This is a genomic window from Nocardioides luteus, from assembly GCF_000960475.2.
Taxonomy (GTDB): Bacteria; Actinomycetota; Actinomycetes; order Propionibacteriales; family Nocardioidaceae; genus Nocardioides; species Nocardioides luteus_A.
The window spans coordinates 57672-102655 of the sequence record NZ_JZDQ02000023.1; the positions used below are offsets into that span (position 1 = coordinate 57672).

A 44984-nucleotide genomic window follows, 5' to 3' on the forward strand; every position below is an offset into this window, starting at 1 on the left:
TCGTCGGACACGAGCACGTTGCTCCACACGCCGCGGCGCATGTCGGCCTCGGACCGCAGGATGCCGCGCAGCAGCATCATCGACACCATCATCACGTGCTCCGCGATGGAGCGGCCGTGATGGTAGGTGTTGGCCAGCCGTACGTCATCCGGCAGTGCCTCGAGCGGGATCTTGTCCACCCCGGCGCCGGTGACATGGAGCAGCTTGAGCCGGGGCATCGAGGCCAGCAGCTCCGGCGTCGCCGGGGTCGCCGAGGAGCAGACCAGCACGTCGATGGTCGGGGCGACCTCGGCGACCCGGGGATCATCGTCCCACGCGAACGTCCACTCGTGAGGCGAGTCGCCGTTCCGCGTGAGGACGTCGGTGAACCGGGCCATGATCGGCTCGGTCACGAGCACATGCAACGGGGTGGACGGGGGAGTCGAGGGCACCTGCGCATTCTGTCAGTGTCTACATCTGTGGACAAGGTCTCTATATGAAGTCAAGACCAGGTGAGGGAGTTGCGGATCGGGCCGACCACGCGGACGATCCGGTCCGCTGCCTGCCGCAGAGCGGCGATGACCTCGGTTTCCCGCTCGGGGGTGAGCCGGGCGATCGGGATGGAGGCGCTGATCGCGTCGGAGACCGGGTCGTCGTAGTCCAGTGCCACCGCGATGCAGCGGAGCCCGAGGGTGTTCTCCTCGTTGTCGACGGCATAGCCGCGCCGGCGAGTGGCCTCGAGCTCGGTGGTCAGAGCGGCCCGGTCGACGAGCGTGTTCGGTGTGAGTGGAGCGAGCTCGTCCGGCACGTGGTCGGCGACCTCCTGCTTTGGGAGCGCGGCCAGCACAGCCTTGCCCAGCGAGGTGGAGTAGGCGGGGAGTCGGCGACCCACTCGGCTGTAGGGGCGCAGATACTGCGACGACTCGCGGGTGGCGAGGTAGACCACGTCGGTGCCGTCGAGGCGCCCGAAGTGGAACGTCTCGTCGAGCTGCTCGCGGAGCTCGACGAGGAACGGCGTCACCTGTGGAAGGTAGGGATCGGTGTCGAGGTAGCTGGTGCCGGCCAGCAGGGCGCGGATGCCGATGCCATAGAGCGTGCCGGTCGCGTCGCTGCGTACCCAACCGTGCTTGGCGAGCGTGCGGAGGAGGGCGTGCAGGCTGCTTCGCGGGACCCCGAGCGCTTCGCTCAGTTCCCGCAGCCGCACCGGTCGGTTCTGACGGGCGGCGAGGAACTCGAGGATCTCGACCGTGCGGGCGGCCGACTTCACCTCCCGGACCCCTCCGGTGGGTGTCGTGACGGCGCCCGTCTCGGGCGCGGCGGCGTCGTTCATGTGCGCAGGGTAATGCGCCGATTGGATGCCCGTCCACGTATGCAGACGGTGCGGCGGGGGGTTGCTGTCTACTCGCTCCGCACGTGGGTCGTCTCCTCATCGGGATCCTGCTCGGGACCGGTGCGCAGCCGCTTCTGCCACGTCTCCTGGTCCCAGGTGGCGGGTTCGGTGTTTCGGATGAACTGCTCGACCGTCATCACGAAGCGCCCGGGGTCGGACCGGAACGGGAAGTGGCCGGCGCCGTGGAAGACGTCGAGGGCTGCGTACGGCATCGCCAGCCGCGCCCGGCCGGCGTGCCGGAAGGGGACGACTCCGTCGCGGTCGCCCCAGATCATCAGCGTCGGGATGTTCTCGAGCAGGTAGCTGCGGTCGAGCATCGTCACCACCTGGCCGTGCCAGTCGACCACGGAGCGCAGCGTCCGGGCGAAGGCCTGGCGGGAGCGGGCGTCGGGCAGTGCGTCGACGATCCTGGTCAGGTCCCTGGCGTCGACGCCGAGGTCGTGATCCAGGCGGCGTAGCAGCGCGAGGGCGGTGGACACCCCGGTCCGCGAGATCGGCAGCCGCAACAGCTTGAGCAGCTCCGGTGCCAACGGCAGCGTCGCCAGTCGGAGCCAGGTCGAGACACTCCGTCCGGAGCCGCCGTTGGAGACGAGCACGACCCGCTCGACCAGGTGCGGGTACTGGTAGGCGAGCTGCATCGCGACACCTCCTCCTAGCGAGTGGCCGACCAAGGTGACCCGCTCCACGTCCAGCACGGCCAGGAGATCGCGCATGCCGTTGGCGAACCCGCCGATCGAGTAGTCGGCTCGCGGCTTGTCGGAGTCGCCGTGCCCGAGGAGGTCGGGAGCGATGACGAGGTGGTTCTCGGCGAACAGGGGCAGCACGTCCTCCCACGTGCGCGAGCTGTCGCCGATCCCGTGGATGAACAGGATCGCGGAGCCCTCCCCGCCGATGCGGTACGCACGCCTGTAGCCGTGGATCACCCGCGACTGCTCCACGATCGCCCGCGTCATGGACGGCACGCTAGCCGCCGTGGGTTTCGAGCATGTTGCGGCCTCGCCGTGACGATGCAGTGACGATGCCGCGACGATGCCCGACGGGGCCGCCCGGCGAACCGGGCGGCCCCGCGGATGGGGTGATGTGGGGATCAGGGATCGACCACGATGGTGCAGGTGATCGTCCGCGGTGACGGGTCGATCGCGATGCCCTTGTGGGTGATCGTCTTGTCCCAACCGGACGCCGTGGTGGTGTCCGCGGTGGTGCCGGTGTTCTCGCAGGTCATCGACGTCACGCTGGTCTCGCCCGAGCCACCGTCACGGACGTTGACCTGGATGTCGGCGAGCGGCGCGTTGGTGAACGTCGCGACCGCCGCTCCGGTCGGCTGGTTGTCGGTGCAGTTGGTCCCGCTGACCACGGTGACGGTCTGTGCGCCACCAGGGGCGTCGGCGTAGCCGGGAGGCGGCGACGTCTCCGTCACGTCGTAGTCCCCGAGCGGAAGGCCCGATACGCAGACCTCGCCGACGTCGGAATCCTCGTCACCGGTGCCGTTGTCGGTCACGCTGGTGCCGTCGTAGGAGAAGACCGCTCCGGCGTTGCTGACCGCTCCACCCTTGGTGCTGTTCTTCAGGATCCTCAGGGCCCCGCGCTGGAGCTCGTTGGTGTAGGTGCAGTCGAGTACGTCGGTGTCGTTGTCGATCGCGAACGTCACGGTCGCGCCGTTGATGCTCGGTGTGACCCCGGTGCTGGCGTTGCAGTTCACGCTGACGAACTTCCAGTCGGACGGAATCACGTCCTCGGTAACGGTGTAGCCGCTGCCGAAGAGCACGGTCTTGCCGTAGTTCTTGACCCCGTCGTCCTTGAGCGTGAACGTGTTCGCCGAGGTGGGATCGGTGCCGAACGACTTGGTGTAGCCGAAGTCGGTGGTGTTCGGGTCCTCGTCCGGGAGCGTCTGCTTGCGGATGATCACCTGGCCACAGTTCTGCAGGTTGATCCCGACCGGTGCCACGAAGTCCTTCAGCTGGGAGGTGAAGGAGTCCGAGGACCGGCTCTTCAGCATCGCGCTGCCGAACGACGTGCACTTGTTGGGCTGGAACAGGAGCCGCAGGTCGATCTGCGCCTCGCCGAAGGTCCGTGCCTGCTTCTCCCCGGAGGCGATCAGCCCGTCGGAGGCCGCGGCCGGGATCGTCGAGGAGTTGATGGTGCCGGCCGCGCACGGAGCACCGCCACAGGTGGCGGAGGGGACGTCGAGGTCGGTGGTCGGACCCCAGGCGCTGCCGGTCCACCGGCGTGCGGTGATGTCGGCGCGGGATCCACCCTGGTCGATGGCGTACTCGATGAGCAGGTCACCGGTGGTGCGCACCACGTTCGGACCGGAGGCGCACTTGGTGCTGGACTGGTTGAACTCGAAGTCCATCAGCGTGGTGCCGCTCGGGTCGCTGACTCGGCTCCAGGCCAGGTTGAGGAACCCCGGGTGGCTGCCGCTGCCGGCCTCCCGGTAGACGTGGAAGCTCAACAGGTCGCTCTTGTTCGGCGGGATCGAGTCGGTCACCGCGGCGGGACAGGAGGTGTCCTCCTTGACGCCGCCGGCGTACGAGTCGTCGCCGGTGCCGTTGACCTTGTCGGTGGCGCGGATCTCGCTGACGTTCGCCCAGTCGAGCGAGGGTGATGGGTCGTCGACCTTGAGGTTGGCGTCGACGTCGATCTCGAAGTTGCTGCCGGCGAGACTGGCCTCCGGGTGGGACGCCGAGGCGCCGGAAGAGACGAGTGCGGTGACGACGAGGACGGTGGCGCTCAGCGCCGCCAACCTCTTGTAGAACCTCGGCTTGCTGGCGCGAGGCATGAGTGGGCTCGGTGTCGAGCGCATAGCGTGTCCCCTTTCAGAGACCTCGCGGTCGCTGTCTACGTGGAAGGGCGGGTCCGCTCCCCGGCTGCGGGCTCCGTCGGCGCGTTCGGCTGCGGCCTGGACGGGTGTTGGCTCGAGGGGAGGGCATCGGTTCGGGGTCGATGCTCGCTCCTCGTCATTCGATCGTTATCCCGGCCGGGGTATGGGCGCATGCCGAAGATCGGGTAACTGACGTACGGGTGGAATGACTCCCGACGCGCCCGGCTGAGGCGTCAGTCCGTCGTGGCGTGCAGCTGCGTCATCAGGCGTGCCCTGCCGCTGCGGTCGAGCCAGGTGGCGAAGTCCATGACTCCTGGGTGAGCCTTGCGTAGCGGGGCGAGGTCGCTGTCGTAGTAGGTGGCGTCGGCCCAGGTGAAGACCTTCGCGACCTCGGGGTCGTGCTGCCACAGGAGGTCGACCGGGATCTGGGAGTGGGGGACGGGAACTCCGGCCGCCGCACTGAGCGCTTCGGCAATCTCCGGTGCCGTGAGCCGGTCCCCGGTGATCTCGATGGCCTTGCCCAGGTAGGTGTCCGGGTCGGCGAAGGCGAGAGCGGCGAAGGCGCCGGTGTCGTCGATGGCGATGAGCTGCATGACCAGGTCGTCGCGCCACGGGACGTTCAGCGAGCCGTTCTGGAAGAACCTCGCGGGGCTGGTGAAGTCCTCCATGAACCCGGCGGGACGCAGGATGGTGGCGGGAATGCCCAGTGCGCGGATGTGTTCCTCGATCTGCCACTTCTCGATCTGTCCCCAGCCCTGCTGCTGGTAGAAGCGATTCTGGCTCTCCGCGCCGCCGACGGAGGAGTACACCAGGTGTTCCACGCCGGCGGCCTTGGCGGCGTCCGCGACGTTGATGCCCTGGACCAGCTCGTTGTCGTTCGCGGACTGGACGCTGTAGAGCCCGTACGCGCCGCGCGCCGCCTCCACGACGGAGGCGCGGTCGTCCAGGTCGCCGCGGACGACGTCGACCCCGGCTGCGGCAAGCGCAGCGGCAGCCGGCGTGGTGTCGTCCCTGACGAGGGCGCGGACGTGCCAGCCGTCTGCGAGGAGGTGGCGGGCCGTCGCGCCGCCCTGGTTCCCGGTCGCGCCGGTGACCAGGATCGTCTGGTCACGAAGGGGCTTGTTCATTTCTCGACTCCTGTCGGTAGGGGGTGGTGTGACGATATGACGATTTTTCAAAATTCGTCAACTGTAAGTTCGTTTGACGGAATCTCGAATCCGGTCATACGGTCCTGACGTGAGCGCCAGCACCGAACGACTCCGTGAGCCGCAGCAGCGAGCCGAACGGGCGGCGCGCATCCTCGACGTCGCGGCGGAGCTGCTGACGCGGCACGGCTACCGACGCGTGACCATGGACGACGTGGCCGGCGAGGCGGGGATCGGCAAAGGCACCGTCTACCTCCACTGGAAGACCCGCGAACAGCTGTTCGGTGCGGTCTTCGCGCGTGAAGTGCTCCGGGCGGCGGACGACGTTCGGCAGGCGCTCCAGCAGGACCCGCGGGCCTGCCTGCTGCACGACTTCGCCCGTGTGTACTTCCTGGCGATCGTGGACCGTCCGCTGCTGAGCGGGCTGCTGCTGGGCGATCTGCATCTGCTCGGCAAGTTGACCAGCTCGCCCGACACGGCCCGCGACGAGCGGCATGCCGCGATGTTGCACGGCTACCTCGGGCTTCTCGCCGAGCATCGTCTGCTCCGCGACGACCTGGGTCTGGATGAGATCGGTGATGCCTACCAGGCGACGTTCGAAGGGTTCGTACGCGCCCAGGGTTCGAGCTCGACGGACGATCCGAAGCGGCGTGCCGACCTGCTCGCGCGCACGGTCCAGCGTGCCTTCGAGAACGAGCCGCCTCCGGACCTCCCGTTCCAGAGCCTCGCTGCCGCCACCGTCGCGCTGCTCGGCGACCTGATCGACGCCGACCGCACCGCAGCCGGTCTGCCCGAGAACTGAGCGCAGCCGGCCGGCGCGCCTCGGGTCACCTGCGCCTCTGCTCGCCGTCTTCGTCCGAGCGCACAGAAGGTCGCCTCGGGATTGGCGCGACGGCACTAACTCGGTGGGTGCCTCGGCGCCCAGACTCCTGGGGATCAGCCCACCGGACCGAGGAGACGTGACACCGTGGAAGACGCACTCAGGACGATGCTCCCGCTGCTGGCCTTCATGTTCATCCCGATCTGGATCCCGATGATCGCCGCCGTGGTCGGCGCCGTCGCCGACCGGCTCGGCGCGCTGCGCGGGGCCGACCGGGGTGCGTTCTCGGCCGAGGCGTTCCGTGCCGAGCGAGCCCGGGACCGCGCCTGATCAAGGCGCGTCCGGCCAGCCCTTACCTGCCCGTTACCGGCGCTCAACGACTCGGTCATCGCGGCCGCGGATCATGGATACCGAGGAGCTTCCCCCGCCTTTGCCCGACCACGTGAAGGAGCCGGAGATGGCAGCTTAGGTGACCCGTCCTGCGAAGGGCGTCGATGTTCCGACCAGATTCCACCAGAGCCGCATGGCCCGGTTCATCCGGTGGGCCGATGACTACACCCTGTGGGCGTTCAACCCGCCTGCTGCGCTGGCGCCGGACGGGTCCCCGACGCGCCGGGCCCGTGCCGACCAGCCGGACGACCCGGTGGCGACCCTGCGTGAGCTCGAGGACCGACGTAGCAGGGTCGACAAGCATCTCGAGGACCTGCACGACGAGAGTGCGATGGCCGTGCGGATGCTGCGGCGTCGCGGCTGGTCGTTCGGGCGGATCGCGGCGGAGACCGGGATCCCCAACCAGCGCGTCGCCCAGCTCGCACGCAGCTCGCTGGGCGCCGGCAGGTGAACGATCCGGCGGTGATCGCGGCTCAGCGAGCTGCGGTCACCGACGCGGCGTCCGCGGTCTTCGCGTCGGCGGCACCCCGGCCGAGCAGCGCTCGGGAGCAGACCAGCGAGATCACCGTGGTCACGACACCGAAGGCGACCGGTACCGCGATGCTGCCGGAGGTGTCCAGGAGCCACTGCAGGATCATCGGCGTGGTGCCGCACAGCGCCCCGGAGAGGCCGTACGTCACCGAGATCCCGGTGTAGCGGACCCTGGCCGGGAACGCCTGGGCGAGCATGCCGGCCATGACGGCGTAGAACATCACGTCGGGGATCGTGGCCATCACCGCGCCGATCATCGCGAGGGTCCAGTTGCCCGTGCCCATCAGCACGAACATCAGCGCGAGCGCCGGCACCTCCAGGCCGAGCAGGACGGTGACGAGGGTGCGCGGGTTCCAGCGGGTGGCGAGCACGGCGCCGAACGGCTGCACGAAGAACTGCACGACGCTGGCGATCAGGATGATGGTGAGGAAGGAGTCCTTCCCGAAGCCCAGATGGGTGGTGGCCCAGGAGAGGGCGAAGGTGTCGCGGGCGTAGACGACCACGAAGACGCACAGGATGCCGAAGACGCCGAGGGCCAGCTCACGGGAGTTGCTGCGGAACAGCTCGATCGCCGGGACGCGGACCACCTCGTTGCGCTCGTGGAGCTCCTTCATCGCCGGCGACTCCTCGAGGCTGAGCCTGATCACGAGCCCGACCACGACCAGCGCGGCGGAGGCCAGGAACGGCACCCGCCAGGCCCACTCGAGCAGTGCGTCGTCGGGAAGCAGGCCGGTCACGGCGAGGAAGCTGAGGGTGGCCAGGATCCGGCCGGCCGGCGAGCCCTGCTGGGCGAAGGCGCCGAAGAGGAAGCCGCGGTCGGCGCGGGTGTGCTCGGTCGCGATCAGCACCGCGCCGCCCCACTCACCGCCCACGGCGAGGCCCTGCAGCAGCCGGAGGATGATCAGCAGCACCGGCGCGGCGGCGCCGATGGCGGCGTACGTCGGGAGCAGACCGACGCCGACGGTCGTGATGCCCATGAGCAGCAGGGTCAGGATCAGGGAGCGCTTGCGGCCGATCCGGTCGCCGAGGTGGCCGAAGAGCACACCGCCGAGCGGCCGGGTCAGGAACCCGACGGCGAAGGTGGCGAACGAGAGCAGCGTCGCGACGGCCGGCTCGGCGTTGCTGAAGAACAGCGGCCCGAAGACCAGCGCGGACGCGGTGCCGTAGATGTAGAAGTCGTACCACTCGATCGTGGTGCCGACGAAGGCGGCGATGCCCGCTTTACGGGCCATCCGTTCGTCGGGGACGCGCGTTGACTGGGTCATGGGGACTGCTCCTCCGGGGGTTGTGTGTCGTCACGCACCGGAATGCTGTGTGACCGCGTTCACACTAAGAACCCGCGCCATTGCACGTCCAACACCAAATCTGGAGGGCATTGATATCGCTCGTGAGCCCAATGGTGCTGCGGGCATGCCGAGGCCGCCGACCTGCGGGAGGGGCGGGTCGGCGGCCTCGGGAGACGTCAGGGGAGGACCAGCGTGATGCTCTCCGCGACGCAGACCGGTCGCTCGACGCCCTCCGCCTCGACGGTCCAGGCGACCACCACCTTTGTGCCGGCCGGGACCGGGCGTACCTCCTTGATCCGCGGCGTCGCCCGGATCTTCGCGCCGACCTTGACGGGCGCGGGGAAGCGCGCCTTCTCGAGGCCGTAGTTGAGCCGGGCCGAGCCGGCCTCGATGGTGTAGAGCTGGGTGGAGAAGGCCGGCAGCATCGACAGGGTGAGGTAGCCGTGGGCGATGGTGCCACCGAAGGACGAGGCCGTGGCGCGCTCGACGTCGACGTGGATCCACTGGTGGTCGCCGGTCAGCTCCGCGAAACGGTCCACGCGGTCCTGGGTGATCTGCACCCAGTCGGTGGTGCCGAGCTCCTCGCCGACGGCCGCCTCGATCGCCTCGACGGAGGTGAACGTACGCATCAGACCACCCGCTCGAAGACTGCGGCCATGCCCTGGCCACCGCCGATGCACATCGTCTCCAGGCCGTAGCGGGCCTCGCGGCGGTGCAGCTCGCGGGCGAGCGTGCCGAGCATGCGCACGCCGGTGGCCCCGACGGGGTGGCCGAGGGAGATGCCGGAGCCGTGGACGTTGGTGCGCTCGAGGTCCTGGTCGGTGAACTTCCACTCGCGCATCACCGCGAGCGCCTGGGCGGCGAAGGCCTCGTTGAGCTCGATGACGTCGATGTCGGCCAGGGTCAGGCCGGCCTTGGCGAGGGCCGCCTCGGTGGCCGGGACCGGGCCGATGCCCATGATGTCGGGACGTACGCCGGCGGCGGCCCAGGACACCAGCCGGACCAGCGGCCGCAGGCCCAGCTGCTCGGCCGTCTCGGCCGTGGTGACCAGACACATCGCGGCCGCGTCGTTCTGGCCGCTGGCGTTGCCGGCGGTGACGGTGGCCTCGGGGTCGGAGGAGCCGAGGATCGGCCGCAGCCTCGCGAGCGACTCGAGCGTGGTGTCGGCACGGGGGTGCTCGTCGGTGTCGACGACCACGTCGCCCTTCCGGGACGGCACGGTGACCGGCACGATCTCCTCGGCGAAGACACCGCTCTGCTGGGCGGCGACGGCGCGCTGGTGGGAGCTGACGGCGAGGCGGTCCTGCTCCTCGCGGCTGATGGCGTACTCGCGGCGGAGGTTCTCGGCGGTCTCGAGCATGCCGCCGGGGACCGGGTGGAACCGGCCGCCCGGGGTCTGGCGGCCGCGGGTGAGGCCGTCGTGGATCTGCACGCCGGTGCGGACTCCGCCCCAGCGCATGTCGAGGGAGAAGAAGGCGACGTTGCTCATCGACTCCGCGCCGCCGGCCACCACGATCTCGCTGGCCCCGGAGGCCACCTGCATCACCGCGTTGGCGACGGCCTGGAGGCCGGAGCCGCAGCGTCGGTCGACCTGCTGGCCGCCGACGGTGACCGGGAGACCGGCGTCGAGGCCGGCGACGCGTCCGATCGCGGGCGCCTCGGCGTTGGGGTAGCAGTGGCCGAGGATGACGTCGTCGATCCGCTCCGGGTCGAGGCCGGTGCGGGCGAGGAGGCCCTGCAGCGCGGTGACGCCGAGGTCGACCGGGCTGAGGTCCTTGAAGACGCCGCCGTAGCGGCCGATCGGGGTGCGGACGGGCTCGCAGATGACCACGTCGCGGGAGGGGTGACTCATGAAGGGTGCCTTTCAGGGGGAGGTGGGGGCCAGGTCGGCCGTCAGGCCGGCCAGCGCGGTGCCGTCGGGGCGCCGCAGCGCGACCTCGGCCGTGTCGGGGTCGGGGGAGTCGATCCGTACGTGGGCGGGGTCGCCGCAGAACAGCGGCGCGGTGTTGCGGTGTCTCAGCCGGCGTACGGACCGGTCGGGGTGGGCCAGCCGGAGGGCCTCGGCGAGCACGAGGGCCGAGAGGGGGCCGTGCACGACGAGACCCGGATAGCCCTCGACCCGGGTGGCGTAGGGCCAGTCGTAGTGGATCCGGTGCGGGTTGGCGGTGGCCGCGCTGAACCGCATCAGCAGCGTCGGGTCGGTCACGAACCGCCAGCCGTCGTCCTCGGCCACCAGCGGTGGGCCGGCGGGGGAGAGCGTCGAGGCGGCGCCGGGCTCGGGGAACGAGGTCGGCACCGGCGCGGCCTCGCGGTAGATCAGGTCCTGCCGCTCCTCCACGAGCAGGTCGTCCTGCGACGCGTCGAGCAGCTTGGTGACCACCGTGACGACCGCCAGCCGGCCGCTCCGCCCGGTCTTCTCCTCGACCGAGACGACCTCGGACTCGCGGACGACCTCGGCGCCGACCCGGAGGTCGCCGTGGAAGGTCGTCTCGCCGCCGGCGAACATCCGCCGGGGCAGGTCGATCGGCGGCAGGAAGTCGCCGCGGCGCGGATGGCCGTCGACGCCGATGACCGACGACAGCGGCCAGCGCGGGAGCGCAACCCAGTGCCACAACGGTGGGAGTACGTCCCCGGCGACGGGCACCGGGGCGCCGCTGTCGAGAAGCGCACCGAGGGCACCGACCGGACCCGCCTCGAGGGTCTCGACCGACGTCACCCGCCGTGGCTGCCAGCTCACATGAACCTTCCGCCGGTCACCTCGGCGACCGTGCCGGTCATGTAGGAGGAGAGCGAGGAGGCGTAGAAGAGCGCGACGTTCGCGATCTCGTCCGGTTCTCCGGCGCGGCCCATCGGGATCTCGGCCATCTTCTCGTCCCAGATCCGCTGCGGCATCGCCTCGGTCATCGCGGAGCGGATCAGCCCGGGCTGGATCGCGTTGACCCGGACGCCGTGGTGGGCCATCTCCTTGGCGGCAGCCTTGGTCAGGCCGACGATGCCGGCCTTCGCGGCCGAGTAGTTGGTCTGCCCGACCATCCCGACCTTGCCGGAGATCGAGGAGATGTTCACGATCGCGCCGGACTTCTGCTCGCGCATCCGGGCGGCGGCGAGCCGGGTGCCGTGCCAGCAGCCCTTGAGGTGCACCGCGATCACCTGGTCGAACTGGTCCTCGGTCATCGTCCGCATGGTCGCGTCGCGGGTGATGCCGGCGTTGTTGACCACGATGTCGAGAGAGCCGTACGTCGTGACCGCGGTCTCCAGGGCGCGCTCGACGTCCTCGGCGCTGACCACGTCGCAGGCCACGCCGGTGGCGACATCGGGGCCCAGCTCCTTGGCCGTGGCCTCGGCGGCGGCGCCGTCGAGATCGGCGATGACCACGCGGGCACCCTCCGCCACGAACCTCTCCGCCACGGCGCGTCCGATGCCCTGCGCCCCGCCGGTGATCACCGCGGTCCTGTTGTCGAGAAGTGCCATGTCAGTTTCCCTTCCGGTTGCGCGCCACCAGCTGGGCGGCGATCACGTTGCGCTGGATCTCGTTGGTGCCCTCGCCGACGATCATCAGCGGGGCGTCGCGGAAGTAGCGCTCCACGTCGTACTCCTTGGAGTAGCCGTAGCCGCCGTGCACCCGCACCGCGTCGAGGGCGACCTGCATGGCCGCCTCCGAGGCGAAGAGCTTGGCCATCCCGGCCTCCATGTCGGCGCGGTCACCGGCGTCGAGCCGGTCCGCGGCGTCGAGGGTCATCAGCCGGGCGGCACGCATCTTGGTGCCCATCTCGGCGAGCAGGTTGCCGACCGACTGGTGCTTCCAGATCGGCTTGCCGAAGCTCTCCCGGGTCTGGGCGTACGCCAGCGCGTCGTCGAGCGCGGCCTGGCCCACGCCGACCGCGCGGGCGGCGACCTGGATCCGGCCGACCTCGAGGCCGCGCATCATGTGACCCCAGCCGAGGTTCGGTTCGTTGCCGAGGACGGCGGTCACGGGCACGCGCATCCTGTCGAAGGTGAGCTCGCAGGCCTCGACGCCGCGGTAGCCGAGCTTGGGGATCTTGCCCGAGACGGTGAGCCCGTCGCCCGGCTCGACCAGCACCACGCTCATGCCCCGGTGCGCCGGCTTCGCGGAGCGGTCGGTGATGCAGAGCAGCCCGATCAGGCCGGCGTGCTGGGCGTTGGAGATCCAGGTCTTCGAGCCGGTGATGACCAGCTCGTCGCCGTCGATGTCGGCGAACGTACGCATCCCCTGCAGGTCGCTGCCGCCGGACGGCTCGGTCAGCGCCATCGTGGCGCGCAGGCTGCCGTCTGCCATCCTTGGGAGGTAGGTCTGCTGCTCCGGGGTGCCGAAGTGGCGCACCAGATAGCTGATCACCGAGTGGCCCCCGATCGCGCCGGCCAGGCTCATCCAGCCGCGGGCGAGCTCCTCGGTGACGCGCGCGAAGCAGGCGGTGCTCACGTCGACGCCGCCGTGCTCGGCGGGCACCAGGAGCCCGAAGAAGCCGAGCTCCTTCATCTCCTCGATGAGCGCCTCGGGATAGAGGTCGTCGGCCTCGAACTCGCGTACGCGGGGACGGACGCGCTCGTCGACGAAGTCGGCGACGAGCCGGACCATGTCCTGCTCGTCGGGGGACAGGCTGCTCATCTGGCTGCTCCTGGGGTGGGTCGGGTGAGGGAGACGATGCGGCGGGCGCGGGCGACGACGGGGGCGTCGACCATCCGGCCGTCGACGAGGGCGACGCCGTCCTCGGTCGCGGCGGCCAGGACGCGTTCGGCCCAGGCGACCTCGTCGGCGGTGGGGGCCAGGGCCGCGGCGGCGGGCGCCACCTGGCCGGGGTGGATGCAGAGCTTGCCGGCGAACCCGAGCGCCGCGGCCGCGGCGACGTCGGCGGTCAGGCGCTCGTGGTCGCGTACGTCGCCGGTGACCCCGTCGACCGGCCCGGCCAGGCCACCGACGGCCGAGGCGAGCACCAGGCTCCCGCGGGCGGGAGCAAGGGCGGGCGCGTGGTCGGGATCGACCCCGAGCTCGGCGGCGAGGTCGAAGCTGCCGAAGGCGAGACGTACGACGCCGGGGGAGGTCGCCAGGTCGATCGCCCGGGCGACGCCGAGCGCGGTCTCGACCAGGGCGACGACCGCGGAGCCGGTGGGGAGGGCGTCCAGGACGGCCGCGATCGCCTCGGCGCTGTCGGCTTTCGGCAGCATCACGGTCGTCGGACGGCCGAGCGCTGCCAGCGCGGCGATGTCGGCGTCGTGCCAGGGGGAGCCGGCGGCGTTGACCCGCACAGCCGCGGTCACCTCTGTCCGGGCGAGCCAGGCGGTGACGTGGGCACGGGCCGCGTCCTTGTGGGCCGGTGCGACCGCGTCCTCGAGGTCGAGCACGACCACGTCCGGGCCGGCAGCGGCCGCCTTGGCGAACCGCTCAGGTCGGTCGCCGGGGACGAAGAGCCAGGTGCGTGCGGTCTCGGCGGTGCTCATCGGGCCACCACCTCCGGGGCGCCGATGACGCCGCGGGCGCGCAGGTCGTCCAGCTCCTCGGGCGCCAGCCCGAGGGCGTCGGCGAGCACCTCGCCGGTGTCCTGCCCGACCGCCGGCGCCGGCCGGGCCGCGCTCCGGTGGCCGTCGACGGTGATCGGCGCGCCAGGAGCGAGCAGGTCGCCGACGCCGGGCTGGGTGATCGTGGAGAAGAGCGGGTGCTCGCGCAGCAGCCGGGCGTCGTCGGCGGCGAGGTCGCGGAAGCTGCGATAGGGCGACCACAGGATCCGGGTCCGCGCCAGCGCCGCCGTGACGTACGCCGTGTCGTGCTGCTCGAACCAGGCCGCGATCAGGCCGCCGAGGACGGTCCGGTGCCGGAACCGCGAGCCCTCGTCGGAGAAGTCGGCGTCGAGCGCGCGGGCGAGCGCGGCCACCGCCTCGCCGAGGCCGGTGATGCCCAGCAGGCCCGACCACTGCCGCGGGGTGAGGGCCACCAGCATGAACCGGTCGCCGTCCGCGGTGGTGAAGTCGCGGCCGAAGGTGCCGTAGACGTGGTTGCCGGTCGAGCCGCGTTCGATCGCCGGCCGCAGCTGCGCCTCGGCGAGGTAGCCGAGGTTGCCGGCGACCGCCAGGGCGACGTCCTCGAGGGCGACCCGCACCTCGGCGCCCTCGCCGGTGACCGCACGCCGGCGCTCGGCGGCCAGCAGGCCGGTCGCGAGCTGCAGCCCGGCCGCGAGATCCCAGGCCGGCACCACGCCGTTGACCGGCGCCGCATGCTCCTCGGGGCCGGTCACCAGCGGGAAGCCGGTGCCCGCCTGCACGGTGTAGTCGACGGCGGTCCCGCCGTCGTGGCGCCCGGTCAGGAGCACGTGGATGACGTCGTCGCGACGGGCGCGCAGCGCGGCGTACCCGAGCTCGGTCCAGCGTTCGGTGTTGGTGACCACGATGCCGCCGGACGGGCCGCCGGAGACGACGAGGTCGGAGACCAGCTGCCGCCCCTCGGGGTGGGTGCAGTCGACGGCGATGGCCTTCTTGCCGGGGTTGAGCCCGTTCCAGTAGAGGCTGGCGCCGCTGTCGCTGAGCGGCCAGCGGGTGCGGTCCGGGGCGCCCTCGAGCGGCTCGACGCGGATCACCTCCGCACCGAGCTGGGCCAGCGTGGTGCCGCACAACGGGGTGGCGACGAAGCTGGACACCTCGACCACCCGCAGGCCAGCGAGCGGGCCCGTGAGCTGGCCGGCCGAGGTGTCGGGAGCGGGGTCAGCGATGGTCATGGAGCACCCTTTCTGTGGCGGGCGGAGAGAGCGTGGCCGAGCCGGGACCGGCCATCGCCCAGGTCAGGGCGACCGCGGCGACCGGGACGCCGTAGACGAGGGAGAGGTTCCCGGTCGGGTAGGCGATCGCGACCCAGGAGTAGCCGACGGCGAGGCCGGTGAAGCGGAGCATGTTGTGGAGCCCGAGCGCGACCCCGTCGGCGGCCGCCGGGGAGGTCATCAGGCCGAGCGCCGAGGTCGCCTGGACGACACCGATCGCCGAGCCGGTCAGCACGAGCGCGGCCACGGTCAGCGCGACGACCGTGCCGGGCCCGGAGGCGGTCGCGGCCAGCGGAAGGGCGATCAGGCCGATCGCGAGCAGCACCAGCCCGCCCCGCAGCGTGCGCCGGGCAGTGAACCGCTCGGTGACCCGGGAGGAGAGCGGTGCCGCGAGCGTCATCGCCAGGGCCAGCGCCAGCATCGTGATGCCGATGTGGCCCGGCCCCAGGCCGAGGTCGCGGCCCAGGTGCAGGGGAGTGGCGACGATCGCGACACCGAGGCAGCCCATCACGGTGCCGGCGGCCATCGTGCTCGCGACGAACCTGCGCTCGGTGAGCAGGCCCGGCGCCACGAACGGCCCCGCGCCGGTCCGGCCGAGCTGGGAGTGGACGACCAGGGCGAGCGCGCCCACGGCCGCCATCCCCGCCGCCACCGAGATGCCGCCCCGCTGTCCCAGCCAGCTGACCGCGCCGACGAGCGCACCGACCCCGACGAGGAGCGTCGCCATCCCACTGACGTGGAGCGGGGCGTGGGCCGGCGGGACGTCCGGGACGACGGTCAGGCACAGCACCAGCAGCACGGCGCTGAGCGAGGCATGGGTGAGGAACACCCAGCGCCAGCCGAGCGTGTCGGCGACCAGGCCGCCCAGGGGCGGCCCGAGCGCCTGGCCGACCCCGATCGCGGCCGCCCAGGCAGCCATCACCCGGGCGCGGTTGCCGGCCCAGTGGCGGCCGAGGACATGCTGGATCGCCGGCGGTATCGCCGAGCAGGCGACCCCCTGCAGGGCCCGCATCACGACCAGGAACGACAGCTCCTGGCTCAAGGCCGCGCCCGCCTGGGCGGCGACCATCAGCAGCAGCGACCCGGCGAGCACCCGTCTGGAGCCGAACCGCTGACACATCCAGCCCGCGACCGGCGCGAAGACGACCATGGCGAGGGTGAAGGCGCTGACCGCGAAGACGATCCCGCGCGGCGAGGCTCCGATCGCGTGGGCGATCACGTTGATCGGCGCGCTGATGATCGTGCTCGACAGGGTGCCGAGCGTGGAGCACGCCAGCAGGGCGACGTACGCCGTCCGGCGCGGCTCGTACGTGACGGTGGACGGGCTCATCGCAGGTAGAGCCGCACCGTGTCGATCTCCTCGCGGAGCAGCCGGACCTCCTCGACGGTGGGCCGAGCGGTCTCGCGTACGTCCTCGGCGACCGCGATCTCCCACCCGGTCGCGGCACGGACGTCGTCGACCGTGAGGCCGGGGTGGACCTCGCTGATCTCGAGCTCACCGAGCTTCTCGGGCCGGCGCAGCACCGCCATCGGGGTGATCACCGTGGAGACCCCGTGACCCGGCGGCACCATCCGCGGGTCCTCCTCGTGGGCCCGCACCGGGCTCGGCGAGGTGCAGAAGTCCAGCTCCGCCGGGAGGGCACCGGGGTCGTGGCGGCGCAGCACCACGATGCACTCGCCGGCGTTCGGCATGATCTCGGCCGCACCGCCGGCGCCAGGGAGCCGGACCGTCGGCCGGTCCCAGTCGCCGATGAAGCTGGTGTTGAGGCTGCCCCAGCGGTCGATCTGGGCGGCACCGAGGAAGCCGACGTCGACGTGGCCGCGCTGGAGGACGTAGCTGAACAGGGCGGGCATGCTGAGCACCGCGGCGGCGCCGGAGACGAGCACCGAGTCGGCGATGCCCTCCGCCAGGCCCTCCGGCTGCGCGCCGCAGATGCCCGACTCGTAGACGAGCTCGACGTCGGGATCGAGCGTGCGGCGCGCCAGGTCGACGGCAAGCGTAGGCAGTCCCACCCCGGCGAAGACACGGCGCTTGCCCGCGAGCTGCCGGGCGGCGACCGCGGCGAGGAACTCGGTGCTGGACGGCGCCACGTCCGAGAGCGAGGTGCTCATGACGCCCCCTGGGCGGCGACCCGGCGACGGCCGAAGTCGACGGGCTGCGACGGGCGGGGAGCGACCGCGAGCCCGGACCAGCGCTCTGCGCCGAGCTTGGCGAGATAGGCGGCTCGGTCGGGCACCTGGTGGACCCACTCGTCGAGCCAGCCGAGCACCGCCTCGGGGTCGCGGCTGATCGGGGTCCACTCGCGGTAGAAGGCGTTGTCGCGGTCGTAGTGGCCCTGCGTGTAGGACGGGTGTGCGCCACCGGGGCACTCGACGACCGCGGTGACGGCGTGCGCGGGCAGCACCGTGCGGTTGGGGTCGGAGCGGACCACGTCCTCCTCGACGATCTCCTCGACGGTCACGATCACCGTCTCGGCCGCGTACGCCGCCTCCTGCTGAGCGCCGACGATGCCCCACATCTGGACGTTGCCGGAGCGGTCGGCGCGCTGGGCATGGAGGATCGTCACGTCCGGGCGCAGCGGCGGGACGACGTAGATGTCGGGTCCGCCGTAGGGATCGGCGACCTTGCGGATCAGGGGATTGAGCTTCGGGAGGTCGCTTCCGGCGTAGGAGCGGAGCGGGAAGAACGGCAGTCCGGCGGCGCCGGCCTGGTAGCGGCAGACCATGCCGTAGTGGCTGTACTCCTCGACCTCGAGCGGCTCCGGATCGGCGCTCTCCACCCGGCGGCGGACCTCGTGCAGGGAGCCGGCCGAGCCGCTGGCGAAGAACGAGGCGACGAGCTTCGAGACGCAGCCGGCGGCGATCATCTGGTCGGCCAGCAGGTCGGGGGTCATCCGGCAGAAGGTCAGCTCGCGACGGCCCTGACGGATGATCTCGTGGCCCGCGGCGAACGGGATCAGGTGGCCGAAGCCCTCCAGGGCGACCGTCATCCCGTCCCGTACGTGGGTGGCCACCGCCGAGGTGAGATCGGTGACCTTGTCGGGCGCGGCCATGGTTCTCCTCGGGGCAGGCGGGGTTCTTCGGTGGTCCCAGCCTGCCGCCAGCCGCGCGCCGAACTCCAATACTTCTTCCGCCGCCAACTGTTGACGGATACGTATGAATAGATCGAGACAGATATCGAAAGTGACGACAAACGGCGGCACAATGAGCCTGGTGGACACTGCCTCTCCTGCCGCCGACGCCCGTGCCGCCGTGACCCTCGAGGAGGTGCTCGACCTGCTCGACCTGAGCTGCACCGACGACCCGGCCGGCAGGGTCAGCCACTGGGTGGGGGATCCGCAACGGCATCCTGCTGACCGGATCTTCGGTGGACTGCTCCTCGCGCAGGCGCTGGTCGCGGCCGGTCGCGGGGTCCGGGCCGACCAGCGGATCGTCAGCCTCCAGGCCGACTTCGTCGGCGGGGTGCCGACCGATCGGCCGCTGCACTGGGAGGTCACCGTCGTCTCGGACGCGCCCTCGCTGGCGACTCGGCGCAGCCGGCTGCTCGACGAGGCGGGGGAGGAGCTCTTCGGCGCGGTCACCCGCTGGGCGACGGTCCGCGCCGACCTGCCCTCCTACAGCGCCGCGCGGCCGTGGCCGGCTCCCGACCCGGAGACGCTGCCGGACCTCGCCGACCGGTTCGGCGCCGACGAGCGGATCCCGCCCTGGTGGCGGCTCGAGCGGCCGGTCCACTTCCGGCACGCGGTGGCACCGCCGTACGTCACCACGGCCGAGCCCGGCGACCGGCAGACCACCTTCCTGCGGGCCACCGGCCCGCTGCCGGACGACCCGGTCGTGCGGGCCGCGATGGTCGCGTACGTCACCGACATGAGCATCCTCGAGCCGGCCTTCCTGGCGCTCGGGTCGGCGCGGCACGTGCCCGGTGCGAGGATCCTCAGCCTCACCCACGCGCTCACCTTCCATGCCGAGTCCGACCTCGGCGACTGGCACCAGTTCGACTGCCGCGTGGAGTCGGTCGCGCACGGCCGTGCCCATGGCGCCGGGGACGTCTTCGACTCCGCCGGGCGCCACGTCGCCACCGCGTCGCAGGTCGGGCTGGTCAAGGCCCCGACGGTCAGCTGACGGGCAGCTCCGGTGTCGGCAGCGCCTCCTCGGAGGCGCGCAGCACCGCCCGCAGCGCCGGGCTCCGGTCGTCCTGGCGCCAGGCGATCTGCTGGAACGTCGGGCGATCGCACTCGCTGATCCGGACCACCTCGATGCCGGTCTGGACGACATTGGCGAGCGCGGTGTCGAGCGTGAAGGTGATGCCGACCCCGGCCGCGACCAGCGCGACCGCGGTCCAGCTGTCCGGCGCGGTCTGCACGATGTTCGGCACGAACCCGGCCTGGGAGGCCGTCTCGATGAAGGCGTCGCGCACGCTGGAGCCGGGGTCCGCCGGCAGCGCCACGAACGGCTCGTCGCGGCACTCCGCCATGCTGACCTCCTCGCGACCGGCGAGCCGGTGGCCGGCAGGCACGGCGAGCACGTAGTGCTCGACCGCGATCACCCGGTGGTCGAGGCCCTGCGGCTCGATCCGCCAGCGCGCGATGGCCAGGTCGAGGTCGCCGTCCTGCAGCGAGCGCAGCGCCTCGTAGTTGTAGGTGGTGCTCTGCAGCATCAGCTCGATCCCGGGATGCTGCTCGCGCACGACCCGGCCGAGCTGGCCGACCAGCACGTGGGAGGAGGGGCCGGCGAAGCCGATCCGGACCCGGCCGGTCTCGCCGCGACCCGCCGAGCGGACCGCCCGGCGCGCGGTGCGCATGCCCTCGAGCACCTCCTGCGCGGGACGCACCAGCGCCTCTCCCGCCGACGTCAGCCGCACGCTCCGGGTGGTGCGGTCGAAGAGCTGCGCGCCGAGGTCGCGCTCGAGCTGCTTGATGGTGCGGCTCAGCGGAGGCTGGGCGATGTGCAGCCGCTCGGCCGCCCGGCCGAAGTGCAGCTCCTCGGCGACGGCCAGGAAGGCCTCGAGATGGTGCAGATCCATAGGAACAACTCTTGCATCAGCGGGAACAATCATCCAAGGATTAGGTATTGGACGCGCATAAGAAGTCGCGACATGCTTTCTTCCATGACCACCGACACGGCCGACCTCCCGCTGGCGGGCATCACCGTGGTCGCCCTCGAGCAGGCCGTCGCGGCCCCGCTCGCCACCCGCCACCTCGCGGACCTCGGCGCCCGCGTGATCAAGCTGGAGCGGGTGGGCGAGGGTGACTTCGCCCGCAACTACGACCACGCGGTGAACGGCCTCGCCTCGCACTTCGTGTGGCTCAACCGCGGCAAGGAGTCGGTCGCGCTCGACCTCAAGTCGCCCGACGGCGCCGATCTCGCGCGCCGGCTGGTCGCCCGCGCCGACGTGTTCCTGCAGAACGCCGCACCCGGCGCCGCCGAGCGTCTCGGCCTCGGCGCCGAGGAGCTCGCGGCCCGCCACCCGCGGCTCGTCGTCGCCGGCATCTCCGGCTACGGCACCGGCGGCCCGCTGCGCGATCGCAAGGCCTACGACATGCTGATCCAGGCGGAGTCCGGCCTCATCTCGGTCACCGGCACCCCGGAGACGGCGACCAAGACCGGCGTCCCCAGCTCCGACATCGCCGCCGGCCTCTACACCAGCCAGGCGATCGTCGCGGCCCTGTTCCGCCGCGAGCGCACCGGCCGGGGCGGCATCGTCGACGTGTCGATGTTCGACGCGACCGTCGAGTGGCTCGGCCACCCCATGTACATGCAGATGTACGGAGGCCGCCAGATCCCCCGGATGGGGCTCAGCCACGCCTCGATCGCCCCCTACGACGCCTATCCGACCGCCGACGGGGAGATCCTGATCGGCGTCCAGAACGACCGTGGCTGGCGGGCGCTGGTCACCGACGTCTTCGGCCGGCCCGACCTCGCCGAGCATCCCCGGCTCGCGACGAACCTGCTGCGCGTCGCCAACCGCGAGGAGTGCGACGCGGTCGTCGCCGAGCACACCCGCGGCTTCACCACCGCCGACCTCGATGCCCGGCTCGCCGCGGCCGGTGTGCCGGCGGCGCAGATCAACGACATGTCCGGCCTCGTCGACCACCCGCAGCTCACCGGCCGCGACCGGTGGCGCGACGTCGACACCCCGGCCGGGCCGGTCCGCGGCGTACTGCCGCCGATGACGTTCCGCGACGTGGAGCTGCCGATGGGCGCGATCCCCGAGCTCGGCGCCCACACCGATGCGGTGCTCGCCGAGCTCGGCCTCGACGCCGGCACCGTCGACCGGCTCGTTGCCGGCGGCGTGGTCGGCCGGCCCGGCGACGTACCCGTTCCCACTTCCTGATCCGCACGAAGGAGCATCCATGGAGCCCGACGAGTTCGCCTCGATCCTCGACGCCGTCCGCGCGTTCGTCCGCAAGGAGGTCGTCACGGCCGAGGACGAGATCGAGGAGACCGACCAGATCCCCGACCGGCTCCGGCAGCAGGCCGCGGCCATGGGGCTGTTCGGCTACGCCATCCCCGAGGAGTACGGCGGTCTCGGCTTCACCATGTCCGAGGAGGTCCGGTTGGCGATGGAGCTCGGCTGGACCACGCCGTCGTTCCGCTCGATGTTCGGCACCAACAACGGGATCGCCGGCCAGGTGCTGGTCAACTGCGGCACCGAGCGGCAGAAGCAGCAGTATCTGCCCGGGCTGGCCAGCGGCGAGCTGGTCGCCTCGTTCGCGCTCACCGAGCCGGAGGCCGGCTCCGACCCGAGCGGCCTGCGCACGCGCGCGGTGCGGGAGGGCGATGCGTACGTCATCGACGGGCAGAAGCGCTTCATCACCAACGCGATCTGGGCCGACCTGCTCATGGTCTTCGCCCGCACCGGCGACCTCGCCGAGGGCGCGAGGAACATCTCGGTGTTCGTGGTGCCGACCGACACCCCGGGCGTGACGATCGGCCCGCGCGACCACAAGATGGGCCAGCGCGGCGCGGTGACCTCGGAGATCTTCTTCGACGGTGTCCGGGTGCCCGCCGAGAACCTGGTCGGCGAGGTCGAGGGCGAGGGCTTCTCCGCGGCGATGCGGTCGCTGGCCAAGGGTCGGCTGCACATCGCCGCCCTGACCGTCGGGCTGGCCGACCGGCTGATCGAGGAGAGCCTGCGCCACGCCACGACCAACAGCCAGGGCGGCCAGAAGCTGGCGGAGTTCCAGCTGATCCAGGCGATGCTCGCCGAGAGCCGGACCGAGGCATACGCCGGCCGGGCGATGGTGCTCGAGGCCGCCCGCAGCTGGGACGACGGCAGCGACCGGCGTACCGCGCCGTCGCTCTGCAAGCTGTTCTGCACCGAGGCGGTCGACCGGATCGCCGACCGCGCGGTCCAGATCCACGGCGGCCTCGGCTACATGCGCGAGGTGCCCGTCGAGCGGTTCTACCGCGACGCGCGGCTGTTCCGGCTCTACGAGGGCACCAGCGAGGTCCAGAAGCTGATCATCGCCAAGCAGATGGTCAAGGAGTTCCAGGGATGAGCGACGGACCGCGCGCCAGGGCGGTCCGGGTCGAGGACCGTGGCCACGTCCGGATCCTCACCCTCGACCGGCCCGAGCGTCGCAACGCGCTCGACCTGGCCGACCGGCTGGACCTGCTCGCCGCGCTCCGGGCCGCCGAGGTGGAGGCGGAGGTGCGTGCCGTCGTGCTGACCGGCGCGGGGCCGGTGTTCTCGGCCGGCGGCGACATCCGCTCGATGTCGCAGGACCGCGACGTCGCCCGGCAGCGGCTCGACGTCGTCAACGCCGTCGTACGTCAGCTGGTCACCGGCGACCTGCCGGTCGTGGCCGCGGTCGAGGGCGGCGCCTACGGCCTCGGCCTCGCCCTGGCCGCCGCGTGCGACCTGGTCGTCGCCGGCCGCTCGGCGACCTTCTCGACCTCCTTCGCGAAGATCGGGCTCGGCCCCGACACCGGCCTGGCCTACACCCTCCCGCGACGTGTCGGGCAGGGGCGGGCGCGCGAGCTGCTGCTGACCGTACGCACCTTCGACGCCACCGAGGCCAAGCGGATCGGCGCGGTCGAGACGGTGGTCGACGACGGTGCGGCCCTCGACCACGCGGCCGAGCTGGCCGCCCGGCTGGCCGAGCTGTCGGCGCCGATGGTGGCGGGCACCCGGCGCATCCTCACCCAGGCCGACCAGAGCCTCGACGGCGTACTCGGGGCCGAGGCCGACCTGCAGGTCGAGCTGCTCGCCGGCAGGCAGTTCGCCGAGGGCCGGTCGGCGTTCCTGGAGCGCAGACGGCCCGACTTCGTCGGCGCCTGACATCGGCCGGTTGTCCAACCGGCCGATCCGCGCAAGGCTTCAGGCATGACGTCGCCGCTGGTCCGGGTCCACTCGCTGACGACACGCGTCGAGGCGCCGCTCGAAGAGGTCTTCGAGTGGCACCGGCGCCCTGGGGCGATCCACCGGCTGATGCCGCCGTGGATGCCGGGGGAGGTGCGGGTGGAGGCGACCGACCTGGCCGCGGGCACCGCGGTGATCTCGCTCGGCCGCGGTGTGGACTGGGTGGCCCGCCACGACCCCGACGCCTACGACCCGCCGCTGCTGTTCACCGACCGGCTCGCCTCGCTGCGCCCGCTGTCGTGGACCCATCGGCACGAGTTCGCCTCCTCCGGCGACGCCACGCTGGTCACCGACCGGATCGAGACCAATGTGCTCGGGAAGATGGTCGACCGGATGCTCGGCTACCGCCACGCGCAGCTGACCGCCGATCTGGCCGCCCACCACAGGACGTACGTAGCGGGCAAGAGCCTCACCATCGCGGTCACCGGCTCCCACGGAACCGTCGGGCAAGCCCTGGTCCCGTTCCTCACCACCGGCGGGCACCGGGTGATCAGGCTGGTCCGGCACACGCCGGCGGGGGAGGACGAACGTCGCTGGGACCCGTCGGCGCCTGCGGCCGATCTCCTCGACGGCGTCGACGCGGTCGTCCACCTCGCGGGCGCGTCCATCGCCGGCCGCTTCACCGAGGCGCACAAGGCGGCCATCCGCGACTCGCGGATCGAGCCGACGCGACGGCTCGCCGAGGCGGCGGCACGCAGTGGCGTACCCACCTTCGTCAGCGCCTCCGCGATCGGCATCTACGGTGCCGACCGGGGCGACGAGGTCCTCACCGAGGCCTCGGCGCGTGGCGCCGGATTCCTCGCTGACGTGGTCGCCGAGTGGGAGGCGGCGAGCCGGGTGGAGGGGCCACGGGTGGTCCAGGTGCGCACCGGGATCGTGCAGACGCCCGCCGGGGGTGCCCTGCGGCTGCAGCGTCCGCTCTTCGCGGCCGGCCTGGGCGGCCGGCTGGGCAGCGGCCGGCAGTGGCTGAGCTGGATCGGGATCGACGACCTCGTCGACATCTACCACCGCGCGATCCTCGACGAGACCCTGGAGGGTCCGGTCGATGCGGTCGCCCCCGAACCCGTCACCGGCAAGGTCTACGCGCAGACCCTCGCGCACGTGCTCCGCCGCCCCGCACTGCTGCCGACGCCGGCCCTCGGCCCGCAGCTCCTGCTCGGCAAGGAGGGCGCCGAGGAGATGGCGCTGGCGAGCCAGCGGGTCGACCCGGCCGCTCTCGGGATGGACCACGAGTTCCGTCACCCCACGCTCGAGGCGGCGCTGCGTCACGTGCTCGGGCGGTGAGCGGGGCATTGCCCGTGCTGTGGCGGCTCAGGACGTGGGCAACACGGTCCGGGTGAGGCGCTCGGAGACCTCCCACATCCGCACGGCGTCCTCGGCGCTGACCAGCGGCCGGTAGAGCGCCTGCTCCGCGGGCGCGCCGCCGAGGTGTCCGGGGCCGCTGGGGCCGTACATCCGGCCGCCGGCGGCCTCGGGTGACGTCGCGGCCAGCAGCGCGGGGAGGGCGGCGGTCTCGGGGGTGCCGAGGAGGATGCCACGTGCCGAGAGCCAGCGGATCATGCGTACGGAGAAGGTGTCGGTCGTACGTCCGATCTCGGGCCGTGCGGCCAGCAGGCTGGTCGGGGCGACGCCGGGGTGGGAGAGGTTGCTGGTGATGCCCCAGCCATGGGCACGGCTGCGCCGGTCCAGCTCCAGGCCGAAGAGTCCGACGGCGATCTTGGACTGGCTGTAGGCCCTCGAGCCCTGGTAGCCCTGCTCCCAGTTCGGGTCCTCCCAGTTGATCGCGCCGCGCGTCGCGGCGATGCTGACCTGGGACGTCACCCGGGCCCGACCGGCGCGCAGCAGCGGCAGGATCCCGGCGACGAGGGCGAAGTGTCCGAGGTGGTTGGTGCCGAGCTGCAGCTCGAACCCGTCGGCGGTCGTCTGCCGCTCCGGCGGGGTCATCACACCGGCGTTGTTGATCATGATGTGGATGGGCTGGTCCTCCCCGAGCAGCGTCTCGGAGAGCGCCGCCACCGACGTGAGCGAGGACAGGTCGAGGTCGCGCAGCGAGACCGTCGCGTCCGGGGCCTGGCGCCGGATCGTGGCCAGCGCCTGCTCGCCCTTGGCGGGGTTGCGTACGGGCATCACGACCTCGGCCCCGGCCGCCGCCAGCCGGGCGGCCATGACCAGCCCCATGCCGTCGCTGGCCCCGGTCACCAGGGCTCGTTTGCCGGACAGGTCCGGGATCGTGATGTCGATGGTTCGGCGTGGCATCGGTCTGCTCCTCGTCAAGGGCTGCTGGGGTCGGATCCATCCTCGATCGCGCTTCGGCTGCTATCCAGGGTCTGTCGATCCCAGCCTCCGCGGCTCGCGCATGTGGCCGGCGCCGGGCGGGTACGTCGACACGGTGAGCACACGGGAGCGCGACGTGATGCGGCGGCTGCTGGACGCCGGCGGCACGACGTACGCCGAGGAGGCCGGCATCCGTCTCCGGGACAAGCCGTCGCCGCTCTACCGGCTGCTCGTCCTGGCGATGCTCTCCTCGACCCGGATCTCGGCCGACATCGCGGTCGCGGCGGCCAGGGAGCTCTCGTCCGCCGGGTGGCGGACGCCGCAACGGCTGCTCGACTCGACCTGGCAGCAGCGCGTGGACGCCCTCGGCCGGGCGCACTACCGCCGCTACGACGAGAGCACCGCGACCAAGCTCGAGGAGCAGGCGCAGTGGCTGCTGGAGAACCACCGCGGCGACCTGCGCCGGCTCCGTCCGACGTCGCACGACGGGGCCGACGCGCTGATCGACGCGCTCACCGAGTCGCCCCGCATCGGCCCGGTGGGCGCTCGGATCTTCTGCCGCGAGGTGCAGGACGTGTGGCCCGCGCTGTCGCCCTTCCTCGACGGTCCACTCCTCGAGAAGGCCCGTGACCTCGGCCTGCCCGGGGACCCTGACGAGCTCGCCTCGCTGGTCCCCGATGGACGGTGCGCCCCGCTCGCGGCAGCGCTCACCCGGGCGCGTCACGGGCTCCCCGGACTCGAGGAGAGGTGAGGTCATTCCGCCGGCTCGCGGTGTTCCCGCTTAGGATCACCGCATGGTTCGCGGGGAGTCGAAGAACGCGCCGAGCATGGCGGACGTGGCGGCCCGGGCAGGGGTGTCGCATCAGACCGTGTCCCGGGTGGTCAACGGCTCCGACGCCGTACGCGGCGACACCCGCGACCGGGTGCTCGCGGCGATCGAGGAGCTGGGCTACCGCCGCAACAAGTCGGCACGTGCGCTGGTGACGCGGCGGTCCGGACGCCTGGGGCTTCTCTACACCCAGCCGCACCTCTACGGGCCGGGCACGCTGGCCGCCTCGGTGCACCAGGCCGGTCAGAAGGCCGGCTACGACGTCATCCTGAGCCCGGTGCCGCACCTGGAGGCGACCTCGGCGGAGCGGGCGATCGAGGCGCTCCTCGACGACGCCGTCGAGGCCGTCCTCCTCGGCGTCTCGCACCAGTCGTTCGAGGACCTGGTCGCCCAGCTCGCAGCCACGGTCGAGGTCGTGATGATCCACAGTGACCCGCCGCCCGGGGTGCGCTCGGTCGGGATCGACCAGCACGCCGGGGCCGTGCTGGCCACGCAGTACCTGCTGGACCTCGGCCACCGCACCATCGCCCACGTGGCCGGCCCGGTCGGCTGGATCGACGCCCGCCAGCGCCGGGAGGGATGGCTGGCCGCGCTTCGCGACAGCGACGTGGAGCCGGGGCCCGAGATCTTCGGTGACTGGTCGAGCAGGAGCGGCTACGAGGCCGGGGCCGAGATCGCGCGCGACCCGTCGGTCACCGCGGTCTTCGCCGCCAACGACTCGATGGCCCTCGGCGTGATCCGGGCCCTCCACGAGGCCGGTCGCCGTGTCCCTCAGGACGTGAGCGTCGTCGGCTTCGACGACGTCCCCGACGCCGCCTACCTCTGGCCGCCCCTCACCACCGTCCGGCAGGACTTCGCCTCGCTCGGTGAGCTCGCCGTCGAGGTTGCCACCAAGGCCATCGCCGACGGCACCGTCGAGACGCCCCCTCTCCTCGCGCCCGAGCTCGTCGTCCGCGCCTCCGCCGCCCACAAGCCCAGCTGACCGTCGCCCGCCGAGACGGCACGTACGTCGGCCGAGACGTCGCTTAGGTCGGCCGAGCTGTCACCTCGGTCGTGCGAGCCGTCACCTCGGTCGGCCGAGACGTCACCCCGGTCGGCCGAGACGTCGCTTAGGTCGTGCGAGACGTCGCTTAGGTCGGCCGAGTTGGCACTGCGGTGCCAACTCGCCCGACGGGAGTGACGCTTCGCCCGACGGGAGTGACGCTTCGCCGACGGGAGTGACGCTTCGCCGACGGGAGTGACGCTTCGCCCGACGGGGCTGACGCTTCGCCCGACGGGGCTGACGCTTCGCCCGACGGGAGTCTCGAAAGAGCTCTGTGGGGAACCCAGCAGTAACCTGCCCGCAATATGTTAGCGTTCACATCGCCTCGAACCCCACCCCGAGCCGTCGGGCAGAAACGGAGCCGTGATGACGCAGCGAGCAGGGCAGCTGCCTGACCTCGAAACGACCTCGCTCGGTATCGAGCTGGGCTCGACCACCATCAAGGCGTGCCTGATCGGGCCCGACCACGCGCCCGTCGCCACCGGCTCCCACCTGTGGGAGAACGAGCTCGTCGACGGCCTATGGACCTACTCGCTCGAGGCGGTCTGGGCCGGAGTCCAAGGAGCCTTCGCCGCCCTCGGCGACGAGGTCGAGCGCCGCTACGGCCAGCGCCCAGACACCTTCGGTGCGATCGGCGTCTCGGCGATGATGCACGGCTACCTCGCCTTCGACGCGGACGGCGAGCTGCTGGTGCCGTTCCGCACCTGGCGCAACACCAACACCGCGGTCGCGGCGGCCGAGCTGTCGGAGACCTTCGGTACCAACATCCCGCTGCGCTGGTCGGTCGCCCACCTCTACCAGGCGATCCTCGACGACGAGCCCCACCTGGCCCGGATCGCCTCGCTGACCACCCTCGCGGGCTACGTCCACCGGGCGCTGACCGGGGAGCACGTGCTCGGCGTGGGCGACGCCTCCGGCGTCTTCCCCATCGACCCCGCCACGGGGACCTACGACCAGCGGATGCTGGAGCAGCTCGGTCACCTGGCCGCCGCGAAGCACCCAGGCCTCAAGGCCGAAGGCCTGCTCCCGCAGGTCCTCCCGGCCGGCGCCGACGCTGGCCGGCTCACCCCCGAGGGCGCCGTGCTGCTCGACCCGACCGGCACGCTGGAAGCCGGCATCCCGCTGTGCCCACCCGAGGGTGACGCCGGCACCGGGATGGTCGCCACCAACTCGGTCGCCACCCGCACCGGGAACGTCAGCGCCGGCACCTCGATCTTCGCGATGGTCGTCCTCGAGAACCCCCTCGAGACCACCCACCACGCCATCGACATCGTCACCACGCCGGCCGGCGACCCGGTCGCGATGGTGCACTGCAACAACGGTGCCAGCGAGCTCGACGCCTGGGCCGGCGTCTTCGGCGAGTTCGCCGCAGCGCTCGGTCACCCCTGCGAGCCCGACGCCGTCTTCGGTGCCCTGCTGACCGCGGCGCTCAACGGTTCCCCCGACGGCGGTGGGCTGCTGGCGTACAACTATCTGGCCGGCGAGCCGATCACCGGTCTCGACGAGGGCCGCCCGCTGTTCGTACGCACCCCCGGAAGCCGCCTCGACCTGGCCGGGTTCGCGCGTGCCCAGGTGTACGGCGTCTTCGGCACCCTCGCCCTCGGCATGCGCGTGCTCGCCGACCAGGGCGTCGAGATCGACGCGATGTTCGCCCACGGCGGCCTGTTCCGCACCGCGGGCGTCGCCCAGCGCCTGCTCGCCGCGGCCATCGGGGCCCCCGTCGCGGTCGGCCGCACCGCCGGCGAGGGCGGTGCCTGGGGGATCGCGGTCCTGGCTGCGTACGCCCGGGCCGCCGAAGCCGAGAGCGACCTGACCCTGGGCACCTATCTCGCCGAGCGCGTCTTCGGCGACATCGACCTGGAGGTCGTCGAGCCGGACGCCGCCGACCTCGCCGGGTTCCGGACCTATCTCGAGCGCTACGAGGCCGGGCTCGACATCGAGCGCGCCGCCGTCGCCTCGCTCGCCCCCACGGCAGACCCTGCCGCCACTGCAGACCCCGCCCCCACCGCAGTAGAAGGAGACCAGTGATGACCGGCGTACCCGCCGCGCTTCGCGACGCCGTCGACGCCACCAAGGAGCGCGTCGCCGCACTGCACGCCGAGCTGCCCCGCTGGGAGCTGATCGTGTGGACCGCCGGAAACGTCTCCGAGCGGGTGCCGAACCCCGACGGCGAGGACCTGCTCGTCATCAAGCCGTCCGGGGTCGCCTACGAGGACATCACCGCCGAGGCGATGGTCGTGTGCGACCTGGAGGGCAAGCTCGTCGAGGGCGAGCGGTCGCCGTCCTCGGACACGGCCGCCCATGCGTACGTCTATGCCAACATGCCCGAGGTCGGGGGAGTGGTCCACACCCACTCCACCTACGCCACGGCCTGGGCGGCGCGCGGGGAGGAGATCCCCTGCGTGCTCACGATGATGGCCGACGAGTTCGGCGGCCCGGTCCCGGTCGGCCCGTTCGCGATCATCGGCGACGACTCCATCGGCCGCGGCATCGTGGAGACCCTGCGCGAGTCGCGCAGCCCGGCGGTGCTGATGCAGAACCACGGCCCGTTCACGATCGGCAAGGACGGCCGCGCCGCGGTCAAGGCCGCGGTGATGTGCGAGGAGGTCGCCCGCACGGTGCACATCGCGCGCCAGCTCGGCCAGCCGCTGCCGATCGACCAGGGCCACATCGACTCGCTCTACGACCGCTACCAGAACGTCTACGGCCAGCACTGAGCTGTCCGCCCCGACCCACATCTCAGCACTGGAAGGACCCCCACATGAGCAAGCCCTACGCGGACCGCGAGGTCTGGTTCTTCACCGGCAGCCAGGACCTCTACGGCGAGGAGACCCTTCGCCAGGTGGCCGAGCAGTCCCAGGAGGTCGCCCGAGCCCTCGACGCATCGGACGACGTACCTGCGAAGGTCGTGTGGAAGCCCGTCCTGAAGGACGCAGCGTCGATCCGTCGGGCGATGCTCGAGGCCAACTCCGACGACAACGTCCTCGGCGTCATCACCTGGATGCACACCTTCAGCCCGGCCAAGATGTGGATCGCCGGCCTGGACACGCTCCAGAAGCCGCTGCTGCACCTGCACACCCAGGCCAACGTCGAGCTCCCCTGGTCGGAGATCGACATGGACTTCATGAACCTCAACCAGGCCGCCCACGGTGACCGTGAGTACGCCTACATCGCCACCCGCCTCGGCGTCGCCCGCACCACCGTCGTCGGCCACGTGTCCAACCCGGCCGTCACCCGCCGGGTCGGCACCTGGGCCCGCGGCGCCGCCGGCTGGGCCGCCACCCACGGTCTCAACCTGGTCCGCTTCGGCGACAACATGCGCAACGTCGCAGTCACCGAGGGCGACAAGACCGAGGCCGAGCTGCGGTTCGGCGTCTCGGTCAACACCTGGGGTGTCAACGACCTGGTCGCCGCGGTCGAGGCGGTGGCGGAGGACGCCGTGGACGCGCTCGTCGCCGAGTACGAGGAGCTCTACGACGTCGTCGCCGAGCTCCGCCGAGGCGGCGAGTGCCACGACTCGCTGCGCTACGCCGCCCGCCAGGAGATCGCCATGGAGGCGTTCCTGGTGGAGCGCGACGCGAAGGCGTTCACCACCAACTTCGAGGACCTCGGCGGCCTGCGCCAGCTCCCCGGCATCGCCGTGCAGCGGTTGATGAGCAAGGGCTACGGCTTCGGCGCCGAGGGCGACTGGAAGACCGCGGTCCTGGTGCGCGCCGCCAAGGTGATGGGGGAGGGGCTGCCCGGTGGCGCTTCCCTGATGGAGGACTACACCTACGACCTCACCCCCGGCGCGGAGGTGATCCTCGGCGCCCACATGCTCGAGATCTGCCCTTCGCTGACCACCTCCACCCCCCGCGTCGAGATCCACCCGCTCGGGATCGGCGACCGCGAGGACCCGGTCCGGATGGTCTTCGACGCCGACACCACCGAGGGTGCCGTGGTCGTGTCGCTGGCCGACATGCGTGACCGGTTCCGGCTGACCGCCAATGTCGTCGACGTCGTACCCCCGTCCCAGGCCCTGCCCAACCTGCCGGTCGCGCGCGCCGTCTGGGCCCCGCGCCCCGACTTCGCCACCTCGGCCGAGGCCTGGCTGACCGCCGGCGGCGCACACCACACGGTGATGTCGACCGCCGCCGGGATCGAGGCCTTCGAGGTGTTCGCGAACATCGCCCGCACCGAGCTGCTCGTCATCGACGAGTCGACCACCCGCCGCGGCTTCGCCGACCAGGTGCGCTGGAACCAGGTGTTCTACCGGGTCGCCCAGGGCCTGTGATGTGAGGGACGCGCTCGCTGCGGGTCGGCGAGCGCGGATCGTCCCGATCGCTGACCCCTAGGAGACTCAGTCACGGCATCTGTGACTCAGCCTCCTAGGGTTCGGTAGCGCCGGGTGGACGCCGCAGTGTTGGAGGGCCGGGTCATCGCCTGCGGTCGCGAATCTGATAGATCCGCTGAGCGGAGACACCGGCGGCGTCGGTGAGCTCCGTCGCGGCGTGGCCGTCGAGCAGGGCTTCGCGTACGCAGCTTGCCCAGGCTCGGTCTCGTCGAGTGGATTCGCGCTGGGCCGTCTCCCGATGAGCCCTGGCTTGTTCGATCACGACCTTCCAGTCGGTGGGCGAGCGTATCGTCGGGCCATCCGCCGCCTGCTGCGCCCAGGGTCTCCCAACCGGATTGCTCGAGAGCTGCGGCGGGCGTGGTCGTGACAGCAGTCTCGGTCTGAACGGGGTGCCGAGGTGGATGGCCTCGGTCGGCGTCCATCCCGATGTGGGACAAGTGCTGCACTGCTGCGAAGACTTCCCCGCTCCCACGTAGGTTCCCCACACTCCGGAGCGTGGGGAACCTACGTGGGAGTGGGGAGATCTTCCTTCGGCGGGGGATCAGGCCAGCATCTTCCCGGGATTCATCAGTCCGCGCGGGTCGATCGCCTGCTTCACGGCTCGCAGGAGGTCGACCTCGACACCCGTCTTGTACGCCGCCGCAGCATCCCGCTTGAGCGCGCCGATCCCGTGCTCGGCGGAGATGCTGCCGCCGAGCGCGGTGACGGCGTCGTAAATCATCCGGGTCAGCCTGGGAGCCTCCCGCCTCAGCGCCGCGTCGTCGCCGACGGGCGCCGAGAGGTTGTAGTGCAGGTTGCCGTCCCCGATGTGCCCGTACGTCACCAGCCGCAGCCCCGGCAGCGCGGCAAGGAGCGCGGGGCCGGCTTCGGCGACGAACCGGGACAGGGCCGTGATCGGCAGGGTGACGTCGTGCTTGAGGGTCGCGCCCTCGCTCTTCTGGGCCTCCGAGACGCCTTCGCGCAGTGCCCACAGCGACTCGCGCTGGGCGGGACTGCCCGCGACCACGGCATCGACGAGCAACCCCTGCGAAGCGGCGGCCTCGAGTGCCGACTCGAGCCGCTCGTCGACGTCGGCGGAGGTGCCGGCGAGCTCGACGAGGCCGTACCACTCGTGCTGACCAGCGAACGGGTCGCGGACCCCGGGCAGGTGGGCCAGGACCAGGTCGAGCGCCTGCCGGCCCAGCAGCTCCCACGTCGTCAGCTGCCCGCCGCCGTGCTCGCGGAGCAGCGGAAGCAGCGCCGTGGCGGCCGAGACCGACTCGAGCGCCACGAAAGCGGTCGCCCGACGGGGTGTCGCCGGCAGCAACCGCAGCACCCCGGCGGTGACCACGCCGAGCGTGCCCTCCGAGCCGATGAACAGCTGCTTGAGGTCGTAGCCGGTGTTGTCCTTGCGCAGCGGCCGCAGCCCGTCCCAGACCCGGCCGTCGGGGAGCACGACCTCCAGGCCGAGCACCAGCTCGCGCATCATCCCGTAGCGCAGCACCGCGGTGCCGCCGGCGTTGGTCGCGATCGTGCCGCCGATGGTGCACGAGCCCTCCGAGCCGAGCGAGAGCGGGAAGAGCCGCCCGGCCGCCGCGGCCGCCTCCTGCACGGTCGCCAGCGGGGCGCCGGCCTCGACGATGAGGGTGTCGGCGACCGGGTCGACCTCCCGGATCCGCCGCATCCGGGAGAGCGAGAGCACGACCTGGTCGCCGCCGGAGTCGGGTACACCGCCGCCGACGAGGCCGGTGTTGCCGCCCTGCGGGACGACCGCGACGCCCGCCGCAGCGCACAGCCTGACGACCGTCGCCACCTCCGCGGTCGAGGCCGGGCGCACCACCGCGAGGGCGGTGCCGGTGAAGACGCCGGTCCAGTCGGTGACGTACGCCGCCATGTCAGCCGGATCGGTCAGCACGGCGCTCTCGCCCAGGGCGGCGCGCAGGTCGTGGACGAGGTCGGTCATCGGGTGCTCCTCGGGTGGGGTGGGGGAGGCGGTCATGCCGACCGCAGACGTACGTGCTCGGGGCCGATCGCAGCGATGTCGGGGGTGCCGAGCAGGCACATCGCCCGCCGCAGCTCCTCGACCAGCAGCCCCAGGGCGGCGTCGACCCCTGGTCGGCCGCCGACCATCAGGCCGTAGAGGTAGGGCCGGCCGATCAGTACGCCGCGGGCGCCGAGGCCGAGCGCGGCGGCGATGTCGCCGCCGGAGCGGACGCCGGAATCGATGAACACCTCGGTCCGAGAGCCGACCGCGTCGACCACCGCAGGCAGCAGCTCCAGCGGCACCGGTGCCCGGTCGAGCTGGCGGCCGCCGTGGTTGGAGAGCACCAGCGCGTCGGCCCCGGCCTCGACGCAGGCGACCGCGTCGGCGACCGAGAGCACGCCCTTGACCACCACGGGGCCGTCCCAGTGCGCCTTGAGCCAGCCGATGTCGGCGGGCCGGATCGCCTGCTCGCGCAGCTCGTTGGACGTGCCCCAGCGGCCGTGGTGCGATCCCTCGGGGAAGGTCGCGAACCGCAGCGGCTCGGTGGTGAGGATGTTCGCGACCCAGCCGGGGTGACGGGCCATGCCCGCGAACGTACGCAGGCTCAGCTGCGGTGGGATCGCGAACCCGTTGAGCTTGTCCTTGCGCTTCATCCCGGTCACGGTCGTGTCGATGGTCAGCATCAGCGCCTCGTAGCCCTGCGAGGCCGCCTCGGAGAGGTGCTCGAGCGTCACCGAGCGGTCCTTCATCAGGTAGACCTGGAACCAGTTGCGTCCCTGCGGGGCGGCGCGGGCGACGTCGGTGATCGAGGTCGTCGCGTACGTCGAGAGCGTGTAGGGCAGCCCGGCGGCGGCCGCCGCCGCGGCGACCGCGCGCTCGCCGGTGTGGTGGCTGAGCCGGGTGTAGCCGGTCGGTGCGAGCACGATGGGTGCCGCCGCGGGCCGTCCGAGGATCGTCGTACGCACCTCCGGCTCGCCCACCTGGCCGAAGGCCGTGGGCCGCAGTTCGACGCGGTCGAAGGCCTCCCGGTTCCGGCGCATCGCGTGCTCGCCGTCCGAGCCGCCGTCGACGTAGTCCCACACCGCCGCCGGCACCCGCCGGCGGGCGGCGCGCTCCAGGTCGTCGACGCTGACGCATCGGGACAGCCGCCGGTCGGCGGCCCGCCACAGGACCGGACGGGGTCGCAAAAAGGGCGCGAGGTCGCGCCATCGGGGGACCTGCCGGACGACCCGGACCTGAGAATCGGCGGTCACGCTCTGGACTCCTCAACACTCATCAGATAAGTTCTCAACTTGTCATACAACTTAGCCCATCGAGGAGCATCCCGCCATGGCCGCCGACCGCATCGCCTCACTGACCCTCTCCCACGTCGTCCTCCCGCTCGAGAACCCGGTCAGCGACGCCAAGGTGCTCACCGGGCGGCAGAAGCCGCTCACCGAGACCGTGCTGCTCTTCGTCGAGGTGACGACCGAGCAGGGCTTCGAGGGGATGGGCTTCAGCTACTCCAAGCGGGCCGGCGGCCCGGCGCAGTACGCCCACCTCAAGGAGATCGCCGAGGTCGCCATCGGCCAGGACCCCTCCGACATCGCCAAGATCTACGAGTCGCTGATGTGGGCCGGCGCCTCGGTCGGCCGCAGCGGTGTCGCGACCCAGGCCGTGGCCGCCCTCGACGTGGCGCTCCACGACCTCAAGGCCCGGCGTGCCGGCCTGCCGCTGGCCAAGCTGCTCGGTGCCCACCGCGACTCCTGCCGCGTCTACAACACCTCGGGCGGCTTCCTCCAGGCGAGCGTCGAGGAGATCAAGGAGAAGGCCACCGCCTCGCTCGAGGCCGGCATCGGCGGCATCAAGATCAAGGTCGGCCAGCCCGACTGGGCCGAGGACCTGCGCCGTGTCGCCGCGCTGCGCGAGCACCTCGGCGACACCCCGTTCATGGTCGACGCCAACCAGCAGTGGGACCGCGCCCGCGCCCGCCGGATGTGCCGGGAGCTGGAGCGGTTCGACCTGATCTGGATCGAGGAGCCGCTCGACGCCTGGGACGCGGTCGGCCACGCCGACCTGTCGCGTACGTTCGACACGCCGATCGCGACCGGCGAGATGCTCACCTCGGTGCCCGAGCACATGGCACTGATCGATGCCGGCTACCGCGGCATCGTGCAGCCGGACGCGCCCCGCATCGGCGGGATCACTCCGTTCCTGAAGTTCGCCACGCTCGCCGCTCACGCCGGTCTGGCGCTGGCGCCGCACTACGCGATGGAGATCCACCTGCACCTCGCCGCCGCCTACCCGACCGAGCCGTGGGTCGAGCACTTCGAGTGGCTCAACCCGCTCTTCGAGGAGCGGATCGACATCCGCGACGGCCGGATGTGGGTGCCGGACCGCCCCGGTCTCGGCTTCACGCTCAGCGACCAGATGCGCAAGCTCACCGTGGAGACGGCTAAGTTCTCGGCATGAGTATCAGCGCCGGGCTCGCCGACCGCGTCGTCTCCGGGATCAAGGACCAGATCCTGTCCGGCGACCTCGCTCCGGGGGCGAAGCTGCCCTCGGAGTCCGACCTGGTCGCGACCTACGGGGTGTCCCGGACCGTGGCGCGCGAGGCGGTCACCCGGCTCCGCGCCGAGGGCCTGGTCGAGACCTTCCAGGGGCGCGGCTCGTTCGTCCTGACGGTCCCGGCGCCCTCGCCGTTCGCGCTGGAGTCCTCCGCGATCCGTACGCAGCACGACGTGCTCGACATGGTCGACTTCCGGCTCGGGGTGGAGTGCGAGGCGGCGGCCCTGGCCGCCGCCCACCTCGACGAGGAGGGATCGCGCACCATCGAGGAGGCGCTCGCCGCGCTGGCCACTGCGCATCCCGACGGCGCGGTGGAGGCCGACTTCGCCTTCCACCGTGCCGTCGCGGCCGCGACCGGCAACCGCTTCTACCTCGACCTGATGGACTCGCTCGGGCCGATGATGATCATGCTGCCGCGCACCCGGCTCGGCGACGCCTACTCGCCCAGCGACGCGCTCCACGTCGAGCGGGTGCAGCGCGAGCACGACAACATCGCCGCCGCGATCCTGGCCGGCGACGCCGACACCGCCCGCGCGGCCATGCGGGTCCACCTGGGCAGCACCCGCAGGCGCCTGCTGAGCAGCTGAGCTACTTCATGTGCTCCCCGAGCGTTGTGAAGCAGAACGTCCCGCCCGCCAGCCGCTCCTCGCGTCCCTGGGGCTCCTCGTCGATCGCGTCGCCGAGCAGCTCCGCGGCGTAGATCTCGGAGTCGTCCTGCGGGTGGTAGCCGATCGCCTCGCCCTCGGCCAGCGACCACCAGCGGCGGGTGTTGCGGGAGATGCCCCACACCACCCGGAAGGCGGGCTCGGAGGTCGCCAGGCAGGCCTCGAGGAGCCGGGCGCAGTCGTCGGGCGACAGCCAGGTCCACAGCGAGCGGCGGTCCCAGGGCCTCTCGAAGCACGAGCCGATCCGCAGCGCGGTCACGTCCAGGCCGTAGCGGTCGTGGAAGAGGGAGCCGAGCGCCTCCATCGCGACCTTGCTGACCCCGTAGTAGGTGTCCGGTCGGGGGAGGGAGTCGGCCGGAAGCCCGCCCTCGGGCGCGTCGTCGATCTCGTAGAACCCGGCCGCGTGGTTGCTCGAGGCGAGCACGACCCGCGCCACCCCGGCGTCCCGGGCGGCCTCGAGGACCACCCGGGTGCCGTCGATGTTGGCCGAGAGGATCCCGTCCCAGGGCGCCTCGCGGCTGATCCCGCCGAGATGGATCACCGCCTCGACACCCTCGCACGCGGCGCGCATCGCGGCCTCGTCCGTCACTGACGCCTCGATGATCTCGACGGCCTCGCCCTCGGCGGGGTCCTCGGGACGTACGACGTCGAGGAGGCGCAGCACGCGGCCCTCACGGGCGAGCCGGCTGCGCATCATCCTCCCGATGCCGCCGCTGGCGCCGGTGATCAGCACGGTCTGGGTCATGCGCCCCTCCGGACTCTGGTGGCCTCGGCGAGCAGGTGCTGCCTGTCCGCGCCGGCGAGACCGAGGTGGTAGAGGTGGATCTGGTCGATCCCGGCGTCGACCAGCGCCCTCACGTGGTCGCCGAAGGCGTCCTCGGTGGTGGGCGGAAGAACGGTGACGTACGCAGCGGCCGCTGCCCTGCCGTCGACCGCCTCGACGAGCCGGCGCCCGGTCTCCACCGAGGCCGCGGTCGTCGGCCAGCAGAAGGAGACGACCAGGTCGACGTCGTCGGCGGTGGTCGGGGTCAGGCCAGGGCTGGCGCCGGTGGCCCAGGGGTCGGGCTGGGCGTGCAGCGCGATCTCGGCGATGCCGGGCGCGGCCTCGCGGACGGCCGCGATCACCCGGCGGCGGAGCTCGTCGGCCGCGGCATGGCGGGACTCGAGGATGAGGTCGAGGGCCTTCGGGTCCACGGTCTCGGCGGAGGCTGCGCCGGTCGCGGCGCGCAGAGCTGCGACGGTGGCCTCGGCGTCGAGTCCGCGGGCGACCCAGTCCTCGCGGCAGGCCGGGCAGCAGCAGATCGAGAGCAGCTCCTCGGTGGCGGCGTCGTAGGCGCCGTCGGTCTTGTCGTGGTGCCCGCCGTGGCCGAACCCGAGCTGGCCGCACGCCTCGAGGACGGCCGTGGTGGTCGGGGTGTCGCGGACGGCCTCGGCGGCCAGGGTCGCCGCGTAGCGGCGGACCTGCTCGTGGCGGGCGCACAGGGCGTAGGGGTAGGGCTCGTCCCAGCAGTTGACGACCGCGAGGTCGGGATGAGCCTCGCCGAGGAGCGTGGAGTGGGTCAGCACGATCCAGGCGGCGACCTCGAACCCGGCCTCGGTCAGGAGGGCAGCGGCCTCACCGTAGGGGTCCTCGGCGGCGACCCAGGTCGCCGTCGGCGGCACCAGCCGGGCGCCGTCCCAGGCCTCGGGGCGCACCGGCCGGTAGAGCGCCGCGCTGCGGGCCTCGACGATCCGGTGCTGAGGGTGGAGCGGGGTCGCGGCCCGCGTGGTGTGGTACGCCGCGGCGAGAGCGACCTTCGTGACGCCGAGGTCCCGGGCGCGAGCGGCGAACGCCGGGTCGCCGATCACGTCCCACGGGTAGGCATAGCCGACGACCGGGACGGAGCCGGTCGTTCCCGAGGCGGTCACCATCGAGACGTGTTCGGTGTGAAGTCAGGGTGGATCGAGCGCATGTAGACAGTGTCCTCCCTGCGGCGAACGCCACAGGTCAGGTACTGCTCGTGCAGCTCGCCGAGCAGGTCACGGTCGAGCTCGACGCCCAGGCCCGGACCCGTCGGCACCGCGACGGCACCATCCTCGAAGTCGAGGACCCCGGGGCGTACGACGTCCTGGGTCTTCCAGGGGTAATGGGTGTCGCAGGCGTAGGTCAGGTTGGGGGTCGCGGCGGCCAGGTGGACCATCGCGGCCAGCGAGACGCCCAGGTGGGAGTTGCTGTGCATCGACAGGCCCATCCCGAAGGTGTCGGTGATGCCGCCCAGCAGCGCCGACCGGCGCAGCCCGCCCCACAGGTGGTGGTCGGAGAGCACGATCTGGACGGCGTCCGCCGCGATCGCGGGTTTGAGGTGCTCGAAGGCGATCACGCACATGTTGGTGGCCAGCGGTACGTCGGTGCGGGCCGCGACCTGGGCCATCCCCTCGATCCCGGGGGTCGGGTCCTCGAGATACTCCACGACGCCGGCCAGCCGCTCGGCGACCTTCACCGACGTCTCCGGCGTCCACGCGCCGTTGGGGTCCAGCCGCAGCGGCAGGTCGGGGAAGGCGTCGCGCAGCGCTTCGATCGCGGCGCACTCCTCGTCGGGATGGAACACCCCGCCCTTCAGCTTGAGCGAGCCGAAGCCCCAGCCGTCGACCATCCGGTTCGCCTGCGCGACGATCTGGTCGGGGTTCAGCGCCTCGCCCCACGCGTCGTCGGGCCCGTTGTTCGTGGAGCCGGGGTGGCCGACCCACTTGTAGAACAGGTAGCCGCTGAACGGCACCCGGTCGCGTACGGCGCCGCCGAGCAGGTCGCTGACCGGACGGTCCGCCTCGCGGGCGACCAGGTCGAGGCAGGCGACCTCGAAGGGGGAGTAGACGGTGTCGACCGCGGAGGAGACGTCGAGCATGCCGCCGAAGGAGGCGCCCGCCCCGCCGGTCTCCTTGCCGAGTACGTCGACGACGAGCCGTCGCAGGCCGTGGGTGTCGTAGGGGTCCGTGCCCGGCAGCGCCGCGGCGACCGCGTCGAGCCGGGCGAGGTGGGTCTCGTCGGCGTACGTCTCGCCGAGGCCGACCAGGCCGGTGTCGGTGTGGATCTCGACGATCGCGCGCAGCGCCCACGGCTGGTGGACGCCGACCACATTGAGCAGCGGCGGGTCGGCGAACGCCACCGGGGTGACGACGACCTTCGAGATCCGGCTGTGGTGGGGCCCGCCGCTCATGCGGTCGGCTTCACGGCGAGGACCGGTACGCCGGCGTCGAGCAGGATGCGCTGCGCGTCGCTGCCCAGCAGGGCCTTGCCGACCGGGGAGCGGCGGCGCAGCCCGATCACGATCAGCCGGGCGCCGGTCTCGGCGGCCAGCGCGTCGAAGGTCTCCACGACGTCGGCTCCGTGCGTGGTGTGGTCGACGCGGGCGCTCACGCCGGCCGCTTCGGCGCGGGCGACGAGCTTCGCTGCCGCGGCCTCGTCGACGAGGTCGGCGTCCACGGTCGCGCCGCGGCGGGGGCTGTTGACGATGACGACGTCGTCGCCGCGAGCCGCCGCCTCGGCCAGGCCGGCCTCGAGGGCCGCCTCACCTACCGGGGTGGGGACGTAGCCGATCAGGATGGTCATGGTGTGCCTCTCTCAGCGGGCTCTGCGGGACGGGCTCAGCGGGACGGGGTGTCGGCGTGGTCGCGCTCGGCCGGGGCGGCGACGGTGGCGGCGTTGCGACGGGCGAGGAGCGCCTTGGCGGCAGGCCACAGGGCGACCAGGACGAAGGCGGCGAGGATGGTGCCCGAGATCGGCCGGGTGAAGAACCCGGTCGGGTCGCCGTCGAAGATCAGCATCGAGCGGCGTACGCCGTCCTCGACGATCGAGCCGAGGACGAAGGCGAGCACCATCGGGCCGGGCTCGAAGCCGACCTTCTTCATCAGGTAGCCGATCAGGCCGAAGACGATCATCACGAAGATGTCGAAGGTGGAGTTGTTGATCGTGTAGACGCCCAGGATCGTGATCAGCGCGGTGATCGGGGCCAGGATCGCCGGGCGCACCCGCAGGATCCGGACGAAGATGCCGACCAGCGGGATGCTCAGGACCAGCAGGATCAGGTTGCCGATGTACATCGAGTTGATGACGCCCCAGAACAGGTCGGGGCGCTCCTCGACCAGCTGCGGGCCGGGGGAGATGCCGAGGATGAGCAGGGCGCCGAAGAGCATCGCCATCGACGCGTTGGCCGGGATGCCGAGGGTCAGCAGCGGGATGAACGAGGAGGTCGCCGCGGCGTTGTTGGCGGTCTCGGGGGCCGCGACGCCCTCGATGGCACCGCGCCCGAAGCGCTCCGGGTTCTTCGCGATCCGCTTCTCCGTGGCGTACGCGGCCAGGGAGGACATCACCGCGCCACCACCGGGCAGCACGCCCAGGACGAAGCCGATCAGCGAGCCGCGGCCGATCGCGCCGGAGGACTGCTTGAGGTCCTTGCGCGAGGGCCAGATGTTGGCCACAGCGGCGGGGACGTGGGGTTTCCCATGGCGCTCCTCGAGGTTGTAGAGGATCTCGCCGACGCCGAAGAGACCCATCGCGACGACCACGAAGTCGATGCCCTCGGTCAGCTGCAGGCTGCCGAAGGTGAAGCGTTCGGCGCCGCTGAAGCTGTCGCGGCCGATCGTGGCCAGCAGCAGGCCGAACGCGGCGGCGAGCATGGCCTTGAGCTTGTTGCCGTTGCCGATGGTGGCGACCAGCAGGACGCCCAGCAGGGCCAGGGCGGCGTACTCCGGGTCACCGAAGCTCAGCGCCCACCCGGCGATCAGCGGGGCCACCAGGGTCAGGCCGAGGATGGAGACGGTCGCGCCGATGAAGGAGCCGATGGCGGCGATGCCGAGGGCGGTGCCGGCCCTGCCCTGCTTGGCCAGGGCGAAGCCGTCGAAGACCGTGACGACCGAGGAGGCCTCGCCCGGCAGCCGGAGCAGGACCGAGGTGATCGTGCCGCCGTACTGGGCACCGTAGTAGATGCCGGCCAGCATGATGATCGCGGAGACCGGGTCGATGCTGTAGGTGATCGGCAGCAGGATGGCGATCGTCGCCGCCGGCCCGAGGCCGGGGAGTACGCCGATCAGCATGCCGATGAGCACGCCGATCAGGCAGTAGAGCAGGTTCTGCGGTTCGGTGACGAGCCCGAAGCCGTCGAGGAATGCGTTGACGTCCACTGGGGGCTCCGCTCAGAACAGGTGGGGCAGCGGGATGCGCAGCCCGTAGAGGAAGAGGAAGTAGAACGCGGCGACCGTCACGACCGAGGTGATGATCGTGCTGCGCCAGGACTCGCCGCCGAGGAACCTCAGCCAGACGACGCACAGCAGCAGCGAGGGGAGCTCGAAGCCGATCACCGGCATCAGCAGGGCCAGCACGATGAAGGTGACCAGGCCGACCGCGGGGAGCACGCTGGAGCGGGTGAACTTCTCGCTGTCGGTCAGGCTGCGGCCGACGACGAGCAGCGCCGCGGCCATCAGGGCGATCGCGATGCTGACCACGAACGGCCACAGGCCCGGCCCGGGCTGGCGCAGCGAGCCCAGCCCGTAGCCGTAGGACAGGACCGCGCCGCCGATGCCGACGACGAGGGCGACGAGCGCACCCGCCACCTGGTAGGCCGGTCCGCCGGCGGGAGGTCGATCCTCCTCCAGGTCGTGGGCCACCTCGGCCTGGATCTCGGCCAGGATGTCCTGGCCCGGCTCGGGAGTGGGGGTGCGTTCGTCGCTCATCGTCGTGCCTTCGTCGTGGGGGAGGGTCAGCTCGCGCCGAGGTTGAGACCGTACTGGTCGACCAGGTCGGCGAACCGCTTCTTGTCCTCCTCGAGCTGGGTCACCACCTCGTCGCCGGGGATCTCCATCGGGGTGAGGCTGTTCTGCTTGTTGAAGGCCTGGTACTCCTCGGTCTCGAACGTCGCCTGCATCGCCTCGGCGATGGCGTCCTTGACGTCGTCCGGGGTGCCCTTGGGGACGGTCATGAAGCGGTACTGGGCGACCTCGACATCGAGGCCCTGCTCCTTGGCGGTCGGGACGTCCGGCAGGTAGTCGACCCGCTCGGGGCCGAAGACGCTCAGCGGGGTCAGCTTGCCGGACTCGATGTTCTCGATCGCCTCGCCGACCTGGATGCATGCGGTGTCGACCTGGTTGCCGAGGACCGCGGTCAGGGCCGGCGCGCCGCCGTCGAACGGCACCGCCTCGGCGTCCACCCCGGCCGAGGCGTACGTCAGGCCGCAGGAGAGCTGGGCGCCGGTGCCGACGCCGGTGGTGCCGTACGTGACCTTCTTCTTGGCAGCCTTGATGTCGTCGAGGGTCTTGAAGCCGCTCTTCGGGCCGGTGACCATGACGTAGTCGTCGCGGGAGACGCCCTGGACGACGTCGAAGTCGTCGAGGCTGGTGGCCTCGTCCTCGCTGACCGCGAGCGGCGTGATGGCGAACAGGGAGGCGTTCTGGATGGCGATGGTCTGACCGTCGGCCTTGGCCTTGGCGACCTTGTTCGCGGCGAGCGCGCCGTTGGCGCCCTCCAGGTTGATGACCGGGAAGGAGGCGCCGAGCTCGTCGGAGAGGCCCTTGGAGACCGCACGGCTGATCAGGTCGCTGGAGCCACCCGCCGAGGCACCGACGTACATCTCGACGTTGCCGGCGGGATACTCCTCGCCGTCGCTGCTGCCACCGGTGGTGTTCGAGACACCGCAGGCGGAGAGGGCCACGGCCGCGACGCCGGCGGTCGCGGCGAGAAGGTGGGTGGTCGTACGCATCGTTGCTCCTAGGTCCGTCGTGTGACCACCGACACTAAGAGTCTTGGCGATACCGGTCCAAGCCCGTTTCAGCATGGAGTGTTCCACCTGGTGCATCGTGGTCTACGCTGGCCGAATGATCACGCTCGATCAGGTGCGTTCCTTCGTCGCGGTCGCCGAGGAGCTCCACTTCGGACGGGCCGCCGAGCGCCTCCGGATGACGCAGCCGCCGCTGTCGCGTCAGATCCAGAAGCTGGAGAAGGCGGTCGGTGCCCAGCTGCTCGAGCGGGACAACCGCAGGGTCGCCCTGACGGGTGCCGGAGCGGCCTTCCTCGACGAGGCCTACCGGATGCTCAACCTGGTCGAGAGCGCCGGTGACCTGGCCCGACGTGTCGACGCGGGCGCGGCCGGGGTGGTCCGGCTCGGCTTCACCGCCGTCTCGGCCATCTCGATCCTGGGGCCGCTGCTGCGCCGCCTCACCGTCGAGCTCCCCGACGTCGAGGTGCGGCTCTCCGAGCGGGTGACCCTCGCCCAGGTCGACGGCATCCGCCACGGCGAGCTCGACATCGGCCTGGCCCGCCCGCCCTTCGACACCGAGCTGCTCTCCTCCCGAGTGATCTCCCGTGAGCCGCTGATGGCCGTGCTCCCAAAAGGCCATCCGCTGGCGGACATCGACCGCCCGCTGACACCGCAGGACTTCGAGGGCCAGCCGGTCATCGGCTACCACCCCCAGCAGTCGCGCTACTTCCACGAGCTCTCCGTACGCTTCCTCGCCAACGCCCACCCCCGCATCGAGCAGCGCGTACACCAGGTCCTCACCGCCATGCTCCTCGTCTCCGCCGAGCGTGGTGTCGGCTTCGTCCCAGTCTCCGCCAGCTCCCTGCACGTCGAAGGCGTCGTCTTCCGGCCCATCGAGCACGGCGGCGGAGACACCCGCCTCGACAAGGACCCCGAGCGACCCGTCGAGCTGCACGCGATCTGGGCGCGGGGTTCGGTCAGTCCGGTCGTACGCCGGGTGCTCGATGTGATCGTCGAGGTGAGTCGCTAGGTGGTCGGTCTGGGGGAGTTGCTCGGGCTGCTCGTTCGTTGAGGCTGGTGGCCGCCGACCCGTTACGGAGGATGTTCTCGCCGGC

General features: G+C 71.7%; 43 protein-coding genes (1 of these 43 only partly in view). 16 read left to right on the forward strand and 27 right to left on the reverse strand.

What is annotated here, in order from left to right; translation table 11 throughout:
- The 5 genes from UG56_RS16705 to UG56_RS16725 all read right to left on the reverse strand — a co-directional run.
- Window positions 1-431: the 5' portion of a 2-hydroxyacid dehydrogenase gene (locus UG56_RS16705; protein WP_218145232.1), read on the reverse strand. The gene continues 586 nt to the left of window position 1, outside the view; 431 of the gene's 1017 nt are visible here — the first part of the coding sequence; the start codon lies at window positions 429-431; its stop codon lies off the left edge, out of view.
- Between the two features lie 50 nt (window positions 432-481).
- Complete coding sequence (locus UG56_RS16710) at window positions 482-1309, reverse strand: IclR family transcriptional regulator (RefSeq protein WP_045548226.1); 828 nt, start codon at window positions 1307-1309, stop codon at window positions 482-484.
- A gap of 68 nt (window positions 1310-1377) precedes the next feature.
- Window positions 1378-2322, reverse strand: coding sequence for an alpha/beta fold hydrolase (locus UG56_RS16715; protein WP_045548225.1), 945 nt, complete (start codon window positions 2320-2322; stop codon window positions 1378-1380).
- A 134-nt stretch (window positions 2323-2456) separates the two neighbouring features.
- The gene (locus tag UG56_RS16720; protein ID WP_045548224.1) at window positions 2457-4148 is read right to left on the reverse strand and encodes an MSCRAMM family protein; all 1692 of its coding nucleotides are present in this window, start codon (window positions 4146-4148) and stop codon (window positions 2457-2459) included.
- 275 nt (window positions 4149-4423) lie between these two features.
- Window positions 4424-5317 carry an NmrA/HSCARG family protein gene (locus tag UG56_RS16725; protein WP_045548223.1) on the reverse strand — a complete coding sequence of 298 codons (894 nt, stop codon included), beginning with the start codon at window positions 5315-5317 and terminating at the stop codon, window positions 4424-4426.
- A 109-nt stretch (window positions 5318-5426) separates the two neighbouring features.
- Between UG56_RS16725 and UG56_RS16730 the strand changes: the two genes are divergently transcribed.
- The 3 genes from UG56_RS16730 to UG56_RS16735 all read left to right on the forward strand — a co-directional run bounded on the left by UG56_RS16730 (window position 5427) and on the right by UG56_RS16735 (window position 6996).
- Entirely contained in the window at window positions 5427-6137 is a 711-nt protein-coding gene (locus UG56_RS16730; RefSeq protein WP_045548222.1) for a TetR/AcrR family transcriptional regulator, read from the forward strand.
- Between the two features lie 165 nt (window positions 6138-6302).
- On the forward strand, window positions 6303-6485 hold the full coding sequence (locus UG56_RS27980; RefSeq protein WP_143055074.1) for a hypothetical protein: 183 nt from the start codon (window positions 6303-6305) through the stop codon (window positions 6483-6485).
- A gap of 193 nt (window positions 6486-6678) precedes the next feature.
- Window positions 6679-6996, forward strand: coding sequence for a hypothetical protein (locus tag UG56_RS16735; RefSeq protein ID WP_045548221.1), 318 nt, complete (start codon window positions 6679-6681; stop codon window positions 6994-6996).
- 22 nt (window positions 6997-7018) lie between these two features.
- Here UG56_RS16735 and UG56_RS16740 read toward each other — a convergent pair whose 3' ends face one another.
- The 11 genes from UG56_RS16740 to UG56_RS16790 form a co-directional block, all read right to left on the reverse strand.
- Window positions 7019-8341, reverse strand: a complete 1323-nt coding sequence (locus UG56_RS16740; protein WP_045548220.1) for an MFS transporter — start codon at window positions 8339-8341, stop codon at window positions 7019-7021.
- A 197-nt stretch (window positions 8342-8538) separates the two neighbouring features.
- On the reverse strand, window positions 8539-8991 hold the full coding sequence (locus UG56_RS16745) for a MaoC family dehydratase (protein WP_045548219.1): 453 nt from the start codon (window positions 8989-8991) through the stop codon (window positions 8539-8541).
- Window positions 8991-10214: an acetyl-CoA C-acetyltransferase gene (locus UG56_RS16750; protein WP_045548218.1), complete on the reverse strand. Its 1224-nt coding sequence runs from the start codon at window positions 10212-10214 to the stop codon at window positions 8991-8993. The genes UG56_RS16745 and UG56_RS16750 overlap by 1 nt, the downstream gene beginning before the upstream one ends.
- A 12-nt stretch (window positions 10215-10226) precedes the next feature.
- On the reverse strand, window positions 10227-11099 hold the full coding sequence (locus tag UG56_RS16755) for an FAS1-like dehydratase domain-containing protein (protein ID WP_045548217.1): 873 nt from the start codon (window positions 11097-11099) through the stop codon (window positions 10227-10229).
- A complete protein-coding gene (fabG, locus tag UG56_RS16760) occupies window positions 11096-11833 on the reverse strand; it encodes a 3-oxoacyl-ACP reductase FabG (protein WP_045548216.1) in 738 nt (245 codons plus the stop codon). Before fabG ends, UG56_RS16755 begins: the two co-directional genes overlap by 4 nt.
- Before the next feature lies 1 nt (window position 11834).
- Entirely contained in the window at window positions 11835-12989 is a 1155-nt protein-coding gene (locus UG56_RS16765) for an acyl-CoA dehydrogenase family protein (RefSeq protein ID WP_045548215.1), read from the reverse strand.
- Window positions 12986-13819, reverse strand: a complete 834-nt coding sequence (locus UG56_RS16770) for an HpcH/HpaI aldolase/citrate lyase family protein (protein ID WP_071327144.1) — start codon at window positions 13817-13819, stop codon at window positions 12986-12988. The genes UG56_RS16765 and UG56_RS16770 overlap by 4 nt, the downstream gene beginning before the upstream one ends.
- On the reverse strand, window positions 13816-15087 hold the full coding sequence (locus UG56_RS16775) for a CoA transferase (protein WP_071327145.1): 1272 nt from the start codon (window positions 15085-15087) through the stop codon (window positions 13816-13818). Before UG56_RS16775 ends, UG56_RS16770 begins: the two co-directional genes overlap by 4 nt.
- Complete coding sequence (locus UG56_RS16780; protein ID WP_071327146.1) at window positions 15074-16456, reverse strand: MFS transporter; 1383 nt, start codon at window positions 16454-16456, stop codon at window positions 15074-15076. The genes UG56_RS16775 and UG56_RS16780 overlap by 14 nt, the downstream gene beginning before the upstream one ends.
- The gene (locus tag UG56_RS16785; protein WP_045552026.1) at window positions 16453-17238 is read right to left on the reverse strand and encodes a 3-oxoadipate--succinyl-CoA transferase; all 786 of its coding nucleotides are present in this window, start codon (window positions 17236-17238) and stop codon (window positions 16453-16455) included. Before UG56_RS16785 ends, UG56_RS16780 begins: the two co-directional genes overlap by 4 nt.
- Complete coding sequence (locus UG56_RS16790) at window positions 17235-18179, reverse strand: CoA transferase subunit A (RefSeq protein ID WP_045552027.1); 945 nt, start codon at window positions 18177-18179, stop codon at window positions 17235-17237. The genes UG56_RS16785 and UG56_RS16790 overlap by 4 nt, the downstream gene beginning before the upstream one ends.
- Window positions 18180-18339: 160 nt before the next feature.
- Here UG56_RS16790 and UG56_RS16795 point away from each other — a divergent pair, with 160 nt between their 5' ends.
- Window positions 18340-19248: an acyl-CoA thioesterase gene (locus tag UG56_RS16795; RefSeq protein ID WP_218145233.1), complete on the forward strand. Its 909-nt coding sequence runs from the start codon at window positions 18340-18342 to the stop codon at window positions 19246-19248.
- On the opposite strand, the gene UG56_RS16800 is transcribed toward UG56_RS16795, so the two are convergent.
- Window positions 19241-20149: a LysR family transcriptional regulator gene (locus tag UG56_RS16800; protein WP_045552176.1), complete on the reverse strand. Its 909-nt coding sequence runs from the start codon at window positions 20147-20149 to the stop codon at window positions 19241-19243. The genes UG56_RS16795 and UG56_RS16800 overlap by 8 nt on opposite strands.
- 84 nt (window positions 20150-20233) lie before the next feature.
- Between UG56_RS16800 and UG56_RS16805 the strand changes: the two genes are divergently transcribed.
- The 4 genes from UG56_RS16805 to UG56_RS16820 are packed head-to-tail and all read left to right on the forward strand — an operon-like array spanning window position 20234 to window position 24775.
- A complete protein-coding gene (locus tag UG56_RS16805; RefSeq protein WP_071327148.1) occupies window positions 20234-21460 on the forward strand; it encodes a CaiB/BaiF CoA transferase family protein in 1227 nt (408 codons plus the stop codon).
- A 19-nt stretch (window positions 21461-21479) separates the two neighbouring features.
- Complete coding sequence (locus UG56_RS16810) at window positions 21480-22628, forward strand: acyl-CoA dehydrogenase family protein (protein ID WP_045552088.1); 1149 nt, start codon at window positions 21480-21482, stop codon at window positions 22626-22628.
- On the forward strand, window positions 22625-23410 hold the full coding sequence (locus tag UG56_RS16815) for an enoyl-CoA hydratase/isomerase family protein (RefSeq protein ID WP_071327149.1): 786 nt from the start codon (window positions 22625-22627) through the stop codon (window positions 23408-23410). Before UG56_RS16810 ends, UG56_RS16815 begins: the two co-directional genes overlap by 4 nt.
- 45 nt (window positions 23411-23455) lie before the next feature.
- Window positions 23456-24775 (forward strand): TIGR01777 family oxidoreductase, encoded by a 1320-nt coding sequence (locus UG56_RS16820; RefSeq protein ID WP_045552109.1) that lies wholly within the window; start codon window positions 23456-23458, stop codon window positions 24773-24775.
- A gap of 27 nt (window positions 24776-24802) precedes the next feature.
- Here the strand turns inward: UG56_RS16820 and UG56_RS16825 are convergent, their stop codons facing one another.
- Window positions 24803-25747: an SDR family oxidoreductase gene (locus tag UG56_RS16825; protein WP_071327150.1), complete on the reverse strand. Its 945-nt coding sequence runs from the start codon at window positions 25745-25747 to the stop codon at window positions 24803-24805.
- Between the two features lie 133 nt (window positions 25748-25880).
- Between UG56_RS16825 and UG56_RS16830 the strand changes: the two genes are divergently transcribed.
- From UG56_RS16830 to araA, 5 genes are all read left to right on the forward strand, one after another.
- Window positions 25881-26516, forward strand: a complete 636-nt coding sequence (locus UG56_RS16830) for a hypothetical protein (protein ID WP_045550736.1) — start codon at window positions 25881-25883, stop codon at window positions 26514-26516.
- Window positions 26517-26559: 43 nt separating this feature from the next.
- Window positions 26560-27576: a LacI family DNA-binding transcriptional regulator gene (locus tag UG56_RS16835; RefSeq protein WP_045550727.1), complete on the forward strand. Its 1017-nt coding sequence runs from the start codon at window positions 26560-26562 to the stop codon at window positions 27574-27576.
- 426 nt (window positions 27577-28002) lie between these two features.
- Window positions 28003-29664, forward strand: a complete 1662-nt coding sequence (locus UG56_RS16840; protein WP_045550728.1) for a xylulokinase — start codon at window positions 28003-28005, stop codon at window positions 29662-29664.
- Window positions 29664-30353: an L-ribulose-5-phosphate 4-epimerase gene (locus tag UG56_RS16845; protein WP_045550729.1), complete on the forward strand. Its 690-nt coding sequence runs from the start codon at window positions 29664-29666 to the stop codon at window positions 30351-30353. The genes UG56_RS16840 and UG56_RS16845 overlap by 1 nt, the downstream gene beginning before the upstream one ends.
- A gap of 44 nt (window positions 30354-30397) precedes the next feature.
- Entirely contained in the window at window positions 30398-31909 is a 1512-nt protein-coding gene (gene araA, locus UG56_RS16850) for an L-arabinose isomerase (protein WP_045550730.1), read from the forward strand.
- Window positions 31910-32510: 601 nt separating this feature from the next.
- On the opposite strand, the gene UG56_RS16855 is transcribed toward araA, so the two are convergent.
- Window positions 32511-33911, reverse strand: a complete 1401-nt coding sequence (locus UG56_RS16855) for an FAD-binding oxidoreductase (RefSeq protein WP_045550731.1) — start codon at window positions 33909-33911, stop codon at window positions 32511-32513.
- A gap of 32 nt (window positions 33912-33943) precedes the next feature.
- The gene (locus UG56_RS16860; RefSeq protein ID WP_045550732.1) at window positions 33944-35185 is read right to left on the reverse strand and encodes an alpha-hydroxy acid oxidase; all 1242 of its coding nucleotides are present in this window, start codon (window positions 35183-35185) and stop codon (window positions 33944-33946) included.
- Between the two features lie 76 nt (window positions 35186-35261).
- Between UG56_RS16860 and UG56_RS16865 the strand changes: the two genes are divergently transcribed.
- Together UG56_RS16865 and UG56_RS16870 are read left to right on the forward strand one after the other, a co-directional pair.
- A complete protein-coding gene (locus tag UG56_RS16865; protein ID WP_045550733.1) occupies window positions 35262-36383 on the forward strand; it encodes an L-talarate/galactarate dehydratase in 1122 nt (373 codons plus the stop codon).
- Entirely contained in the window at window positions 36380-37066 is a 687-nt protein-coding gene (locus tag UG56_RS16870; RefSeq protein WP_218145234.1) for a FadR/GntR family transcriptional regulator, read from the forward strand. Before UG56_RS16865 ends, UG56_RS16870 begins: the two co-directional genes overlap by 4 nt.
- Window position 37067: 1 nt before the next feature.
- Here UG56_RS16870 and UG56_RS16875 read toward each other — a convergent pair whose 3' ends face one another.
- The 7 genes from UG56_RS16875 to UG56_RS16905 are packed head-to-tail and all read right to left on the reverse strand — an operon-like array spanning window position 37068 to window position 43872.
- A complete protein-coding gene (locus UG56_RS16875) occupies window positions 37068-37889 on the reverse strand; it encodes an NAD-dependent epimerase/dehydratase family protein (RefSeq protein ID WP_045550734.1) in 822 nt (273 codons plus the stop codon).
- The gene (locus tag UG56_RS16880; protein ID WP_071327152.1) at window positions 37886-39052 is read right to left on the reverse strand and encodes a hypothetical protein; all 1167 of its coding nucleotides are present in this window, start codon (window positions 39050-39052) and stop codon (window positions 37886-37888) included. Before UG56_RS16880 ends, UG56_RS16875 begins: the two co-directional genes overlap by 4 nt.
- Complete coding sequence (locus UG56_RS16885; protein ID WP_045552102.1) at window positions 39049-40338, reverse strand: glucarate dehydratase family protein; 1290 nt, start codon at window positions 40336-40338, stop codon at window positions 39049-39051. Before UG56_RS16885 ends, UG56_RS16880 begins: the two co-directional genes overlap by 4 nt.
- Window positions 40335-40730: a universal stress protein gene (locus tag UG56_RS16890; protein ID WP_071327151.1), complete on the reverse strand. Its 396-nt coding sequence runs from the start codon at window positions 40728-40730 to the stop codon at window positions 40335-40337. Before UG56_RS16890 ends, UG56_RS16885 begins: the two co-directional genes overlap by 4 nt.
- 35 nt (window positions 40731-40765) lie before the next feature.
- Window positions 40766-42301 (reverse strand): tripartite tricarboxylate transporter permease, encoded by a 1536-nt coding sequence (locus UG56_RS16895; RefSeq protein WP_045551603.1) that lies wholly within the window; start codon window positions 42299-42301, stop codon window positions 40766-40768.
- Between the two features lie 12 nt (window positions 42302-42313).
- A complete protein-coding gene (locus UG56_RS16900) occupies window positions 42314-42850 on the reverse strand; it encodes a tripartite tricarboxylate transporter TctB family protein (RefSeq protein WP_143055078.1) in 537 nt (178 codons plus the stop codon).
- A 26-nt stretch (window positions 42851-42876) separates the two neighbouring features.
- On the reverse strand, window positions 42877-43872 hold the full coding sequence (locus tag UG56_RS16905; protein ID WP_045551602.1) for a tripartite tricarboxylate transporter substrate binding protein: 996 nt from the start codon (window positions 43870-43872) through the stop codon (window positions 42877-42879).
- 115 nt (window positions 43873-43987) lie between these two features.
- Here UG56_RS16905 and UG56_RS16910 point away from each other — a divergent pair, with 115 nt between their 5' ends.
- On the forward strand, window positions 43988-44899 hold the full coding sequence (locus tag UG56_RS16910; protein ID WP_045551601.1) for a LysR substrate-binding domain-containing protein: 912 nt from the start codon (window positions 43988-43990) through the stop codon (window positions 44897-44899).
- Window positions 44900-44984: the final 85 nt, after the last annotated feature.

Coding starts and splice junctions, on each gene's coding strand:
- UG56_RS16750 (WP_045548218.1), bottom strand. CDS start 10,214: ATGAGTCACCCCTCCCGCGACGTGGTCATCTGCGAGCCCGTCCGCACC.
- UG56_RS16710 (WP_045548226.1), bottom strand. CDS start 1,309: ATGAACGACGCCGCCGCGCCCGAGACGGGCGCCGTCACGACACCCACC.
- UG56_RS16790 (WP_045552027.1), bottom strand. CDS start 18,179: ATGGCCGCGCCCGACAAGGTCACCGATCTCACCTCGGCGGTGGCCACC.
- UG56_RS16765 (WP_045548215.1), bottom strand. CDS start 12,989: ATGAGCAGCCTGTCCCCCGACGAGCAGGACATGGTCCGGCTCGTCGCC.
- UG56_RS16745 (WP_045548219.1), bottom strand. CDS start 8,991: ATGCGTACGTTCACCTCCGTCGAGGCGATCGAGGCGGCCGTCGGCGAG.
- UG56_RS16785 (WP_045552026.1), bottom strand. CDS start 17,238: ATGAGCACCTCGCTCTCGGACGTGGCGCCGTCCAGCACCGAGTTCCTC.
- UG56_RS16825 (WP_071327150.1), bottom strand. CDS start 25,747: ATGCCACGCCGAACCATCGACATCACGATCCCGGACCTGTCCGGCAAA.
- UG56_RS16805 (WP_071327148.1), top strand. CDS start 20,234: ATGACCACCGACACGGCCGACCTCCCGCTGGCGGGCATCACCGTGGTC.
- UG56_RS16835 (WP_045550727.1), top strand. CDS start 26,560: ATGGTTCGCGGGGAGTCGAAGAACGCGCCGAGCATGGCGGACGTGGCG.
- UG56_RS16780 (WP_071327146.1), bottom strand. CDS start 16,456: ATGAGCCCGTCCACCGTCACGTACGAGCCGCGCCGGACGGCGTACGTC.
- UG56_RS16875 (WP_045550734.1), bottom strand. CDS start 37,889: ATGACCCAGACCGTGCTGATCACCGGCGCCAGCGGCGGCATCGGGAGG.
- UG56_RS16735 (WP_045548221.1), top strand. CDS start 6,679: ATGGCCCGGTTCATCCGGTGGGCCGATGACTACACCCTGTGGGCGTTC.
- UG56_RS16770 (WP_071327144.1), bottom strand. CDS start 13,819: ATGAGCACCGCCGAGACCGCACGCACCTGGCTCTTCGTCCCCGGCGAC.
- UG56_RS16865 (WP_045550733.1), top strand. CDS start 35,262: ATGGCCGCCGACCGCATCGCCTCACTGACCCTCTCCCACGTCGTCCTC.
- UG56_RS16870 (WP_218145234.1), top strand. CDS start 36,380: ATGAGTATCAGCGCCGGGCTCGCCGACCGCGTCGTCTCCGGGATCAAG.
- UG56_RS16905 (WP_045551602.1), bottom strand. CDS start 43,872: ATGCGTACGACCACCCACCTTCTCGCCGCGACCGCCGGCGTCGCGGCC.
- UG56_RS16845 (WP_045550729.1), top strand. CDS start 29,664: ATGACCGGCGTACCCGCCGCGCTTCGCGACGCCGTCGACGCCACCAAG.
- UG56_RS16800 (WP_045552176.1), bottom strand. CDS start 20,149: ATGGATCTGCACCATCTCGAGGCCTTCCTGGCCGTCGCCGAGGAGCTG.
- araA (WP_045550730.1), top strand. CDS start 30,398: ATGAGCAAGCCCTACGCGGACCGCGAGGTCTGGTTCTTCACCGGCAGC.
- UG56_RS16740 (WP_045548220.1), bottom strand. CDS start 8,341: ATGACCCAGTCAACGCGCGTCCCCGACGAACGGATGGCCCGTAAAGCG.
- UG56_RS16810 (WP_045552088.1), top strand. CDS start 21,480: ATGGAGCCCGACGAGTTCGCCTCGATCCTCGACGCCGTCCGCGCGTTC.
- UG56_RS16840 (WP_045550728.1), top strand. CDS start 28,003: ATGACGCAGCGAGCAGGGCAGCTGCCTGACCTCGAAACGACCTCGCTC.
- UG56_RS16855 (WP_045550731.1), bottom strand. CDS start 33,911: ATGACCGACCTCGTCCACGACCTGCGCGCCGCCCTGGGCGAGAGCGCC.
- UG56_RS16715 (WP_045548225.1), bottom strand. CDS start 2,322: ATGACGCGGGCGATCGTGGAGCAGTCGCGGGTGATCCACGGCTACAGG.
- UG56_RS16900 (WP_143055078.1), bottom strand. CDS start 42,850: ATGAGCGACGAACGCACCCCCACTCCCGAGCCGGGCCAGGACATCCTG.
- fabG (WP_045548216.1), bottom strand. CDS start 11,833: ATGGCACTTCTCGACAACAGGACCGCGGTGATCACCGGCGGGGCGCAG.
- UG56_RS16775 (WP_071327145.1), bottom strand. CDS start 15,087: ATGACCATCGCTGACCCCGCTCCCGACACCTCGGCCGGCCAGCTCACG.
- UG56_RS16820 (WP_045552109.1), top strand. CDS start 23,456: ATGACGTCGCCGCTGGTCCGGGTCCACTCGCTGACGACACGCGTCGAG.
- UG56_RS16725 (WP_045548223.1), bottom strand. CDS start 5,317: ATGAACAAGCCCCTTCGTGACCAGACGATCCTGGTCACCGGCGCGACC.
- UG56_RS16720 (WP_045548224.1), bottom strand. CDS start 4,148: ATGCCTCGCGCCAGCAAGCCGAGGTTCTACAAGAGGTTGGCGGCGCTG.
- UG56_RS16890 (WP_071327151.1), bottom strand. CDS start 40,730: ATGACCATCCTGATCGGCTACGTCCCCACCCCGGTAGGTGAGGCGGCC.
- UG56_RS16910 (WP_045551601.1), top strand. CDS start 43,988: ATGATCACGCTCGATCAGGTGCGTTCCTTCGTCGCGGTCGCCGAGGAG.
- UG56_RS16815 (WP_071327149.1), top strand. CDS start 22,625: ATGAGCGACGGACCGCGCGCCAGGGCGGTCCGGGTCGAGGACCGTGGC.
- UG56_RS16885 (WP_045552102.1), bottom strand. CDS start 40,338: ATGAGCGGCGGGCCCCACCACAGCCGGATCTCGAAGGTCGTCGTCACC.